General features: G+C 63.2%; 48 protein-coding genes, 1 tRNA gene and 1 pseudogene (1 of these 50 running past the window's edge). 24 read left to right on the forward strand and 26 right to left on the reverse strand.

From position 1 onward, the window contains the following. The 7 genes in view from aspA to KBX18_RS04220 are tightly spaced (at most 35 nt apart) and all read right to left on the reverse strand, a layout consistent with a single transcriptional unit that may run on beyond the window. Nucleotides 1-883: the 5' portion of an aspartate ammonia-lyase gene (gene aspA / locus KBX18_RS04190; protein WP_255994925.1), read on the reverse strand. Its footprint begins 536 nt before the window's first position; 883 of the gene's 1419 nt are visible here — the first part of the coding sequence; the start codon lies at nucleotides 881-883; its stop codon lies off the left edge, out of view. Between the two features lie 21 nt (nucleotides 884-904). Next, nucleotides 905-1756 carry an ATP phosphoribosyltransferase gene (gene hisG, locus KBX18_RS04195; protein ID WP_005290136.1) on the reverse strand — a complete coding sequence of 284 codons (852 nt, stop codon included), beginning with the start codon at nucleotides 1754-1756 and terminating at the stop codon, nucleotides 905-907. Nucleotides 1757-1775: 19 nt separating this feature from the next. Further along, nucleotides 1776-2039 carry a phosphoribosyl-ATP diphosphatase gene (locus tag KBX18_RS04200; RefSeq protein ID WP_255994926.1) on the reverse strand — a complete coding sequence of 88 codons (264 nt, stop codon included), beginning with the start codon at nucleotides 2037-2039 and terminating at the stop codon, nucleotides 1776-1778. A 5-nt stretch (nucleotides 2040-2044) separates the two neighbouring features. Further along, entirely contained in the window at nucleotides 2045-2737 is a 693-nt protein-coding gene (locus tag KBX18_RS04205) for an HAD family phosphatase (RefSeq protein WP_255994927.1), read from the reverse strand. After that, nucleotides 2730-3110, reverse strand: coding sequence for a hypothetical protein (locus KBX18_RS04210; protein ID WP_005290130.1), 381 nt, complete (start codon nucleotides 3108-3110; stop codon nucleotides 2730-2732). The genes KBX18_RS04205 and KBX18_RS04210 overlap by 8 nt, the downstream gene beginning before the upstream one ends. Before the next feature lie 24 nt (nucleotides 3111-3134). Next, the gene (mshC, locus tag KBX18_RS04215) at nucleotides 3135-4373 is read right to left on the reverse strand and encodes a cysteine--1-D-myo-inosityl 2-amino-2-deoxy-alpha-D-glucopyranoside ligase (protein WP_255994928.1); all 1239 of its coding nucleotides are present in this window, start codon (nucleotides 4371-4373) and stop codon (nucleotides 3135-3137) included. A 35-nt stretch (nucleotides 4374-4408) separates the two neighbouring features. Next, nucleotides 4409-5236 carry an undecaprenyl-diphosphate phosphatase gene (locus tag KBX18_RS04220; RefSeq protein ID WP_255994963.1) on the reverse strand — a complete coding sequence of 276 codons (828 nt, stop codon included), beginning with the start codon at nucleotides 5234-5236 and terminating at the stop codon, nucleotides 4409-4411. A gap of 117 nt (nucleotides 5237-5353) precedes the next feature. Between KBX18_RS04220 and KBX18_RS04225 the strand changes: the two genes are divergently transcribed. Together KBX18_RS04225 and KBX18_RS04230 are read left to right on the forward strand one after the other, a co-directional pair. Beyond that, on the forward strand, nucleotides 5354-6418 hold the full coding sequence (locus KBX18_RS04225; protein ID WP_255994929.1) for a hypothetical protein: 1065 nt from the start codon (nucleotides 5354-5356) through the stop codon (nucleotides 6416-6418). A gap of 12 nt (nucleotides 6419-6430) precedes the next feature. Further along, entirely contained in the window at nucleotides 6431-7507 is a 1077-nt protein-coding gene (locus KBX18_RS04230; protein WP_255994930.1) for a quinone-dependent dihydroorotate dehydrogenase, read from the forward strand. Here the strand turns inward: KBX18_RS04230 and KBX18_RS04235 are convergent. Together KBX18_RS04235 and KBX18_RS04240 are read right to left on the reverse strand one after the other, a co-directional pair. Beyond that, on the reverse strand, nucleotides 7504-7857 hold the full coding sequence (locus tag KBX18_RS04235) for a hypothetical protein (protein ID WP_255994931.1): 354 nt from the start codon (nucleotides 7855-7857) through the stop codon (nucleotides 7504-7506). The genes KBX18_RS04230 and KBX18_RS04235 overlap by 4 nt on opposite strands. 392 nt (nucleotides 7858-8249) lie before the next feature. Beyond that, complete coding sequence (locus tag KBX18_RS04240) at nucleotides 8250-8780, reverse strand: YbhB/YbcL family Raf kinase inhibitor-like protein (RefSeq protein ID WP_255994932.1); 531 nt, start codon at nucleotides 8778-8780, stop codon at nucleotides 8250-8252. Between the two features lie 174 nt (nucleotides 8781-8954). Here KBX18_RS04240 and KBX18_RS04245 point away from each other — a divergent pair. From KBX18_RS04245 to KBX18_RS04255, 3 genes are all read left to right on the forward strand, one after another. Beyond that, nucleotides 8955-9040, forward strand: a tRNA-Leu gene (locus KBX18_RS04245). A 52-nt stretch (nucleotides 9041-9092) separates the two neighbouring features. Beyond that, entirely contained in the window at nucleotides 9093-9746 is a 654-nt protein-coding gene (locus KBX18_RS04250; protein ID WP_255994933.1) for a TVP38/TMEM64 family protein, read from the forward strand. Between the two features lie 23 nt (nucleotides 9747-9769). Further along, on the forward strand, nucleotides 9770-10333 hold the full coding sequence (locus tag KBX18_RS04255; RefSeq protein WP_255994934.1) for a MarR family transcriptional regulator: 564 nt from the start codon (nucleotides 9770-9772) through the stop codon (nucleotides 10331-10333). 10 nt (nucleotides 10334-10343) lie between these two features. On the opposite strand, the gene KBX18_RS04260 is transcribed toward KBX18_RS04255, so the two are convergent. Genes KBX18_RS04260 through KBX18_RS04270 form a run of 3 tightly spaced genes read right to left on the reverse strand, consistent with a single transcriptional unit; the run spans nucleotide 10344 to nucleotide 12932 of the window. After that, nucleotides 10344-11645: an SPFH domain-containing protein gene (locus tag KBX18_RS04260; protein ID WP_255994935.1), complete on the reverse strand. Its 1302-nt coding sequence runs from the start codon at nucleotides 11643-11645 to the stop codon at nucleotides 10344-10346. Nucleotides 11646-11647: 2 nt separating this feature from the next. Then, complete coding sequence (locus KBX18_RS04265; RefSeq protein ID WP_255994936.1) at nucleotides 11648-12073, reverse strand: NfeD family protein; 426 nt, start codon at nucleotides 12071-12073, stop codon at nucleotides 11648-11650. Nucleotides 12074-12083: 10 nt separating this feature from the next. Next, on the reverse strand, nucleotides 12084-12932 hold the full coding sequence (locus KBX18_RS04270) for a DUF3097 domain-containing protein (RefSeq protein WP_255994937.1): 849 nt from the start codon (nucleotides 12930-12932) through the stop codon (nucleotides 12084-12086). Between the two features lie 63 nt (nucleotides 12933-12995). Here KBX18_RS04270 and KBX18_RS04275 point away from each other — a divergent pair, with 63 nt between their 5' ends. Further along, complete coding sequence (locus tag KBX18_RS04275) at nucleotides 12996-13745, forward strand: hypothetical protein (RefSeq protein ID WP_255994938.1); 750 nt, start codon at nucleotides 12996-12998, stop codon at nucleotides 13743-13745. A 7-nt stretch (nucleotides 13746-13752) separates the two neighbouring features. Here KBX18_RS04275 and KBX18_RS04280 read toward each other — a convergent pair whose 3' ends face one another. The 3 genes from KBX18_RS04280 to KBX18_RS04290 form a co-directional block, all read right to left on the reverse strand. Continuing rightward, nucleotides 13753-14802, reverse strand: coding sequence for a ferrochelatase (locus KBX18_RS04280; protein WP_255994939.1), 1050 nt, complete (start codon nucleotides 14800-14802; stop codon nucleotides 13753-13755). Between the two features lie 36 nt (nucleotides 14803-14838). Then, nucleotides 14839-16584, reverse strand: coding sequence for a DIP1281 family NlpC/P60 protein (locus KBX18_RS11850; RefSeq protein ID WP_255994940.1), 1746 nt, complete (start codon nucleotides 16582-16584; stop codon nucleotides 14839-14841). Between the two features lie 567 nt (nucleotides 16585-17151). After that, complete coding sequence (locus tag KBX18_RS04290) at nucleotides 17152-17643, reverse strand: DUF6676 family protein (RefSeq protein WP_255994941.1); 492 nt, start codon at nucleotides 17641-17643, stop codon at nucleotides 17152-17154. A 206-nt stretch (nucleotides 17644-17849) separates the two neighbouring features. On the opposite strand from KBX18_RS04290, the gene acnA reads away from it, so the two are divergent. Together acnA and KBX18_RS04300 are read left to right on the forward strand one after the other, a co-directional pair. After that, nucleotides 17850-20630 (forward strand): aconitate hydratase AcnA, encoded by a 2781-nt coding sequence (gene acnA, locus KBX18_RS04295; RefSeq protein ID WP_255994942.1) that lies wholly within the window; start codon nucleotides 17850-17852, stop codon nucleotides 20628-20630. Nucleotides 20631-20753: 123 nt separating this feature from the next. Next, nucleotides 20754-21491, forward strand: a complete 738-nt coding sequence (locus KBX18_RS04300) for a glutamine amidotransferase (protein ID WP_005290101.1) — start codon at nucleotides 20754-20756, stop codon at nucleotides 21489-21491. A gap of 5 nt (nucleotides 21492-21496) precedes the next feature. Here the strand turns inward: KBX18_RS04300 and KBX18_RS04305 are convergent, their stop codons facing one another. Then, the gene (locus KBX18_RS04305; RefSeq protein ID WP_255994943.1) at nucleotides 21497-22174 is read right to left on the reverse strand and encodes an SDR family oxidoreductase; all 678 of its coding nucleotides are present in this window, start codon (nucleotides 22172-22174) and stop codon (nucleotides 21497-21499) included. Nucleotides 22175-22239: 65 nt separating this feature from the next. Here KBX18_RS04305 and KBX18_RS04310 point away from each other — a divergent pair, with 65 nt between their 5' ends. The 4 genes from KBX18_RS04310 to KBX18_RS04325 are packed head-to-tail and all read left to right on the forward strand — an operon-like array spanning nucleotide 22240 to nucleotide 25157. Beyond that, nucleotides 22240-22509 carry an ACT domain-containing protein gene (locus tag KBX18_RS04310; protein ID WP_040423699.1) on the forward strand — a complete coding sequence of 90 codons (270 nt, stop codon included), beginning with the start codon at nucleotides 22240-22242 and terminating at the stop codon, nucleotides 22507-22509. Between the two features lie 6 nt (nucleotides 22510-22515). Continuing rightward, a complete protein-coding gene (locus tag KBX18_RS04315; RefSeq protein WP_255994944.1) occupies nucleotides 22516-23886 on the forward strand; it encodes a PFL family protein in 1371 nt (456 codons plus the stop codon). A gap of 40 nt (nucleotides 23887-23926) precedes the next feature. Further along, on the forward strand, nucleotides 23927-24580 hold the full coding sequence (locus KBX18_RS04320) for a MerR family transcriptional regulator (RefSeq protein ID WP_255994945.1): 654 nt from the start codon (nucleotides 23927-23929) through the stop codon (nucleotides 24578-24580). Then, nucleotides 24564-25157, forward strand: coding sequence for a hypothetical protein (locus tag KBX18_RS04325; RefSeq protein ID WP_255994946.1), 594 nt, complete (start codon nucleotides 24564-24566; stop codon nucleotides 25155-25157). The genes KBX18_RS04320 and KBX18_RS04325 overlap by 17 nt, the downstream gene beginning before the upstream one ends. Here the strand turns inward: KBX18_RS04325 and KBX18_RS04330 are convergent. After that, entirely contained in the window at nucleotides 25154-25387 is a 234-nt protein-coding gene (locus tag KBX18_RS04330) for a PLDc N-terminal domain-containing protein (protein ID WP_255994947.1), read from the reverse strand. The genes KBX18_RS04325 and KBX18_RS04330 overlap by 4 nt on opposite strands. Nucleotides 25388-25452: 65 nt before the next feature. Between KBX18_RS04330 and KBX18_RS04335 the strand changes: the two genes are divergently transcribed. After that, nucleotides 25453-26196: a glutamine amidotransferase gene (locus tag KBX18_RS04335; protein ID WP_255994964.1), complete on the forward strand. Its 744-nt coding sequence runs from the start codon at nucleotides 25453-25455 to the stop codon at nucleotides 26194-26196. A 3-nt stretch (nucleotides 26197-26199) separates the two neighbouring features. On the opposite strand, the gene KBX18_RS04340 is transcribed toward KBX18_RS04335, so the two are convergent. The 8 genes from KBX18_RS04340 to KBX18_RS04375 all read right to left on the reverse strand — a co-directional run bounded on the left by KBX18_RS04340 (nucleotide 26200) and on the right by KBX18_RS04375 (nucleotide 34195). Then, nucleotides 26200-27828, reverse strand: coding sequence for an ABC-F family ATP-binding cassette domain-containing protein (locus KBX18_RS04340; RefSeq protein ID WP_255994948.1), 1629 nt, complete (start codon nucleotides 27826-27828; stop codon nucleotides 26200-26202). 32 nt (nucleotides 27829-27860) lie between these two features. Continuing rightward, on the reverse strand, nucleotides 27861-28289 hold the full coding sequence (locus KBX18_RS04345; protein WP_040424440.1) for a metal-sulfur cluster assembly factor: 429 nt from the start codon (nucleotides 28287-28289) through the stop codon (nucleotides 27861-27863). Nucleotides 28290-28360: 71 nt separating this feature from the next. After that, nucleotides 28361-28810 carry a Fe-S cluster assembly sulfur transfer protein SufU gene (sufU, locus tag KBX18_RS04350; RefSeq protein WP_005290083.1) on the reverse strand — a complete coding sequence of 150 codons (450 nt, stop codon included), beginning with the start codon at nucleotides 28808-28810 and terminating at the stop codon, nucleotides 28361-28363. 22 nt (nucleotides 28811-28832) lie between these two features. After that, nucleotides 28833-30089 (reverse strand): cysteine desulfurase, encoded by a 1257-nt coding sequence (locus KBX18_RS04355; protein WP_005290081.1) that lies wholly within the window; start codon nucleotides 30087-30089, stop codon nucleotides 28833-28835. Then, on the reverse strand, nucleotides 30090-30845 hold the full coding sequence (gene sufC, locus KBX18_RS04360) for a Fe-S cluster assembly ATPase SufC (protein ID WP_005290079.1): 756 nt from the start codon (nucleotides 30843-30845) through the stop codon (nucleotides 30090-30092). A gap of 31 nt (nucleotides 30846-30876) precedes the next feature. Next, on the reverse strand, nucleotides 30877-32058 hold the full coding sequence (gene sufD, locus KBX18_RS04365; RefSeq protein ID WP_005290078.1) for a Fe-S cluster assembly protein SufD: 1182 nt from the start codon (nucleotides 32056-32058) through the stop codon (nucleotides 30877-30879). Beyond that, the gene (gene sufB / locus KBX18_RS04370) at nucleotides 32059-33504 is read right to left on the reverse strand and encodes a Fe-S cluster assembly protein SufB (RefSeq protein WP_040423696.1); all 1446 of its coding nucleotides are present in this window, start codon (nucleotides 33502-33504) and stop codon (nucleotides 32059-32061) included. Beyond that, nucleotides 33497-34195 (reverse strand): metalloregulator ArsR/SmtB family transcription factor, encoded by a 699-nt coding sequence (locus KBX18_RS04375; RefSeq protein ID WP_255994949.1) that lies wholly within the window; start codon nucleotides 34193-34195, stop codon nucleotides 33497-33499. Before KBX18_RS04375 ends, sufB begins: the two co-directional genes overlap by 8 nt. Before the next feature lie 114 nt (nucleotides 34196-34309). On the opposite strand from KBX18_RS04375, the gene mptB reads away from it, so the two are divergent. The 5 genes from mptB to KBX18_RS04400 all read left to right on the forward strand — a co-directional run bounded on the left by mptB (nucleotide 34310) and on the right by KBX18_RS04400 (nucleotide 39798). Then, nucleotides 34310-35968 (forward strand): polyprenol phosphomannose-dependent alpha 1,6 mannosyltransferase MptB, encoded by a 1659-nt coding sequence (mptB, locus tag KBX18_RS04380; protein ID WP_255994950.1) that lies wholly within the window; start codon nucleotides 34310-34312, stop codon nucleotides 35966-35968. Between the two features lie 5 nt (nucleotides 35969-35973). Continuing rightward, nucleotides 35974-36882 (forward strand): ABC transporter ATP-binding protein, encoded by a 909-nt coding sequence (locus KBX18_RS04385; protein ID WP_255994951.1) that lies wholly within the window; start codon nucleotides 35974-35976, stop codon nucleotides 36880-36882. Nucleotides 36883-36886: 4 nt separating this feature from the next. Beyond that, a complete protein-coding gene (locus KBX18_RS04390) occupies nucleotides 36887-37657 on the forward strand; it encodes an ABC transporter permease (RefSeq protein ID WP_005290067.1) in 771 nt (256 codons plus the stop codon). 82 nt (nucleotides 37658-37739) lie between these two features. Next, nucleotides 37740-38783 carry a heme A synthase gene (locus tag KBX18_RS04395; protein ID WP_255994952.1) on the forward strand — a complete coding sequence of 348 codons (1044 nt, stop codon included), beginning with the start codon at nucleotides 37740-37742 and terminating at the stop codon, nucleotides 38781-38783. A gap of 49 nt (nucleotides 38784-38832) precedes the next feature. Beyond that, nucleotides 38833-39798 carry a quinone oxidoreductase gene (locus tag KBX18_RS04400; protein ID WP_255994953.1) on the forward strand — a complete coding sequence of 322 codons (966 nt, stop codon included), beginning with the start codon at nucleotides 38833-38835 and terminating at the stop codon, nucleotides 39796-39798. Between the two features lie 6 nt (nucleotides 39799-39804). On the opposite strand, the gene KBX18_RS04405 is transcribed toward KBX18_RS04400, so the two are convergent. Further along, a complete protein-coding gene (locus KBX18_RS04405; RefSeq protein WP_255994965.1) occupies nucleotides 39805-40755 on the reverse strand; it encodes a heme o synthase in 951 nt (316 codons plus the stop codon). A gap of 217 nt (nucleotides 40756-40972) precedes the next feature. Between KBX18_RS04405 and KBX18_RS04410 the strand changes: the two are divergent. The 6 genes and pseudogenes from KBX18_RS04410 (at nucleotide 40973) to pgl (ending at nucleotide 48917) form a co-directional block, all read left to right on the forward strand. Continuing rightward, nucleotides 40973-42088 (forward strand): annotated as a pseudogene (locus KBX18_RS04410) (CapA family protein). Nucleotides 42089-42239: 151 nt separating this feature from the next. Beyond that, nucleotides 42240-44381 carry a transketolase gene (gene tkt, locus KBX18_RS04415; RefSeq protein WP_255994966.1) on the forward strand — a complete coding sequence of 714 codons (2142 nt, stop codon included), beginning with the start codon at nucleotides 42240-42242 and terminating at the stop codon, nucleotides 44379-44381. 25 nt (nucleotides 44382-44406) lie between these two features. After that, nucleotides 44407-45507, forward strand: coding sequence for a transaldolase (gene tal / locus KBX18_RS04420; protein ID WP_255994954.1), 1101 nt, complete (start codon nucleotides 44407-44409; stop codon nucleotides 45505-45507). Nucleotides 45508-45642: 135 nt separating this feature from the next. Further along, nucleotides 45643-47181 carry a glucose-6-phosphate dehydrogenase gene (gene zwf / locus KBX18_RS04425; RefSeq protein ID WP_255994955.1) on the forward strand — a complete coding sequence of 513 codons (1539 nt, stop codon included), beginning with the start codon at nucleotides 45643-45645 and terminating at the stop codon, nucleotides 47179-47181. Nucleotides 47182-47207: 26 nt separating this feature from the next. Next, on the forward strand, nucleotides 47208-48143 hold the full coding sequence (locus KBX18_RS04430; RefSeq protein WP_255994956.1) for a glucose-6-phosphate dehydrogenase assembly protein OpcA: 936 nt from the start codon (nucleotides 47208-47210) through the stop codon (nucleotides 48141-48143). A 45-nt stretch (nucleotides 48144-48188) separates the two neighbouring features. Further along, nucleotides 48189-48917 carry a 6-phosphogluconolactonase gene (gene pgl / locus KBX18_RS04435; RefSeq protein WP_255994957.1) on the forward strand — a complete coding sequence of 243 codons (729 nt, stop codon included), beginning with the start codon at nucleotides 48189-48191 and terminating at the stop codon, nucleotides 48915-48917. Nucleotides 48918-49036: the final 119 nt, after the last annotated feature.

Raw genomic sequence — 49036 nt, forward strand, 5'->3', positions numbered from 1 at the left:
CGTTACAGATCTTCGACAGCTTCATGGCTGCGCGCTTCAGGGCGGAGTGAGCCATGACGTAACCGCCGGTGTCACTCGTTGCCTCGATGAGGTCCGGGGAGGTGGAGATCGGCAGACCAGTGACCTCGCGCAGAGCGGCGGTGACTTGGTCACGGTAGCCGCCCGGAGTGTTCACGCCGGTGCCGATTGCGGTGGCGCCCAGGTTGATCTCCAAAAGCGAGTCCGCTGCCTGGCGCAGTCGGTCCTGCTCCTCCGCGAGGTTGGCACCGAAGGCAGTGAACTCTTGCCCCAGAGTCATGGGGACAGCGTCCTGCAGCTGGGTGCGGCCCATCTTGAGGATGTCGTGGAACTCATCGCCCTTGGAACGGAACGCCTTCTGCAGTTCATCCAGTTCCTCGATGAGGCCCTGGAATGACTGGTGCAGGCCCAGGCGGAAACCAGTCGGGTACGCGTCGTTCGTGGACTGCGACATGTTGACATCGTCGTTCGGGTTGATGACGTCGTAGGAACCCTTCGGGTGACCCAGGAGCTCGAGCGCAAGGTTGGCCACGACCTCGTTGGTGTTCATGTTCACCGAGGTGCCCGCGCCGCCCTGGTAGGCGTCGATGGGGAACTGGTCCATGCACCGGCCGTCGTGAAGAATCTGGTCGCATGCGGCGATGATCGCGTCAGCCTTGTCCTTCGGCAGGGTGTGCAGACGGCGGTTGGCCATCGCGGCGGCCTTCTTCACCATGACCATGCCGCGGACAAAATCCGGGTAGTCCTGGATCTTGGCGGACGAGATCTGGAAGTTGTCGATCGCGCGGATCGTGTGCACGCCGTAGTACTTGTCGTCGGGAACGTCGACGGTACCGAGCAAATCTTCTTCTGTTCTGTAGCCCATACGTGCCCAGTGTAGCCAGATTTAGATTCGCGCGATCTTGAGCTCCGAGGCGAGGATAGCTTCAGCACCAGCTGCGGCGAGACGGTCCATGAGTAGGTTCGCTTCCTTGCGCGGAACCATCGCGCGCACGGCGACCCAGTTCTCACGCTGCAGCGGGGAGACCGTCGGCCCGGTCAGCCCCGGGGTGATGTCCACCGCGGACTGAAGATTGTCGCGCGAGACGTTGTAGTCGAGCATGACGAAGTTGTGCGCCGTGAGAATACCGCGGATGCGCGAGAGCACGATCTCATCTTCTACGGTCAGCTCACGCCCGGTGCGCTTGACCACGATTGCCTCGCTTGCCACAATCGGCTCCCCGAACGGGGCAAGCCCCTGTTGGTGCAGCGTGGCACCGGTGGAGACCACGTCGGCAATAGCATCAGCCACACCGAGCTTGATGGCGATCTCTACTGCACCGTCGAGGCGGATCACTTCAGCGTTAATGCCACGGTCGGCGAGGTAGTCGGCCGCCAAGTGCGGGTAGGAGGTCGCCAGGCGCTTGCCCTCAAGGTCTGCAATGGTCATGCTCTCGGCCACATCGGCGGGCGCAGCGAAGCGGAAGGTGGAGCCACCGAAACCGAGGTCGAGGATTTCCTCGACGTCCGCACGCGAATCGAGCATCAGGTCGCGGCCGGTGATGCCCAGATCAAGGTGGCCGCCGGCGACATAGATGGCAATGTCTTTCGGGCGCAGGAAGAAGAACTCGACTCCGTTGGCTTCATCGACGATGTTGAGAGCCTTTGTGTATCCGCGGCCCTTGTAGCCAGCTTCTTTGAGGATGCCGGTCGCAGCCTCAGACAGGGAGCCCTTGTTGGGCACGGCGATCTTGATCATGGGGGTGTCAGGGCTCCTATTAGAGGTATTTGTAGATGTCATCCGGGGTCAGGCCGCGGTGAACCATCATCACCTGCGTCCAGTAGATCAGCTGGCTCATCTCCTCGGCGAGTTCCTCGTCGGACTGGTACTCGGAGGCGGTCCACACCTCACCGGCTTCTTCGAGGATCTTCTTGCCGATGAAATGCGCACCCTTGTCCAGAGCCTCCACCGTGCCCGAACCGGCCGGACGCTCGGCTGCTTTGGCGGTCAGTTCCGCGAAAAGATCCTCGAAGTTTTTCACGCGAGTTACTTTATCCGATCCCGGGCAGCGCTGAACCATGCGGACACATCGTGTGCATCGGCACCGACGAACTCGGCTGGGTCAAACCGCACCACACCTTCCGGGACGTCTTCGGCAAGCCCAAACACAACGCACCCAGCCGTGGCGGCTGCGGACATACCGGCCCAAGAATCCTCGAAAACGAGGCAATCGACGGGATCCTCCCCCACGATCTCGGCAGCACGCAGGTACATGTCCGGCGCCGGTTTCGGCTGGGCCACCTCATCACCGGTGACAGAGTCGACGAAGAACTCACGGCCGACGATGTCAATGCAGTAGTCCGCCAGTTTGCGTTCCGTGTTCGTGGTCACGAGCATCCGCATCCCCGCGCCCTTGAGAGAGGCGAGAAAGTCGCGCACGCCGGGATTCGGCTCCACATCGCCGGCGAGCAATTCGCCCATCCGCTGGTACATCCAGGACCGGTAACGGTCATAATCACCGTCGACAAGCTCGACTCCCGCCCACTCCGCGCACACGCGCAACGTGTTCGCAAAGGCACCGCCGACTGTCTCTTCGCGCTTTTCTGCGCTTAACCTGCGGCCAAGCAGCTCTGAGAGCTCGTAGGTGGCAATGCCCCACAGCGGCTCAGTGTCAACCATCGTGCCGTCCATGTCCCAGAACACGGCCTTCGGCGACGTGCTTGGTGTGCGGCTAGTCAAGCTCGGGAAGGGAGTTGAGTGCTTCGTCGTCCGCGCCGGTGGCCGCAGCCGCGCGGTACGCAAGGTCCTGCAGGTCCGACTTCTCCTCCGGCTCCAGGACAGCTTCAGCGTGCTTGGCGTTGAACTCGTCGAGCTTGGCAAAGAACGGTTCCACGACCGAGTTCAGCTTCTCCCCGTCCGGGTCGTCGCCGATGATCTCCAGGGCGTCGAGGTACTTCTCGATGAGCTCTTTCAGGTCCGGCAGGACTGCCGGGTCAAACGGCTCCTCCCACAGTTCCTTATCGCTGTCCTGCAGGTACGAACCGGTTGCAAACGTGGTCAGGTCGTCGATGAACTCGTCGACGTCGCTCTGGAACTGATCGCGGATTGTCATACCCGCTATTGTGGCGCAGTTTCGCTACACCCGCACGCCAAGCAAGCCGTCGAGTGCAGCTGCAACGATCCCGTTGTGGTCACCGTGTGCTGCGTCCACAATGCGCAGCGCCTCTGTAGTGTTCAGGTCGTCCGCGAGAGCAGCACGCAGCTTATCGACGGTACCTACCGCCTCGTCTTCGCTGACCTCATTCGTGAGAGCTTCGCGCCAATTGGCCAAACGCTGCTCCGCCTGGTCCAAGACGGCGTAGGAGAAGTCGCGGTCGTCACGGTAGTGGCCGCCGAACACCGCGACACGGATCGCGGACGGGTCGTGCCCTTCTTCGCGCAGCTTGTGCACGAAGACGAGGTTGCCCAGCGACTTAGACATCTTCACCCCGTCGAGCGCGATCATGCCGGCGTGGACGTAGTGGCCGGCCATGCGCGGGACCGCGTACGCGGCCTCAGCGTGGGCGGCCGAGAACTCGTGGTGCGGAAAAGCTAAGTCAGAGCCGCCGCCTTGAATGGCGAACTGTGTTCCCAAACGATTCGTCGCAATAGCGGAGCACTCGATGTGCCATCCTGGCCGGCCTGCACCGAAGCGGGCCTCCCACGCCGGTTCGCCCTCACGGTGGCCGCGCCACAGCAGCGCGTCGAGCGGGTCGCGCTTGCCTGTACGCTCCGGGTCGCCGCCGCGCTCGGCGAAGTACTCCTCCATCGTGGCGCGGTCGAGGTTGGACTCGTAGCCGAACTGCTCGGTTGCTGTGATGGGCGCGTAGATGTCGGTGACGGGGTGGTCACCGGAGTCGTCGACAAGCTCATACGCACTGCCGTTGTCCAGCAGCGTCTGCACCATTGCGATGACCTCATCGACGGATTCCATCGCGCCGATGTAGTCGCGCGGGGGGATGACGGACAGGATCTCCATGTCGGTGCGGAACAGGTCGGTCTGGCTCTGACCAAGTTCGCGCCAGTCCACCCCGTCGCGCTCGGCGCGCTCGAACAGCGGGTCGTCGACGTCGGTGATGTTCTGGACGTAATGGACACTGTGGCCGTTGGCGTTCAGCTGGCGGTGGACCAGATCAAACGTGAGGTACGTCGCTGCGTGGCCCAGGTGCGTGGAGTCATACGGAGTGATGCCGCAGACGTACATCCCAATCTCACCACTGCTGGTCGTATCCGTGGTGTCAACCTCCTTGATCCGCTGGTCAGCGGTGTCGAAGAGGGTCAATGGGACAGGAGTTCCGGCGACGGCGGGGACGGAGGGCGCGGGCCAAGAGTGCATGGGGTCAGCCTACAAGACAGCCGTGGCTACGAGCGCTACACCGGCTGCATGACGCCGGTGGCCAGCAGGATCATCACGATCACGCCGAGCGGGATGCGATACGCCGCGAACCACGCGAACGAGTGGTGCGAGACAAACCGCAGCAGCCACGCAATCGAGATGTAGCCGAGCACAAAGCCGATACCCGCACCGACGAAAAGCTGAATACCGGAGGCGGCTTGACCGGCCTGGGGGTCGAAGGCGTCGGGAAGCGAAAACAGCCCCGAGGCCAGCACTGCCGGAATCGCAAGCAGGAAGCTGAAGCGTGTGGCCACCTCGCGGTCGAGGTTGAGGAACAGACCACCGGAAATCGTGCCGCCGGAGCGCGACACGCCCGGGATGAGCGCGAGGCACTGCCACAGGCCCATGATGATGGCGTCTTTCATGGTCAGCTCGTCGAAGCCGCGCGTCTTGCGGCCCTTGCGCTCGGCGAGAATGAACACGAAGGAAAAGACGATCAGTACCGTCGCGGTGATCCACAGGTTACGGAAGTTCTCACGGATCAGGTCTTTGAGCAGCACGCCTGCTAGCCCAACGGGAATAGTGCCGGCAATGACCATCCAACCCATCCGGTAGTCGAAACCGCGCTTGCTCTTGTCGACGAGCCCAGCGAACCAGGCCGTCAGAATCCGCCAAATGTCCTTCGCGAAGAACACGAGAACGGCCAGCTCTGTGCCCAGCTGGATGACGGCGGTGAAGCTGGCGCCAGCGTCTTGGCCCCAGAACAGTTCGGAGACAATCCTCAGGTGCCCAGAGGAGGACACGGGCAAGAACTCGGTCAACCCCTGGACGATCGACAGAACGATGACCTGAATCCACGACATGTTTTCGGCTGCTTCAATCACGGAGCACAACGATATACCCTCCGCGGCTGAATACCGGCAATCATGGCGCACGGCCAGCAGATTGGTGGCGGTTGGCCAGTTGCTAGGCTGACAACCGTGAAAAAGCGTGTGTTCTTGCCTGTTGTTGTCTCTGCCAGCCTGGTTTTGACCGGCTGCACCCAAGGTATGATCGAGCAGGGCGAGGAGCAGATGGACACCATGGGCAACGCCGAGCCCGTGGCCTCACCAGAGGCTACTGACCCGGCGGGTGAGGTCATCGACTTCGACCCGATCCAAGACATCGATCTCGTGCCGGCAACGCGCACCGATACCGAGATCAAAGACGGCGGCCTTGGTGTGCGGGCTGGCGACAAACTGCTCGTCGGCGACATCGACATGCTCACCTCCGGCAATGCGCGGGAAACCGCAATCGATCCCGACGCCGCGGACATCTCGGCGAACGCTGGCAAGTTCGCGGTTGCGCGCGCGGACCACAACGAGGTCGAACTGGTCGACCCTTCTGCCCCGAGTAACCCGAACACAATCGTTCCCGTTGGCGACGACGTGACTGTTGCTGCTCCCCTCTTCGGCGGCGGCATCATCGCTGGTTCCGACACGGAAGAACGCGTCTGGATCTACGCCGAGGACGGCACCGAGCTAGATACCTTCAAAGTGGCCCGTCCGTCCGACTACCTCCTTGCGCAGGAGCAGACGGACGACGCTGACCGAGTCGTGCGCATCAACCGCTTTGACACCACCATCCAAGACCTTCACGTCGAAGGGCACCAGGGCGGCACACTGCGTGTTGGATTGGGCGTGGGCAAAGTCGCCTTCGGCGAAAACGGCATGGTGCTGGCTGCCGATGCCACCGGCAACCGCATGCTGGTCTACACCACGGATGAAGTCGTCCGACTACACCAAATGGTGCCTACCGACGGCGGCCCCTGGGATGTCGCGTGGGACTCGAAGCGCCGTCTTGCCTGGGTGAGCTCCACCGAGACCAACACGGTCACCGCCTACGACCTTTCCCAGGGTGTACCCCTGGAAAAGGGGAAGCTGAACACTGTTGCTGATGCTCAAAGCCTCATAGCACTGGAAGACGGCTCACTCGTGCTCGGCTCCGCCTCAGGCGACGGGCTGCAAGTCATCGATCCGGCTACTGTCGATAGTGCCACCAACTAAAAGGAGACCGCTGTGAGTGCCTACGACCGTCTTCTCAAGGTCATGTTCCTACTCCCCCCGGAGCGTATCCACGGCATCATCAGTGGCTCGCTCACGCTGTTGAATGCGGTCACCCCAGCCAACCGCGGCATGGAAAAACTCGTCCGCGTTCATGATCCCGTGCTCAAGCAGACGCTTTTCGACGTCTCCTTCCCCGCCCCACTCGGCCTCGCCGCGGGCTTTGATAAGAACGCCACGGCCATCGACTCGTGGGGGGCAATCGGCTTTGGATACGCCGAGCTGGGCACCGTTACCCCGCGCCCGCAGCCAGGCAACCCGGCCCCGCGCCTGTTCCGTTTGCCCGCCGACAAAGCGATTTTGAACCGCATGGGCTTCAATAATGAGGGCGCGCTCGATGTGGCCCGCAGGTTGGAGCGCAAGCACTCCAACGACGTTGTTGGAATCAATATCGGCAAAAACAAGACCTCCACGGATGCTGTCGCCGACTACCGCACTGGTGCCTCCCTGCTCGGTCCACTTGCTGACTACCTAGTAGTCAACGTCTCCTCCCCCAACACACCCGGCCTGCGTGACCTGCAGGCCATTGAGGAACTGCGCCCCATTCTCGCCGCAGTGCAGGAATCGACCGACACCCCGGTCCTGGTGAAGATCGCCCCGGATCTTTCCGACCAGGATGTCGATGCCGTCGCCGACCTCGCCCATGATCTGGGTCTGGCAGGCATTGTGGCCACCAACACCACGATCAGCCGCGAGGGGTTGAAAACCGACGCGGACGAGGTCGCTGCGATGGGGGCTGGCGGGGTTTCTGGTGCGCCCGTCGCAAAGCGCTCGCTCGAAGTGCTCAAGCGGCTGCACGCGCGTGTCGGCGGGAAGCTCGTGCTCGTGAGCGCGGGCGGCATCTCTACCCCTGAACAGGCGTGGGAGCGCATCGCGGCTGGTGCTCACCTGCTGCAGGGCTACACCCCGTTCATCTATGGCGGGCTGGGATGGATCCGCGACATTCACAAAGGACTTGCCGCGCAGGTGAGAGCGCACGGGCTAAGCAACATCAGCGAAGCCGTCGGCAGCGGTCTCGAGTGGAAGGCCTAAGCGGCGGCTGAACGGCGCAGAATGAGCGCGCAGATGATAGCCATGCCGGCCCACAGGAGAAGCCAGTAGGTCTCGGTGGTGAAAACGGTGGTCGTCTTCGGCGTGACCACCGACGCAAGGATGAGCACTGAAGTCAGAGCCAGTGCGATGACGCGTGTGAGGGAGCCCCGTTCTTCGCGTGTGAATGCGCCGAAACTGCCGAAGAGCAAAGCGGCAACACACAGCATTAAGTCAGACGGAGTGAACGTGAAAACGCTGTCTCCGGAGATGAACGCCATAATGGCGAGGATGATCAGGACAACGGCCAGAGCCATGAAGGCACCGCCGACACGGAGCTGAACGGGGACCATGCCGGCGACCTTACCTCACGGGGGTATGCTGCCCAGCCGCGTGCGGTGTGTTGGCTAGATCTTGAACGAGTATGGGTTCACGCCCTCTGGAAGCGTTGCACAGGGACTCCACAGTGTAATTGTGAGCATCGGCAAATCGTCCGGGCGGTCAAGAGACGAAATGATGGCCGCTCCGGCGCCCAGTGTTCTTGCGGAATAAGCGCTTGCAACTCACGCTGGATGGCCACCGACTTCTCCTTGGCCTCCTGAATAGTCGGAGTTTCAGGCGGCGCAAGAGCCGTAGACGACTCAGAAGGCGCAGACAGAGATGGCACCAGCACCTCCCTCATGCTGCACCCGGCAAGAAGCGCCGGAAGCAGGCACAGCACTGGAAGAACCTTCGCGCGCAATGCTTAGTTCTCGTACCAGCCCCACACGATGGCGCGGCCAAGTGCATGGAAGTTCAGGTTGAAGCCGAGTTGCGTTGGGTTGGCGATCTCGTCGACAGGCAGCTCAGTGTCCACGGCGTGGACAGCGTAGAGGTAGCGGTGCGGGCCGTGCCCTTCCGGCGGGTTGGCACCGTAGTAGCCCTTGATGCCGGACGAGCCGGTCAGGGTCGTCGCACCGACACCGAGGTCCTCCTTGGAGCCAACGCCCGACGGCAGTTCTGCGACGTCAGCCGGGATGTTGAATGCCGACCAGTGCCAGAAGCCCGATGCGGTCGGGGCATCCGGGTCAAAGCAGGTCACCGCGAACGTCTTCGTGCCTTCCGGGAAACCGGACCACGCCAGCTGCGGGCTGGTCGCGTCATCGCCAGCCAGCTTGTCGTCCAGGCGCTCACCATCGACGATGTCGGTCGACGTGAGCTCGAAGGCCGGCACGTCAGCCAGCGGTGCGTACGGATCGGGGCCGGGGAAACGGTCTTGGTCATAAGAAGCAGTCATAGCTCCTTTGTACCGGTAACTTCCTATCCTGCACACGATCTCGTCCGCGGCTAGCTCGGCACCGCTCTATGCAAACGTGCATCTACCATGCGATTTGCTCCCCGTGCGACGCACGCCTTATAGTCTTACGAGTGCCCGGCCACCCGGTTATCCTGGTGGCCGATAACACCCAAAGCCCGGGTGGCGGAATGGCAGACGCGCTAGCTTGAGGTGCTAGTGTCCTATTAACGGACGTGGGGGTTCAAGTCCCCCCTCGGGCACCCTTGACCGGCTCCCCCGAGGAGCCGGTTTTCACGTTTCAGGAGGCTTTACATGCGCGACCCTCGCCGCATCGCAGCTCTCCTCGTGGCGGCTATTGCCTTCGTTACGCTGTGGATGCTTCTTGACGTCCCGGACCTGGCCACTCTTCGCGCCTGGGCCGATCAAACCGGCCCCTGGTTCCCCGTCGTTTTCTGGCTTTTGTACATCCTGATCACGCAATTTCCAATCCCCCGCACCGTGATGACGATTTCAGCTGGCATCCTCTTCGGAACCGTGCAGGGCATCCTTCTCGCGCTCACAGCGACCACAGTGGCCGGCACGATCTCGCTGCTCATTGTGCGCTTTCTGCTCCGCGACTGGATTGAAGCCCGGCTGACGCACCCGTCGGTTCTGGCCATCAATCAACGGTTAGAGGAACGAGGATGGCTAGCTATCCTCAGCCTCCGGATGATCGCAGGAATCCCGTTCTCCATCCTCAACTACACCGCCGCACTCACCCGTGTGCGCGTGGTTCCGTTCACAGTGGCCACGCTCATCGGCTCCGCACCGGGCACGATCCTGGTCACCATCTTCGGTGACACACTTACCGGTGAGGCGAACCCTGTTTTCATCGCGATCATGGCGGTGCTTGCGGTTGCCGGCCTCGCCGGTCTGCTTATCGACGCCCGACTCCCCACCCGTCAATCCCCTACCCTAGACCACTAGCTTTAGCGGGTAGAATAGACCGCATGATTGCTGTCCACGCCCGCTACCGCGGCCGCGACACCCGCCGCGCCCAATTGGTCAAGCGCTCCGCCGAGGCACTGTCCACCCTCGATGGTGTCGGCAGCTTCGATGTCGTCGGTGTGGAGGACATCCGCGCACACGTGGATGGCGCCGAAGCCGCTTGCATGCTGATTATGGCACTTCTATCCGACGGCGACTGGGCGATCGGACTGGGGATCACCGCGGAATCATCCGCAGTAAGCCCCGCTGTCTATGCCGCAACGGACGCGGTGGGCAACCGTCCGGGAACTGTCAGCGTAGTAGTGGAAGCCGGATCCGCCGACGCAACCGGTGCTGACGACATCGCAGCCGCTTTTGCGCTCTTGAGCCACGTCCTTGCGAAGCGCACCCTTGAGGGCCGCGAAGCAACCTCCCTAGTGCGCTCAGGACTGAATCAGAACGAGGCAGCCGAGGAGCTCGGCATCTCTAAACAGGCGATGAGCCAGCGGCTCCAGGCCGCCGGCTGGCAGGCCGAGCAGGCTGGGTGGCAGCTCGCCGTGAACCTGATCAGCCGCGCTGCCAGCTAGTTGCAGCTAACTATTGGTGGCCCGGAAAACCGGGTTGACCGGGCTGACCGGTCAGCGGCTGCTCGTAGGCTACCTGCGGGAACTCTTGCTGTTGGGGCTCCCCTGGCATCGCCACCGGGCGGGAAGCACCGTCACCAGACGGGCCAGCCGGGTCGTCGTTACGCTTCACTCGCGAGCTGATCGCCGGCTTTTCGCGCTCTTCCTGCTCGTCGAGCGGAGAGTCCACCGGCTTATTGGCCACAGCGCGGGCTTCTGCCACGGCACGGGCGATCTCCGGGTCCTGGGCGGTCTCGAACCATTGGTCGGTGTCTTCGCGGCCGGCGAGGTCCTTGGTCTCTTCGTCGACAAGCGCCGCCTCGTAGCGGAAGACCCCGTCGTCGTCCTTCTTCGCATAGGCCTTCGCAAACTGCTCCAGCGCGTCGCCGAACTGCGACGGAATCATCCACATCGACGAGCCCTTGCCCTCGGCAATCTGCGGCAGCTTGTCCAGGTACTGGAACGCGAGCAGCTCGGGAGTAACGCCAGAGGTCTTGATCGCGGCGTTGACCTTCTGAATTGCGCGGGCCTCACCCTGCGCATTGAGGTACTTCGCGGCGCGCTCACCCTCAGCACGCAGGATGGTGGCCTGGCGCTCGGCCTCGGCTGCGAGAATCGCGGCGTGCTTCTCACCCTCCGCGGCGAGGATGCGTGCCTGCTTCTCACCTTCTGCAGTCTTAATGTCGGACTCGCGGCGACCCTCGGAGGTGAGGATCATCGCGCGCTTTTCACGGTCCGCCTTCATCTGCATCTCCATGGACTGCTGGATGGACGGCGGCGGATCAATCGCCTTGAGCTCCACTCGGCTAATGCGCAGGCCCCACTTCGCAGTCGCTGCGTCGAGCTCACCACGCAGGCGGCGGTTAATCGTCTCGCGCGAGGTCAGGGTCTCTTCCAGCGTCATACCGCCGACAACGTCGCGCAGGGTTGCGGTGGAAATCTGCTCCACACCGACGATGTAGTTGTCCACGCCGTAGATCGCGCGGGCGGGGTCGTTGATCTGGAACGTCACTACCGTGTCAATCGCCACGGTCAGGTTGTCCTGGGTGATCACGGCCTGCGGAGGGAAGGACACAACGCGCTCACGCGTATCGACGCGCTCACGCACCCGGTCCACAAACGGGACCAAGAGCGTGATTCCGCCCGACACGGTGCGGGTGTAGGTTCCCAACCTTTCGATGACGGCAGCTTCGCCCTGCGGGATCAACGCGATAGAGCGGAAGATGACGAAGATGATGAAAAGGAAAAGGACGATGAGAAAGATCGTCAACGGCATGGCTATTCCTTCCAGACGACGGCCGTTGGCCCGTCGATATCAGCAACAATGACGTGTTCACCCGCCGCGATGACATGGGCGGGGTCAATGGCCCGGGCAGACCAGATGGAACCGTCGAGACGCACTTGGCCGCTCGACGGAGTGATGTCTTCCAGCACGTGCGCTCTCGATCCAACGAGCGCTTTCGGGGATGTGTCGAGCGCGCGCGGCTTCGAATACCGACGGTGCAGCCAGGGCTTGAGGAACAGAATCAACGCGGCCGACGACAGCCCGAAGATGACAATCTCAGCCCACACCGGCAATCCAAACAGCGACGCCCCCGCGGTAACCGCGGCACCTCCGGCGAGCATGAGGAAAGTGAACTCACCGGCCGCAAGTTCAAGACCGGCGAGAACAAGTGTGCCGATAAGCCAAATAACTGTTCCCACGCTCAAAAGACTACAGGTCTTCTTTGCTCAGCTCCGGGTTAGTTACAAAGTCGACGAGTCTCTCCACCGCACCGATCAAGGTGTGGTCAATGTCGCGGAAGGTCTCCACCGCGTTGTACACGCGATTCCACCCTTCGCGCGGGTCGGACCATCCCAACCGCCGGCAAATGCCGGTCTTCCAGTCTTCGCTTTTAGGCACGTCCGGCCATGCGCGCATGCCGAGCTTCTCCGGTTTCACCGCAGCCCAGATATCCACGTAGGGATGACCGGTGACCAGCACGTGCGGCCCGACATTCGCGACGAGCCGGGACTCCTTCGACCCCTCGATGAGGTGATCCGCCAACACACCGATGCGCCGGCCGGGGCCGGGCTGGAATTCCTCGAGCCGCTGCGGGAGATTATCCAGTCCCTCCAGGAACTCGACCACGACACCTTCAACCCGCAGGTCGTGCCCCCACACCTTTTCCACAATCGCGGCATCGTGCACGCCCTCGACCCAAATGCGCGACGGCATAGCCACCTTCGCTTGCACGTTGTCCACGCGGCGCGAGCCAGAATTCGACTTGCGCGGCTCCTGCTTGACGACGGGCCTGCCCAACGTCACCCTCTCCCCCTCCACCAGAAACGCTCCGGGCAGCATTTTGAACAACCGCTGGGTGCCCCGGCGGTCTTCGAGGCGGACGAAATCCCCGTCGTAGGTCCGCTCGAGTCCAACGACGGCCCCGACGAACTCGTCCGGGTCGCCGAAGACCTCCGCGATAACGTCCGGAGTTGCCTCCACGGTGCGGAACGTCCGCGGTTTTTTACGGTCGTGGCCAGCGAAAATATCGCCGCCATAAGGATCATGGGATGGGCTCATAGTGGCCAAGAGTGTAGCCGATCCATTCTGTCTGATCGGGGCCCCACGCTATACTTCTCCGGCGTGAATGCCCGCACTGAAGTCTATTCTCCACTCCAGAACGCAGCTGTCTGGTTGGCTGCGTGGCTCTATGGGCACGAGTCCACTGACGCGCTCGTGTCGGCGCTGACGGACCTCGGTGGGGACCACCACTATGCCGGCCAACCGCTGGCCCACCTGTTGCGGGAGATCCGTTCCGAAGCCGACCTGGATACAGAAGGGCCAGCAGTCCGCCTCATCCTATCCGGACCTGGCCAACCGCCGGAGTTGCCCGCCGGTTCGCCAGCGGCAGCGGCCCTTGGTGAAGCCGGTGCGGTGGTCATCCGCGGCCACGCAGGGGCGAACCACATCCTGATTCCCGAATATGGCGATAACGGCACGCAGTGGCGCTGGTTCGAGGAGCACGAGCGCCTGCCTGAACCGGCCTGGCTCTCCCCCGGCGAGGCGGATGCGCTTCTCTCCCGCGCCACGAACGAAGCTGCGGTCCTCATCGAGGCGGCCGGGGGTATCCGGTCAGATCTGCCCAACCCGCGTTTGACGGTGGGGACACTGGCAGACTTCTACGACACCCCGGGGTTGCCCATGCGAACCCCGCCGCGTGCGGCCAAACTGTTCGCCCGGGCGGATGCGGTTGCGGCGGTGGTGGAGACGGTCGTCGATACGCTAGGCGACCATTCATTTGACCCGCACCTGTTCGCCCTGTGGCGCCACATCCGCACGGCGCGCATGGCCGGTGTCGCCGACGCTGTGCTCGACTACCAGCGCGGCGACTAAAGCAGGCTTAGCTCTGCGGCTGGGGACGCTGCGGGGTGCAGCAGCCTTCCTTACACGGCGCGCCATTGAGCGTGCAGCCCTGAACCGTGATCGTGGACAGCGTCTTCGGTTCGGTCCCGGCGGCGGTGTTTTCCACGAGATCGAGGACGAGGTTGGCGAATTCCGGCTCGAGTCCGACCGTCGGCGTACGAGTCAAGGTGATGCCGCGCTCATCGCAAGCTTCTTTGAGCTCAGTGTCGAGATCCCAGATGACCTCCATGTGGTCGGTGATGAAGCCCACCGGCACGCAAATGATGTGCTTGATCGAGCTGTCTTCATCATGCAGCTCTTCGGTGCGGTCGACCACGTCCGGCTCCAGCCACGGCGTAGCCGGGTTACCGGAGCGGGACTGCCACACGACCTCGTAAGACGGCAGGCCGGCAGCCTCAGCGATCAGCCGGGACGCCTCCTCGACCTGGCGCGAGTACAGGTTGACGTCGGTCGGGCCACCGGAAGCGTCATCAGCCGCGTTGGGAACAGAGTGCGCAGTGAACAGCACGCGCGTGGTGGCCTGGTCTGCGGCCTCCCACGCCTGGCGGACATGGTCGGCCATGAGCGAGACGAAGGTCGGGTGACCGTAGAACTGCCACAACTTCGTGAACTCGATGTCGCCGTGGGACTCGCGCAGCTTCACGATGTCTTCGTCATACTGGCGGCACGCCGAGTACCCACCCCAGGCCGAGGTGGCGAAGACAGCGACATTACGGTGGCCGTCCGCCTTGATCTCATCGGCCGCTTCCAATGCGAACGGGCGCCAGTTGCGGTTGCCGAAGTAGACAGGAAGGGTTTCGCCTCGCCGCTCAATCTCCGCCTCAATATTGGAGATGATCGTGCGGTTCTGCTCGTTGATCGGGCTCACACCACCGAAGTTGAAGTAGTGCTCACCGACCTCAGCGAGGCGCTCGCGGGGAATGCCGCGGCCTTTGGTGACATTCTCGAGAAAAGGAATAACCTCGTCCTCCCCTTCGGGGCCACCGAAGGAAAGGACGAGGAGGGCATCAAAATCACTCAGGGACATAGAGCCCAGTCTAGATCACGTGGGGGTGGGCACGGGCTAGATCAGACGGACCGCGTAAGGAGCCATACCGCTGTGGCGAACCGGGGACTTCTGCACGTTCGAGCCGTTCTGCGGTGCCTCGAGCATCATGCCGTCACCGAGGTAGATGGCCACGTGCTGGTTGCCGCCGTCGCCCCAGAACAGCAGGTCACCGCGCTCAGCTTCGGCGGCAGGGATCTTCTCGCCGCGCTGGTACTGGTAGCCGGTGTAGTGCGGCAGATCGACCCCAGCACCCGAGTAGGCGTAGAGCACCAGACCGGAGCAGTCATAACCCGCCTGCCCCGTGTGCGCGCTCACACCGTCGGGGATACCGGTGGTCGGGCCGTTGGCGTCGCCGCCGCCCCACACATACGGAGTGCCAATCTGCGATTCACCGCGCGCAATCACAGCCTCGATCTGGTCCTCACGGGCCGTCGCAGCCGCCGGCTGCTCTGCGCCACGGATCTCCTCAGTCGCCTGCGCAGCGTCCATGACCTCAGGCAGCACCTCGGCGACCGAGGTTCCGTTCTCTTCATCTGCTGCAGCGACAGCGTTGTCCGCCTCTTCGCTTGACGACGTCGACGCGATCTCGCGGTCACCCTCCGAGTAAGGATCGTCGAACACACCGTGGTCAGGCTGTGCTTCCCCAACAGCCTGAGCGAAAGCGTCGACAGCCGCTGCTACCGAATCCGGGTTGGACAAGTCACCCAGGACCGGGCGACTCGGGCCGGCAGGCGCTTCCTCCACAGTCACGGAAGCCTCAGCAGGCACTTCAATTTCAGCAGTCTCGGATACGTTAGCGTCACTCTCCCCAGTTTCGGAGCTCTCCTCCACCGGGGTTTCCTCCACCGGGGTTTCCGCAGCAGCCGGCTCCGGCGTTTCTGTATTCTCCGCATCCGGGGTCACTGAAGTTTCGCCGTCAGCGGTCTCGGACGCATCTGCCGACTCGAGAGTCTCCGCGGCTTGTTCCGTTTCCTCAACGGGTGTAGCAGAGCCGGACGGAATTTCACTCTCGTTCGCTCCCTGAGGGGCCGCGGTCTCAGACGCAGCTTCCGGACGCAGCTCGCCCAACGCTTCCCGCGCAGTCGAGAGATTCTCGTGCGCGTCATCGCGAAGCCCAAGCTGCTCGTTCAGAGAAGACAGCGAGTTCTGCAAAGTTTGTCGAGCCTCGGACTCCGCAGTGGTTGCTGCGCGCTCACGCTCTTCGGCAAGCTTGCTGGCTTGACGCAGCGTCGATTCCTCGTTCGCCGCTTGGGTACGCATCCGCTGCAGCTCCTCGAGCGTCGCTCGCTTGCCCTCAGATTCCTTCCGCAGATACGTCTGACGGTCAAGGGAGTCCTTACGTGCATCACCGTTGGCCTGAACACGTGCGCCGCCGCCATTACTAGACCGGTAGGCGGAACGGGAGATTTCGTCCAGCTCCGACTGTGCGCGCTCAACATCGACCTGGGTCTCGTTGAGACGGTCGCGTGCCGCAGAAGCACCGCGGCGGGCCTGCTCAGCAAGCGATTGAGCATCGTGGAGATCAACCAGCGCTTGGTTGACTGACTCAGCGAGACCGCCGATCTCCAGATTGAGTCGATCGATCTCGGCCTCGCCTTGAGAGATCTCAGAGATAATCGAGGGCACGGGCGTGTCCTGAGCGACAGCGGTCGTCGACGAGCTGGCGATGGACAGGGTAACTGCGCATGCTGCGGCCGGGACGACGCTCCGGAAACGGAAACGAGTCCACGACGCCTGCGCGGAACGAACGGTGAATCCCACGGAGGTATTCCTCTCACCGCACAACCCACCGTGCAGCGGGCGGTCGCGCCGAACTTAGTCGGATAGCCACGCGCGGCACACTGGGCCAGACAGTCAAGTCTGACGTGCGGACGATTGAATGGTCACGGATGCGAACCCGCGGGAATGAACGCGGCCCATCGGCGCTGCATGGCGTAACAAGAGAGAGCTCACGGGAGCGCCGGGACTTCTTCCTGGCGCTTCCGTCAACTCCAATCCTTGGCGTGCTTCCCCACATGCCCGAATCGAGTTTCCGTTTCCGGATCTGTTACGTATGCGTTTGATGTAACTGCGATCAGCCCACGAGCTGACATGGAAACCATAAGTCACTTAATTAGTCTGTTGCACAACCTTTACCAATTTTCACACTGGTCAAGGCGAATCTCATGACTGTTACTTCTGCACACCCTGCGGTTTTAGCCGCGGAAACTATTTATGTGACGTCGGTCACGTTCGCGCCACAACCGTTAACACACGCCTCAAAAGAAAGAATTAGACACGCCGGGACGCTTTGCTAGACAAGCCAGATAACTTGACTAACGGTGCCCACTATCGTCGCTGTCGCACCACCGAGAAGAACGTCATGAGCACAACTACCGCCACGATGGCCGCCAGAACGAGAAAGACAACAACCCACGGAGGCGCGAACCCGTCGGCTTCAGCGGCGAATGCCTCCAGACCAACGGCGTAGTCGGGCTCGCCCACCATGGCCAATTGCCCGCTTTCAATCTCGGCGCGTGAAAGAGAATTACTCACTGCAGCCGCCGAATTGGGCGTGCGCACCACGACCGTGTCCAATCCAGTGACATTCTGGAGATCCTGCGCGATGTCCCGCAGGTCCCCCGGTCGCTCTGGTGTCGTCTCCAGCACCACGACGCCGATGTCGCCCACATCCGCCGCACCCGCCGCATCGATATTGCCCATTGCTCGGGTGAGATCCGCGGCCAGGGACTCGTTCACCGGATTGTCCGTGCCGAAAGCGACCCGTCCGTCACGCAGTTGGGCGGACAGCGCATCGAGGTCAGCTTCGGGGTGCGGCATGGTTGTCAAGGGTAGCGGTGGGAAACGTCGATAAGCGTGACGACGCGCAAATACCCAAACGGGGTAACTAAAAGGCTTACAGAACTTTCAAGTGTGCCTAGAATTACCCCTTATATCTGGTGTGTGCCTTACCATTGTCGGGTAGGGACCCGAATGGGTCACAACACCCAGAATTTCACAGTTCGACAACGAGAAACGGAGCTCACGTGTCTGAAAGCAAGAACTCTTTCAACGCCAAGAAGACTCTCGAGGTAGGCGGCAAGTCCTATGACTACTACGCCCTCGACGCAGTCGAAGGCATGGAGAAACTCCCCTACTCCCTGAAGGTGCTGGGTGAGAACCTGCTGCGCACCGAAGACGGCAAGAACGTCACCGAGGAGCACATCAACGCCATCGCCAACTGGGACCCGTCGGCAGAGCCGTCCATCGAGATCCAGTTCACCCCGGCCCGCGTCCTCATGCAGGACTTCACCGGTGTCCCTTGTGTCGTCGACCTCGCCACCATGCGTGAGGCCGTTTCTTCTCTCGGCGGCAACCCGGACCAGGTCAACCCGCTCAACCCGGCGGAAATGGTCATCGACCACTCCGTGATCATCGAGGCCTTCGGTTCCGAGAACGCCATCGACAAGAACGTCGAGATCGAGTACGAGCGCAACGAAGAGCGCTACCAGTTCCTGCGCTGGGGTGCAGAGAACTTCTCCAACTTCCGCGTCGTTCCCCCGGGGACCGGTATTGTCCACCAGGTCAACATCGAGTACCTCTCCCGCGTCGTCTTCGACAACGACGGCGTTGCCTACCCGGACACCTGCATCGGTACCGACTCCCACACCACCATGGAAAACGGACTGGGCATCCTCGGCTGGGGCGTTGGCGGCATCGAGGCTGAGGCAGCCATGCTGGGCCAGCCGGTGTCCATGCTCATCCCGCGCGTTGTCGGCTTCAAGCTCACCGGTGAGATCCCGGTTGGCGTGACCGCAACCGATGTCGTTCTGACCGTTACCGAGATGCTCCGCGAGCACGGCGTGGTCCAGAAGTTCGTTGAGTTCTACGGCAACGGTGTCAAGGAGATCCCGCTGGCTAACCGCGCGACCATCGGTAACATGTCGCCGGAGTTCGGCTCCACCTGTGCGATCTTCCCGATCGACGAGGAGACCATCAACTACCTCGAGCTCACCGGCCGCGACAAGGAGACCATCGACCGCGTCGAGGCGTACGCCAAGGCACAGGGCATGTGGCTCGAGCAGGACGCTCCGGAAGCAGAGTACTCCGAGTACCTCGAGCTGGACCTGTCCACCGTCAAGCCGTCCATCGCTGGCCCGAAGCGCCCGCAGGACCGCATCCTCCTGGAAGAGTCCAAGACCACCTTCCGCACCCAGCTGCCGGACTACAACACGGCAGGCGAGGGCCAGGCAGAGCCGGTGCGTGCAGAGAAGGTCGACACTGTCGAGTACAACCAGTCCTGGCCGGCCAACGGCGAGTCCGCCGCTGAGGGTGCAGAGGGCCGCGCTTCCAAGCCGGTCATCGTCGAGTCCCCGCAGGGCGGCGAGTACACCCTCGACCACGGCATGGTCGCTATTGCTGCGATCACCTCCTGCACCAACACCTCCAACCCGTCCGTCATGGTCGGTGCTGCCATGCTCGCCCGCAAGGCCGCCGAGAAGGGCCTGAAGGCTAAGCCGTGGGTCAAGACCATCATGGCTCCGGGCTCCCAGGTGGTCAACGGCTACTACGAGCGCGCCGACCTGTGGAAGGACCTCGAGGCTGTCGGCTTCTACCTCTCCGGCTTCGGCTGCGCTTCCTGCATCGGTAACTCCGGCCCGCTGCCGAACGAGATCTCCGAGGCCATCAACGAGTACGACCTGACCGCCACTGCCGTGCTGTCCGGTAACCGTAACTTCGAAGGCCGCATCTCCCCGGACGTGAAGATGAACTACCTCGCGTCCCCTCTGCTCGTCATCGCCTACGCGATCGCCGGCACCATGGACTTCGACTTCGAGTCCCAGCCGCTCGGCCAGGACGCTGACGGCAACGACATCTTCCTCAAGGACGTCTGGCCGTCCCCGGAGGAGATCGAGGGCGTCATCGCCGAGACCATCTCCCGCGAAATGTACGAGGCTGACTACGCCGACGTCTTCAAGGGCGACGAGCAGTGGCAGAACCTCGACGTTCCGGAGGGCAAGACCTTCGCTTGGGACGAGGACTCCACCTACATCCGCAAGGCACCGTACTTCGACGGCATGCCGGAGGAGCCCAACGATGTTGGCGACATCACCGGCGCACGAGTCCTGGCCAAGCTGGGCGACTCCGTGACCACCGACCACATCTCCCCCGCCTCGTCGATCAAGCCGGGCACCCCGGCTGCGAACTACCTGGACGACAACGGTGTGGAGCGCCACGACTACAACTCCTTCGGTTCCCGCCGTGGTAACCACGAGGTCATGGTTCGCGGCACCTTCGCCAACATCCGCCTGCGCAACCAGCTCGTTGAGGACGCCGGCGGCTACACCCTGGACTTCACCCAGGAAGGCAACCCGCAGGCGTTCATCTACGACGCTGCTCAGAACTACGCCGAGCAGGACATCCCGCTGGTTGTTCTGGCCGGTAAGGAGTACGGCACCGGTTCCTCCCGTGACTGGGCTGCCAAGGGCACCAACCTGCTGGGCGTGAAGGCTGTCATCACCGAGTCCTTCGAGCGCATCCACCGCTCCAACCTGATCGGTATGGGCGTGCTGCCGCTTCAGTTCCCGGAGGGCGAGTCCCACGAGTCCCTCGGCCTGGACGGCACGGAGACCTTCGACATCACCGGTATCACCGCCTTCAACGAGGGCGACACCATCCCGGAGACTGTCCACGTCACCGCCACCAAGGACGGCGGCGAGACCGTCGAGTTCGACGCGAAGGTCCGCGTTGACACCCCGGGTGAGGCTGAGTACTACCGCCACGGCGGCATTCTGCAGTACGTGCTGCGCCAGATGGTCAAGAGCTAACCGTCTGTAGCTGATTGGGGCCGGGGTTTCCCCGGCCCCTTTCGCATTTCTGCTTATCGGCGCCTTGGGATTCCTTCCCCCGGATGTGCGAGCCTTCACGCATGCGGTTTAGACTTACCCGCTATGCTTCTCTTCCTTTCCCTGCGCAACGGCCCTGTCGGCCCGGCGGTGTCCCACGCGGAATACCACGACACGCTCCGTGCCACTGGACTCACCACCGACGACGTAGAGCTGCGTACAATTAGCGACGAGCACGCCGAGCTAGGCAGCTTGAACGGCATTCAGGGGATTTTTGTGGGTGGCAGTTCGCTCAACATCACGAACGGCACCTACGACGCCTGGCAGCAACACGTGCACACCCTGCTCGGAGAGGTCGTCGAAGGCGACATCCCTGTCTTCTTCGTCTGCTACGGCCTGAGCTGGCTCACCCACCACCTCGGCGGGAACGTGACCCACTCGCACCCAGAGGCCTCGGGCCCGACGATCGTGAACCTGCTTTCCTCCGCCGACGAGGACCCTCTGCTGCGCGACCTACCGAAGTTGTTCACTGCTCTGACTGGTCACACCGAGAACGCCGAGCCGCACAGCACGCACCCAGAACTCACTCTGCTTGCCGACGGCCCCTCGTGCCCCGTTCAAATCGTCCGCTACCGCGACCGCGTATGGGCCACCCAGTTCCACGCTGAAATGGACGCTGCGGCGATGAAGACCCGCATGGACTTCTACTACGACTACGGCTACTTCCCGCAAGAGGCCTACGACGACATCATCGCGGGACTACCCAGCGTGGATACGGAAACGGCGAACGAGATCGTGAAGCGCTTCGCGCAGTTCTGCCTCGCCGGGCAGGCAGCGAGTTAGACGGATTAGACGGAACTGACCGGCTCGGTGCCGTCTTCGAATTCGAAGGGGTTCGGCGACATCTCACCACGGTCGACGGCCTCCACGATGACCTGGGCGACGAGCTCACGCGACGTCTTGGAATCCGCGTTGCGCGCATCGGTCAACACCGTCACGCCCTTCGACGGCTCATCCGTGAGAAGAGTCGGCCCCAGGATCGTGTACGTGAGATCGGACGCGAGCAGTCGCTGATCCACGGCCTTCTTCGATTCCACGTACGCGTACCACGAGCCGCCGTCGTCCTCAGTGGTGGCCTCGGCGGCACCGGCGTAGGACACCATGATGAAGTGCGGTGTGTATTCGCCCAGTTCCTCCAGGGCGTCAATTGCTTTCATCGCTGCATCGCGGTCCACCGCGTACGTGCGCTCAGCGCTACCGCCGCCGGCACCCGCGGACCACACAACGGTGTCGAATGGAGTGATCAGGCGCGCCCATCCTTCCTCATCCAGCGTGGTGAGGTCTTGAATGATGACGGTGGCGCCAGCGTCGATAAGCGACGGTGCGTGCTCTGGATTGCGCACGAGTGCTGCGACCTTGTGCCCCGACTCGGTCAGCAGCGGAACGGTGTGCTTGGACACGTTGCCGCCCGCGCCGAGAACGAGGACGAACTTGCTTGCTTTGTCTGCGCTTTCTTCAGTGCTCATGCACCCCACCGTAACCGTGAATGCTGGCTCCTGCCGATTTACCCGCGAGTCGTAGGATGGGGCGCATGTACGCAATCATCACCACCACTGGACCAGACCGCGTCGGCATCATTGCCGGCGTTGCGCAGGTAGCCGCGGAGCACGACCTCAACATCGTCGACGTCTCCCAGACCATCATGGACGACTTTTTCACTATGATCATGCGCGCGGAACTACCCGGCGAGGGGTTCGACCTCGCCGGACTCCAAGACACGATGGGTGAACTGGGCAAGAGTCTCGGCGTGGACATCCGCGTCCAGTCCGAGGCACTGTTCACCGTCATGAACGAGGTCTAAGCGGGCATGGCAAACCAGCTCAATTTCAAAGCCTCGAGCATCGTCGACGTGATCTCGATGATCGAGGACTACCGCCTCGACATCCGCACCGTGACCATGGGCATCTCGCTCATCGGCTGCACGCGCGGCACGATGGAAGCCACTGCAGACGCAGTCTATGACCGCGTCACTCAACGCGCCTCCCGTCTCGTCGAGGTCTGCGAGGGCATCGAACGCGAGTTGGGCATCCCGATCGTGAACAAGCGCGTGTCCGTCTCCCCTATTGCGCTCGTTGCCGCGGGTGTCGACGGCAACCCCGCTGACATCGCCCGCGCTCTCGACCGCGCCGCGAACGAACTCGGGGTGAACTTCATCGGCGGCTACTCCGCTCTCGTGGAGAAAGGTGCGACCGAGGCCGACGAGCGCCTCATCCGCTCTATCCCGGAGGCATTGTCGGAGACCAGCTTCGTGTGCGGATCTGTCAACGTCGCCTCCTCGCGCGCCGGCATCAACATGGATGCCGTGAAGACCATGGGTGAGGTGGTCAAAGACGCTGCCGCCCGTACTGCGGAGGAATCCTCCATCGCGTGCGCGAAGCTCGTCGTCTTTGCTAACGCCGTCGGTGACAACCCGTTTATGGCCGGTGCCTTCCACGGCATCGAGGAGCCGGACACAGTCGTCTCCGTCGGCGTGTCTGGCCCGGGTGTGGTCGACTACGCCATTACCCCGCTCGCGGGTGCAAGCCTGAACGAGGTCGCCGAAGAGATCAAGAAGGCAGCCTTCAAGATCACCCGCGCGGGCCAGCTCGTGGGCTCGCTCGCCGCAGAACGGCTCGGGGTGCCGTTCGGCATCGTCGACCTGTCGCTCGCCCCCACCGCGGAGGTCGGCGATTCCGTCGCGCACATCCTCGAGCACATGGGGTTGTCCCAAGTGGGCACGCACGGCACGACCGCCGCTCTGGCGCTGCTCAACGATGCGGTGAAGAAGGGCGGCATGATGGCGTGCTCGCGCGTCGGTGGGCTTTCCGGTTCCTTCATCCCCGTTTCCGAAGATCAAGGGATGATCGACGCTGTGCGCGCGGGTTCGATCACGATGGACAAGCTGGAGGCGATGACGTCGATCTGCTCGGTCGGTTTCGACATGGTCGCGATTCCGGGCGACACCTCAGCCGCCAGCATTGCCGGCATGATCGCCGACGAAGCGGCCATTGGCGTGATGAACCACAAGACGACCGCAGCACGCCTCATCCCCGTCCCCGGCACTCAGCCTGGCGACGAGGTCAACTTCGGCGGGCTGTTGGGCTACGCTCCAGTCATCCCCGTCAACCAGGTCAGTTGCGCGCCGTTTGTGGAACGGGGCGGTTTCATTCCCGCACCGGTCCACGGTTTCCGAAACTAACGCTTGACCCTCACGCGGCGTCATAGTTCAGACTGGTGCCATGAGGATCTCTGATGTCGCCCGCGCCGCCGGCTGCTCTGTGCGGGCGGTGCGCCACCTGCACGAAACTGGAGCGGTGCCCGAGCCACCGCGCACCGCAGGCAACTACCGCGACTACTCACTGCGCGATCTCGCGGCGGTCATCCGCGCCCGCGCGCTTATCGACGCTGGCGTCCCTACCTCCCACATCAACCACCCCGACGCCGTCGACCGGTCAATTGAGCTCATCGACGCACGTATAGAACGGCTGACCCTGCAGCGCCAGCGCCTAGCCGCGCTGCAGGAGGCCCCGCTCGGGCTGCCGGCTGACCTGCGGCGCGGGATCATTACTTTGTTGGGCGACACCGATTACGCGCGCGGAGAGATCGAGACTTTCGACCTCATGGCGATGACAGGTGTGGCGACCCCTGACACGTGGAAGCAGCTACGCGCGAATCTCGCCGACGACCAGTGCAGAAGCGCGACGCTGAAGTTTGCGGCGGCGTGGGGCGACGGCGACGTCGATAAGCTCAAAGCTCTTCTCCCGCGCACCGTCATGCGCGGGATCGCCGAAACCCTCATCCCCGGGGACCTGCCTATCGATCTGGGCGACACCGGCCTCGACGCACGGCAACGCGCTACCTTGAAGGAGCTGGCCGATGACTACGGCGCATAAGCTCCGGACACTCGCCGCAAAGCACCCCGCGGTGCGGGCGGGCCGCTACGAGCTAGGGCTTTACCGCGACCTCATCCGGTGGGCGCGCGGCCGCACGGACGTGCCCGAGGGAGCGAAGCCCCTGCCGCATCCGCCCGGCCGGCTGCAGATGCTGAGTTTCCTCACTGCCGTACTACTTATCGAGCTCGTTGCCGTGCACCTACTTCTTCCCAGCGGCACTGTGCAGCTTATAGCTTTGCTGCTGTCGTTGTGGGGCATTGTGTTCGTGTGGGGTCTCGTCGCAAGCGAACGCGTGCGCCCCTCTTACATCGACGACCAACAGCTTGTTCTGCGCAGAGGGCGGAAGGTGTTCGCTACGGTCCCCCTAGCGCTTGTAAGCAAGTGGAACGCGAGCCGAAGCTACGAAACAGACGTCACCGCCCACGATGGGCAGCTCACCATCGGCGGGTCAGCCGGCACGGACACCCAGATCATTCTGCTTGAAACGGTGCCCGCCGCCGAAGACACGTACCCATGGCAGAAAAAACGGACGCAGCCAGTGCGCCGCGTCCGTTTCTATGCAGGTGGTGTGCTCTAGTACTTCTTGCCCACGATGAAGTAGCTCAGCCAACCAATGGTGTTGACAGCGCCGATAACGGACGTCCACAGCCACTTCGGGCCGCGGAGCTTCTTCGAGTCAGCGCGGGCGAGGTCCCACAGAGCGATGCCCTTCGCGGCGGTGTCGATCGCGCCGATCACGCCGGCGGCTGTCTTCTCCTCTTTGCTGAGGGCGTTCCATGCTTCACGGATAGATTGAATCGGGTTCATGACAACGAGTTTATACGCATGGGGCAATTCTCTGCCTCGGCGGCGCGCAGACTAGATTGACACTGGTGAGCACGCACCTGCCTTTCCTCCTGCTGAGCACCCGCCCTGAAGACGAAGCCGCTGCCGAAGAGCGCGACAGCTTCGCTACTGCCATGCAGGTGGACGCTGACGCGATCGAACAGCGCCGATTGGAACAGGAGGAGCTCGGCGCGGTGCATCTGGAGGACTATTCAGCCGTGCTGCTCGGCGGCAGCCCGTTCAACAATCTGGAGTTGATGAAGTCGCCGCTGCAGCTGCGGGTGGAGCGGGAGATCGGCACGCTCATCGCTGAATGCATCGACCGGGACTTCCCTGTCATGGGCGCCTGCTACGGCATCGGCGCGATCGGCACGGCCATCGGGGCGACGTTGAGTGACACCTACGCCGAGGAGGCAGGTCTGGTTCAGATCGAGGTGACTGACGCCGGCGAAACAGATCCGGTCCTGGCGGGGCTCCCCCGCAGCTTCGACACGATCGTTGGCCACAAAGAGGCGATCCATACGCTTCCCGACGATCCCCGCGTCACCGTCCTCGCCACCGGCGCCGCCTGCCCGACTCAAATGTTCCGGGTCGGGGCCAACGTCTACGCCACGCAATTCCACCCCGAGCTGCGCGCGGAAGCCCTCGAGTCGCGTCTCCGTCTGTACGCCCACCTGGGTTACACCGCTGCAGACACGTTCGAGAGCCAGATCGCCGACGCGTACACCGGAGACTACGACGCGAACAACCGTGTGCTGGAAAACTTCGCCGACCGGTTCAAGCGGTCATAAGAGCTATGCCAGTTCGACGATCTCCATGTACTCGTCGCTCCACAAGTCCTCGTCACCTTCGGGCATGATGATGACACGCTCTGGTTCGAGGGCTTTAACGGCACCGGGGTCGTGTGTGACCAGAACGACGGCGCCGGTGTAGGTCTTCAAGGCGTCGAGAACCTGTTCGCGGGATTGGGGGTCGAGGTTGTTGGTGGGTTCGTCGAGAAGCAATACGTTGGCACGGGAGGAGACGAGCGTGGCGAGCGACAGGCGCGTCTTCTCGCCGCCAGAGAGCGTGCCGGCCGGCTGGTCGAGCTTGTCGCCGGAGAACATGAACGCACCGAGGAGGCCGCGCAGATCCTGCTGGCCGGCGTCGGGGCAGGCCGTGATGGTGTTTTCCCAGACGGACTTGTCGCCGTCGATCGTGTCGTGCTCCTGAGCGAAGTAACCGATCTTCAGGCCGTTGCCTGTCACAAGGCCGCCCTCGCCGTCGGTGCGCTCCACACCGGCGAGCAGTTTGAGCAGCGTCGTCTTGCCGGCACCGTTGGTGCCCAGCACGACCACGCGCGACCCCTTGTCAATGGCCAGGTCCACGCCCGCGAAGACCTCGAGCGAGCCGTACATCTTCGTCAGGCCTTTACCGAACAGCGGTGTCTTTCCGCAGGGTGCGGGCTCGGGGAAGCTGATGGAGGCGACCTTGTCGGCGACTCGGACGTCGTCAAGCTCATTCATCATGCGGTCGGCGCGGGCGAGCATCTGCTTCGCAGCCGCGGCTTTCGTCGCCTTCGCACCCAGCTTGGCGGCTTGCTTCTGCAGAGCAGATGCCTTCTTCTCCGCGTTGGCACGTTCGCGGCGGCGGCGTGCTTCGTCCTCGGCCCGGGCATCCTTGTACTTGGAGAAGCCCATGTTGTACACGTCGGCCTCACCGCGGACAGCGTCGAGGAACCACACCTTGTTGCACACTTGGTCGAGCAGCTCGACGTCGTGGGAGATCATGATCAACCCGCCCTCGTGCTTGGACAGGAAGTCGCGCAGCCAGGTGATGGAGTCGGCGTCGAGGTGGTTGGTCGGCTCGTCGAGAAGCAACGTCGTCGTGGACTTGCCTGCGCCGTCATTGGCGGCAAAGAGGATTTGTGCGAGCTCGACGCGGCGGCGCTGACCGCCCGAAAGGGTTTTCAGTGGCTGGTCGAGAATGCGCGACGGCAGGCCGAGGTTGTCGCAGATTTGCGCCGCCTCCGCGTCGGCTTCGTATCCGCCGAGGGCCTGGTAGCGCTCCTCAAGGCGTGAATATTTTGAAATCGCGGCATCGCGCTTGTCGCCGTCTTCGACCTCCATGATTTCCTGCTGGCAGTCCATGGAGGCGCGGATCCGGTCGAGCCCGCGGGCCGAGAGCACGCGATCACGCGCAGTCTGTTCAATGTTGCCCTCGCGGGAGTCCTGCGGGAGGTACCCGATCTCCCCGGAGCGCGTCACCGTGCCGCCGTAGGGCTCGGTCTCCCCCGACAGGATGCGCATCGTCGTGGTTTTACCCGCGCCGTTGCGCCCGACCAAGCCGATCCGGTCGCCGGCTTGCACACGCAGGTGCTGGCCAGGGGCGTTCAGCAGGGTACGCGCGCCGACGCGGACTTCAAGGTCGTTGGTGACAATCACAAGGGGTCACTCTACCCCCGCGGTCAAATCACCTAGACGGCGAACCCGAGGGCGCGCAGCTGCTCGCGGCCGTCCTCGGTGATCATGTGCGGACCCCACGGCGGCATCCATACCCAGTGCAGAGCGATGGCATCGACGGTGCCGGAGCCGACAGCGGCAGCTTCGACTTGCTCTTCGATAACGTCGGTCAGCGGGCACGCCGGCGAGGTCAGCGTCATGCTGATCACAGCTGTCTTCTTTCCGCCCTCTTCCTCGATCCACAGGTCGTAGACGAGACCCAAGTCGACGACGTTGATGCCCAGCTCGGGGTCAATCACGTCGTGCATGTACTCAGCGACGTCAGCGGCAATCTGAATCTGCTCTTCGGTCTGCTCGGGTCGCTCACCGGGCCCGTCGAAGCTGGAGGATCCGTCCTTCTCCTGATCCTCCTGGGCCTCTTGCGCCGCCTGAGCGGTCTCCATGTCGGTCGGGGCGAGCTCGCCGTTCTCGTCGACAGCGTTGTTGAGCGTGTTGTCGGTGGGGTTGGTCATGTCTACTCCTTTTCGTTCAGCGCATCGCTCGTGGCGGCCTGGAACGCCTTCCAGCCGAGCAGGGCGCACTTCACGCGTGCGGGGAACTTTGCTACACCGGCAAAGGCAATGCCATCGCCGATCATTCCTGGGTCGCCTTCTTCCTCGCCCTTGGAGGTGATCATCAGCTCGAAGGCGTCGAGCTTCTTCATCGCCTCCGCGACAGGCAGGCCGATGACCTCCTCCGTGAGCACGCTTGTCGACGCCTGCGAGATCGAGCACCCGACCGCGTCATAGGAGATGTCCTCAACGGTGTTCCCGTCTTCGGACAGCTGCACGCGCAGGGTCAGCTCATCGCCGCAGGAAGGGTTGACGTGGTGCACCTCAGCGTCGAACGGGTCGCGCAAGCCGGCGTTCTGCGGGTTCTTGTAGTGGTCGAGGATGACCTCTTGATACATCGCTTCTAAGTTCATAGTGCTCCCTAGAACGCCGTGGCTAGCCGAAGAATTCCTTGGCGTGACCGATGGCGCTGACAAGCGCGTCGATCTCGTCGGTGGTGTTGTACAGGTAGAAGCTCGCGCGTGCCGTGGACTGGGCGTTCAGGCCGCGGTGAGCGGGCCACGCACAGTGGTGCCCCACACGGATGCACACGCCACGGGAATCAAGTACTTGGCCCATGTCGTGCGGGTGAATCCCGTCAACAGTGAAGGACACCGCTCCCCCGCGCATCTCCGGCGTCGCCGGGCCGGCGAGACGCAGCCCGTCGATCTCCTGCATGCGCTCGAGTGCGTAGGCGGTGAGCATGTGCTCGTGAGCCTGGATGTTCTCCATGCCGACTTCGTTCAGAAAATCGACAGCTGCGCCAAGCCCAACAACCTGACTGGTCATCTGCGTGCCAGCCTCGAAGCGCTGCGGAGCAGGCGCAAAGGTCGATCCCTCCATGCGCACGACCTCGATCATCGAGCCACCGGTGAGGAACGGCGGAAGCTGATTCAGCAGCTCCCCCTTGCCGTAGACGACGCCGACGCCGGACGGGCCGCACATCTTGTGGCCGGAAAAGGCCGCGAAGTCGACATCGAGGGCGTGGAAATCCACCGGCTGGTGCGGCACGGACTGGCACGCGTCGAGCACGGTGAGCGCTCCCACGTCCTTTGAGCGGCGCACAATTTCGGCGACATCCGGAATTGCGCCTGTCACGTTGGACTGGTGGGTGAACGCCACAACCTTGACGGTCTCGTCGAGCTCGAGAGAATCGAGGTCGATGCGGCCGTCGTCGGTCAGCGTGTACCACTTCAACGTCGCACCAGTGCGGCGCGCAAGCTCCTGCCACGGCACCAGATTGGCGTGGTGCTCCAGCTCCGTGATGACGATCGTGTCGTCGGAGGTGATTTGAAGGTCACCGGCTCGATCGTCGCCAAGCGTGAAGGCGACAAGGTTGAGCGCTTCCGTCGCGTTCTTCGTGAACGCGATCTCGTGGCCTTCCGCACCAACGAACGCGGCGATCTTCTCGCGCGCGGACTCGTAAGCGTCGGTGGCCTCCTCTGCGAGCTGGTAGGCACCGCGGTGCACCGGGGCGAAGGTGTTCAGCACGAACTCTTCCTCTGCGCGCCAGACGCGCTCAGGCCGCTGGGAGGTCGCACCGGAGTCCAAATAGACCACCGGCACGTCGTCGCGGACCGTGCGGTGCAGAATCGGAAACTCGGCGCGCACCGCACCCACGTCGAGCGTGCCGTCGGGGTTAAGAAACGTCATTTAGACGAACGCCTCGTATCCCTCGGACTCGAGCTTCTCAGCCAGCTCAAAGCCGCCGGAGTGCTTGATCACGCCGTCCGCGAAGATGTGGACGTGGTCCGGGCGCACGTAGTTGAGGATGCGCTGGTAGTGGGTGATCATCAGGATGCCGCCGTCGGTCTCCTGCTGGTAGCGGTTGATGCCCTCAGAGACAATGCGCAGGGCGTCGACGTCGAGGCCGGAGTCGGTCTCGTCCATCACAGCGAACTTCGGCTTCATCAGGGCGAGCTGCATGACCTCGTGGCGCTTCTTCTCACCACCGGAGAAGCCTTCGTTCACAGCACGCTCGGAAAACGACGGGTCGATCTTCAGGTCGTCGCGGGCCTGGTTGAGCTCCTGAACCCACTCGCGCAGCTTCGGTGCCTCGCCGCGCACGGCGGTGACGGCGGAGCGCATGAAGTTCGAGGAGGACACGCCCGGGACCTCGACCGGGTACTGCATGGCCAGGAAGAGGCCGGCGCGTGCGCGCTCGTCGACTTCCATGTCGAGGATGTTCTCGCCATCGAGAAGCACCTCACCGTCAGTCACCTCGTAGGACGGGTGGCCGGACAGGGTGTAGGCCAGAGTGGACTTGCCGGAGCCGTTCGGGCCCATGATGGCGTGGGTCTCACCGGAGTTGATGGTCAGGTTGACGCCCTTGAGGATCGGGGTCGGCTCCTGCCCCTCCTCGAGCGGGAGGACCGAAGCGTGAAGGTTCTTGATTTCAAGCGTGGACATAGTGCTCTTTCTAGATTGGAAGGGTCAGGGTTTACAGTTCGACGTTCTCGAGCTCGCCGGAGACGCGGTTAATCAACTCTTCGCGCACATTCTCAACCGGGATGCGGTTGAGAACCTCGTTGAAGAAGCCGCGGACAATGAGGCGGCGTGCCTCGCCGTCGGGGATACCGCGGGACTTGAGGTAGAACAACTGCTCCTCGTCGAATCGGCCAACGGTGGCGGCGTGGCCTGCGCCCGGGATGTCACCGGTCTCGATCTCGAGGTTCGGGATCGCGTCAGCGCGTGCGCCGTCAGTCAAAACGATGTTGCGGTTGGCCTCGTAGGTCTCCGTGCCGGAAGCGTTGGAGCGGATGAGCACGTCGCCGACCCAGCAGGTGCGGGCGTCAGGGAGCTTGGAGTCCTTGCCGCCCTGCAGTGCACCCTTGTACAGCACGTTGGAGCGGCAGTACGGGTGATTGTGGTCCACCAGCAGGCGGTTTTCAATGTACTGCCCGTCGTCGGCGTAGTAGACACCGGTCAGCTCGACGTCACCGCCGGAGCCTGCGTACTTCACGCGCGGGGTGTTGCGGACCAGCTCACCGCCGAAAGTGGCCACGGTGTGGCGCAGCACGGCGTCGCGGCCGCAGACGATGCTCTGCGCACCAACGTGAACGGCGTCGTTATTCCACTGCTCGTCGACCACGACGTTGACCTGCGCGTTGTCACCGATGACGAAGTTGACGTTGTCGGCGTGGGTGCCGGAGCCTTCGTACTGCACCAGGATGGTAGCGGTCGCGCTCTGGCCCACCTCGATGTGGAGGCCGGAGAAGGTGGTCACGTCCAGACCTGCACCGGTGGTGGTGATGACCACTGGCTCGGTCAGCTCGGCATTCGCCGGGACGGAAACAATCGTCGCGTGCGGCATGGAGGTCCATGCCTGAGCAGCGATGCGGTCGACCGGGGCGGACGTGGTCTTGAGTCGCTCGTCGTCAGGCGACACCTGCTCGACAGTGACCTCGGCCGGGCCGGACACGTTGACCTGCGCCTCACCCTGGTCCGGGAAGGTGCCGTTGTGCAGCCCACGCAGGCGGCGCAGGGACACGAAACGCCAGATTTCGTCGCGGCCCTGCGGCACCTCAAAGTCGTTGACGTCGTAGGAGGCGAACAGGTCACCCTTGTTGTCGTGGAACGTGGCGTTGCCGACGCGTTCCTTCTTGGTAACGGTCTCGGTCAATTAACCCACCGATCCTTCCATCTGCAGTTCAATGAGGCGGTTGAGCTCGAGCGCGTACTCCATCGGGAGTTCCTTGGCAATCGGCTCGATGAAGCCGCGGACGATCATCGCCATCGCGTCTTCCTCGGAGATGCCGCGCGACATCAGGTAGAACAGCTGCTCTTCGCTGACCTTGGACACCTTGGCCTCGTGGCCCAGGGTGACGTGGTCGTTGCGGATGTCGTTGTACGGGTAGGTGTCGGTGCGCGAGATGTTGTCCACCAGCAGTGCGTCGCACTCGATGTTGGAGGTGGAGTTCTTCGCGTTGGCGTTGATCTGGACCAGGCCGCGGTAGGCTGCGCGGCCGCCGTTGCGGGAGACGGACTTGGACACGATGTTGGAGGACGTATTCGGCGCCATGTGGACGACCTTGGCACCGGTGTCCTGGGTCTGGCCTTCGCCACAGAACTGCGCGGAGAGGACTTCGCCGCGGGCGTTCGGGCCGGTCATCCAAACAGCCGGGTACTTCATGTTCACCTTGGAGCCGATGTTTCCGTCGACCCACTCCATCGTGGCGCCTTCTTCGGCGCGGGCACGCTGGGTGACCAGGTTGTAGACGTTGGTGGACCAGTTCTGGATCGTGGTGTAGCGGCAGCGCGCATTCTTCTTCACGATGATCTCCACCACGGCCGCGTGCAGCGAGTCGGACTGGTAGATCGGAGCGGTGCAGCCCTCCACGTAGTGGACGTACGCGTCCTCGTCGACGACGATGAGCGTGCGCTCAAACTGGCCCATGTTCTCGGTGTTGATGCGGAAGTATGCCTGCAGCGGGATCTCCACGTGCACACCCTTCGGCACGTAGATGAAGGAACCGCCGGACCACACAGCAGCGTTCAGCGCGGAGAACTTGTTGTCGCCAGCCGGGACGACGGAGCCAAAGTACTCCTTGAACAGCTCCGGGTATTCGCGCAGACCGGTGTCGGTGTCAACGAAGATGACGCCCTGCTCCTCCAAGTCCTCGCGGATCTTGTGGTAGACGACCTCGGACTCGTACTGCGCAGCGACACCTGCGACGAGGCGCTGCTTCTCAGCCTCCGGGATGCCCAGCTTGTCGTAGGTGTTCTTGATGTCCTCCGGCAGGTCCTCCCAGCTGGTGGCCTGCTTCTCGGTGGAGCGGACGAAGTACTTGATCTGGTCGAAATCAATGCCGGACAGATCCGGGCCCCACGTCGGCAGCGGCTTCTTGTTGTAGATGTCCAGTGCCTTCAAGCGCTGCTCGAGCATCCACTCCGGCTCATTCTTGGCTGCGGAGATGTCGCGCACGACCTGCTCGTCGAGGCCGCGGCGGGCAGCCGCACCAGCCTCGTCAGAGTCGTGCCACCCGTAGTTGTACGGGCCCATCGACTCAATAATCTCATCGTCATTCATCGGCTTTTCCAGGCCGGGTGCGGGAGTCGTACTAGTCATCGTCTCCGCTCCTTTCCTTGTGGGTTCCTCCAGCTTGGGCATTGCTTGCAGTGCCGTCAGCGCGGCTGATGTGGGCTGTGCAGACACCGTCCCCGTTAGCGATGAGCGCCAGCGGGGACACAGCGGCTCCAACGAGCTCCGCGATCAGCTCGTGCTCGGCTTCACATATCTCCGGGTATTCGGCGGCGACCGCATGAATGGGACAGTGACGCTGGCACAGTTGCAGAGACGAGCCTACGTTGTCCGCGTTCGCGGCGTAGCCATGGGCTGCGAAAGCGGCTGCAACATCACGCGTTCGCTTATCGACGTCCCCTTCACCAGCGACATCACCCAGCACCTTCTCCGCGCGTTTCCGGGCGAGATTCTTCACCGCGTCACGCCCGCCGAGGGCTTCCACTTCAGCGAACGCCGCCAGTGCGAGCTCATCGTAACCGTGTCCGTTGCGTTCACGACCGTCCCGGGTGAGCTGGTAATACTTCGCCGGACGGCCGCGGGTGGCAGGGCCAGTTGTGTCAGCCTCGGCGAGTTCCGCCAGACCTTCTGCAAGCAGTTTGTCTAGGTGCCTGCGCACGCCGGCGGGCGTGATGCCCACCTTCTCAGCCAGTTCGGCGACGGTCACAGGCCGCGACGTGAGCATCGCGGACATGATCAGGCGGCGCGTCTCGCCGTCAGTGGAACGGGTGACTGCCATTGCCGTCTCCTTTCCGTGAACTCACAACACCTTTAGACATCACTAGTGTGCCTTAAATCGATCACGCTCGGCAACGGGGGTCGGGTGTCGGAGCCGTTTTGTACACTGACCGGTGTGAAAATCCGTCCCGCTCCTGCCAAGCAACCGCTTGCCCGTTTCACGGGCGAGCTACCCCGCTTGGGCCGGCCGGGTTCGCGCTCTGCCGAACTACACGCGGCCGAACTACACGCGGGAATGATCGAAGGCACTCCCTCCGTCCAGCCTAGCGTGTGGGAGCGTAACCGCTTCGAAGTCCTGCGCGTGCTCGGCGTCATCGGCACTTTACTCATGGGCCTCGGAGGCTTAGGCGGCGGAGCGCTACCCGTGGTCAACAACGCCTACGGTTCTTTCCCTTTCGGCGCGTTGATGGGGCGGATGATGGTGGCATCATCAAGCATTGTGCTGCTGGGCGTCGCCCTCGTTGTTCTGGCGTGGTTGCTCATGGGCACCTTCGTCGGCGCTGCCGGCGGACCGTCGCGTGTCGGGGTGCCGGTGCTGCTGCGCACATTCGCGGTCTGGGTGGCGCCCCTGGTGTTCACCGCTCCCCTGTTCACGCAGGACATCTATTCCTATCTCGCGCAGGGGTCGATCGTCGCACAGGGCATGGACCCCTATTCCGCAGGGCCTGTGGAGCTGCTCGGGCGAGAGAACCCGCTGGCGCGTTCCGTGCCGTTCATTTGGGCCGAATCGCCCAGCCCCTACGGACCGGTGGCGCTGGGGATCTCGGCGGGAATCTCCATCCTCACGGGCGACTCGGTGTTCTGGGGTGTCGTGTGTCACCGGCTGGTGTCACTAGCGGGTGTTGCGGCCGCAGCGTGGGGCGTCGTGGCGCTTGCTCGCCGCTGCAACGTTTCCGGTGCGGTGGCGGTGTGGATGGGCGTGCTCAACCCTTTGGTGATTCTCCACTTGGTCGGCGGGATCCATAATGAGGCCGTGATGATGGGCATCCTGCTCATCGGTCTGGAACTAGGTCTGCGCGGCATTGACGCGCTCAATGCTGGCCTGGTGAAACGTCGGGGCGTCGTGTTGCTGGTCGTTTCGGGTGCGTTGATCACGTGCGCCGGCATGGTGAAAGTGCCCGGCTTCCTCGCGCTCGGCTTCGTCGGCATGTCGCTCGCGCGCCGGTGGGGTGGCTGGACCGGCATCGCCAAAGCCGCTGCAGTGCAGACGCTCATCATGGTGACCACGATCGCCGCTGTCACCGTGGCCACTCGCATCGGGCTGGGTTGGGTGACGGGCCAGGGCGGTGCCGCGTCAATACGCAGCTGGCTCTCACTGACCACCGACATCGGCGTGATCTCCGCATTCTTCGCCCAGCTACTGGGCTTGGGCGACCATTCTGAAGCGACACTCGCCATTGCTCGCACCGTGGGGTTGGTGGTCGCAGTCGCGTTCTGCGTGCGCATGCTGTGGGCGACGTTCAAGGGCACGATTCACCCCGTTGGGGGGTTAGGCGTGGCCACGCTCGTCCTCGTGCTTCTTTTCCCTGTTGTTCATCCCTGGTACCCGCTGTGGGGCATCATGCCGCTTGCCGCCTGGGCCAACCGCAGGTTCTTCCGGGTGGCTGTAGCTGGGTATTCGGCGGTTTTCAGTTTCCTCGTACTGCCGCGGGGGCTCGCCCTCCCAGCGGGGACCGTAGTGACTATCTACTCATTGCTCATCGTTTCGGCGCTGATTCTCGCGCTGATGGCGTGTGGGTGGTTAAAGGCCCGGGGCAGCAAAGTCTTACACTGACGGCAATGAGTACAGATGAGGTTGCCCTGCGTGTGAGCAACGTGGTGAAGACTTTCGGCAGCACCACTGCTGTCAATGGAATGTCCTTTGCTGCTCGCCGCGGCGAAGTGCTCGCCTTGCTCGGCCCGAACGGCGCTGGCAAGACCACCACGATTGAGATGTGTGAAGGATTCACCACCCCTACTTCCGGCTCGATCGACGTATTGGGGATGGACCCGCAAACAGAGCCAGAAAAGGTGCGCGAGCGCATCGGCATCATGCTCCAAGGCGGCGGTTCCTACTCCGGCATTCGCGTCAAGGAGATGCTCAATCTCACCGCCTCCTACAACGCAGATCCACTCGATCCCGAATGGCTCATGGACGTCCTCGGCCTGCGGTCAGTGGCATCGACGACGTACCGGCGGCTCTCGGGCGGCCAGCAGCAACGCCTATCGCTTGCGCTGGCGCTCATCGGGCGCCCTGAGCTCGTTTTTCTCGACGAGCCGACCGCCGGCATGGATGCCCAGTCACGGCGCACCGTGTGGCAGCTCATCAGCGCTTTGCGCCGCGACGGCGTGACCATCATCCTCACCACACACCTCATGGACGAGGCAGAAGAGTTGGCCGACAACGTGGTGATCGTCGACCAAGGCGCGGTCATCGCAGAAGGCAGCCCTACCGAACTCATTGCCGAAGGCGCTTCTGAAACGCTCGAAGTGCGCACTGTTGGCAGCCTCGACGTGGCTGCTCTCCCCGACCTGCAAGAGGTGGAGCCAGGGTTGTACCAGCTCATTGCCGCACCCACGCCAAAGATCATCGCCGCCGTAGCGAGTGAAGCCGCACGGCAGGGAGTACTGATCAGCTCCATGGGCACACGCCGCCGCAGTTTGGAGGACGTCTTCCTGGATCTCACGGGAAGAGAGTTGAGGGCCTGACACCATGACCACTACCGATTTCCCACCCGGCACCTTCACCCCGGCTCCGCAGCGGGCGAGCGCCGCGGCGATGGCGGCAGCGCAAGGCCGCATCGAGTCGAAGCTCATGCTCCGCCACGGAGAGCAACTGCTGCTCAACCTCATCGTGCCGGCAGCCATCCTCATCGGTGCCGTGTTCGTGCCCGTCTTAGGCGACAATGTCACCCTCAATGAACTCGTCCCCATGGTCTTCTCCATCGCCGCGGCCGGCGCCGGGTTCACCGGACAAGCCATCGCGTTGGCGTTTGACCGCCGCTACGGGGCACTCAAACGAACGGGCGCCTCAGGCGTGCCAGCGTGGACAATCATCGCTGGGAAGGTCATCGGCGTGCTGTCTACCGTGGTAGTGCAGATTCTCGTGCTCGGCGCAATCGCGCTGTTCTTAGGATGGCGGGTTTCCGTTGGCGGCGCGTTGCTGGGGTTGCTTACTCTGCTCATCGGTGTCACTGCGTTCACGGCGTTGGGGTTACTGTTGGGGGGCACGCAGTCATCGGAAAGCGTGCTTGCCAGCGCGAACCTGATCTGGTTGCTACTGCTCGCCGTGCTGGGGTGGGTCGTCTACGCCGGGCTCCTCGGCTCGCCTGGGGTGTGGGACGTGGTGCCCACCGTGGCGCTCGCGAGCGCGATGACCGGCGCGTTGAACGGCACTATCTACCTCACCGCGTGGATGTCGCTGTCTGCTTGGACAATTTTGGCGGTTTTGGGAACTATCCGGTGGTTCCGTTTCGACGGATAAAGAGCGGGCCAGATTAGACATTGGTGCCGCGAAAAGTAGATGATCAAAGCAGCACTGGTACCGCAAAGGAGAAGGGCGCGACGTGAGCACGACAACCCAGGACGACAATCGGGCATTCCGTGAGAAGATCCGCGACGTGCCGTCGGTCAGGACTCAGCGCATCTTCGCGCTCATCATGCTCATCGCGCAGGGCGGGATCACCTTCACTGGATCACTCGTGCGCGTCACCGGTTCTGGGTTGGGCTGCAACACGTGGCCGCTGTGCCACGAGGGCTCGTTGTTCCCGGTGCCGGGTGCGGCGCCGTGGGTGCAGCAGGTCATCGAGTTCGGCAACCGCACCCTGACATTCGTAGTGGTCGCAACGACGATCCTGGTGTTCTGGGCTGTCATGAAGGCTGGTCGACGCAACTCGATCATCGTGCTGTCCGTGCTCTCCGGTCTTGGAGTCGTCTTGCAGGCCGTGATCGGCGGCATCTCGGTGTTGCTTGACCTGCGGTGGTGGTCTGTAGCCATTCACTTCCTGCCGTCGATGCTGCTCGTCTGGATCGCTGCTGTTCTCTACATGCGCATTAAAGAGCCTGACGATGTCGCACCCACCGAGCGCTTCTCCCCCGCTACCCGTTCTTTGGTCGTCGTCGCTGCGGTCGCGCTGTGCCTCGTTTTGGTGACCGGCACGATGGTCACCGGTTCCGGCCCGCACTCCGGCGATTCCGGTGTGGGAATGGAAGGTCGCCTGGCTATCGACACGCAGCTACTCGCGTACGTGCACGCGGCGTGCATGTACATCTACTTTGTGTTCACCCTCATCGCTGTCTACATGCTGCGCCGCCAGAACGCCCCGAAGGACGCGTTCAACACCGCGTTGGTGCTCGTGGCCATGATCGTCGTGCAGTGGGCCATCGGTGTGGGCCAGTTCTACCTGGGTGTGCCGCGCTGGACGGTGCCCATGCACATCATCATGTCCTCTGTGGTGGTGGCCTACAGCGCGTTCCTGTACAGCCACGGCAGCCGCCGGCTTCCCCTCCTTGAGCCGCACCAGCACAATACGCTCGCGATCCGGGACGCCCGCGGCCCCAGCGGCAACCCCAGCGACCCCAGCGACCCAAGCACCGCTGCCGCCGTCTAAAACGGGGTGAACCGGCCCCGCAGCGCCGGGCGGCACGTAGCCTGGAGCCATGAAGGCTATCCAGATCACCCAGCACGGCGGCCCCGACGTCCTCACGGTCGTCGAGACAGCGGACCCCACACCACAGGACCATCAGGTTCTCGTGGAGGTGCTCTACGCGGGTGTCAACTACATTGACACCTATTTCCGCGAGGGCATCTACCACAGCGAGCTGCCCTTCATTCCGGGCAAGGAAGGCTGCGGCCGCGTCATCCACGACCCGCGCGGTGAGATCGCCGACGGCACTGTTGTCGCCTGGGACTCCGCGGAAGGGTCCTACGCGGAAAAGGTCTGCGTGGACCGCGCCCGCCTCGTCGCCGTACCGGACTCGATTTCACCCGAGGTTGCCGCTTCGATGCTGCTGCAGGGCATGACCGCCCACTACCTGCTCTACGGGGTGCGCGACACCCAGCAGGGCGATTCTATGCTGGTGACGGCTGGCGCGGGTGGGGTGGGGTTGCTGTTGACCCAGCTCGCTAACGCCCAAGGCGCGACGGTCTACTCCGTGGTGTCCACTGATGAGAAAGAAGAACTCGCCTACGCCGCTGGTGCCACCGAGGTGTTCCGTTACAGCGAGGGCTTGGCGGAAACCGTGCGGCGGCGAAACGCTGGCCGTGGGGTCGACGTGGTGTATGACGGCGTGGGCAAAGACACCTTCCAGGAATCGCTCGAGGCGGTCCGCCCACGCGGCTTGGTCTGCCTTTTCGGCGCCGCGTCAGGCCCGGTGGAGCCGTTTGACCCGCAGCTATTGAACAAGCACGGCTCGATCTTCCTCACCCGTCCGTCGCTTGGCGCGTACACCGCGACCGACGACGAGTTCCGGATGCGCGCGCAAGCCGTCGTGCGCGCGGTTGAGGAGGGAGCGCTCAACATCCGCGTCCACGAGCCCTACGCGCTTGACGACGCTTCCCGCGCCCACCACGACCTTCAATCCCGCAGCACGACCGGCTCCGTCGTGTTGAAAGTGGCCGATTAGCGGCGCTTAGGCGGGGAAGAGTTCCGCGATCGTCGGTAAACCGAGGATGGCGTCGACGGACAGTCCGAGGAAGAGCACTGCCAAGTAGTTGTTCGACAAAATGAACAGCTTGAGCGGCTTGACGTCTTCGCCACGGTTGATGGCGTTGTGCAGGCGCGTGGCCATGAGCAGGAAGGCCGCCCCGGACAGTGCAGCGACTGCGAGGTAAATCCAGGATGTCGCCGGGACGAGTGCCAGCGAGATGAGCACGGTCAGCCACGAGTAGATGAGGATCTGTTTCGTGGTTTCTTCCGGGCTGGCGACGACAGGTAGCATCGGTACGTTCGCACGGGCGTAGTCGTCCTTGTACTTCATGGCCAGGGCCCACGTGTGCGGCGGTGTCCAGAAGAAGATGATGAGAAACAGCACGACCGCCTGCCACCATCGGTCCGGGCTACCGTCGGAAACATTACTGCGGATGACAGCCCAGCCGACCATGACCGGCATGCAGCCGGCCGCGCCGCCCCAGATGACGTTCTGCCAGGTCTTGCGCTTGAGCCACTTGGTGTAGACGAAGATGTAGAACCAGTTGGTCAGGATGATGAAGAACGCGGCCAACCAGGACTTGCACACCAGCCCCAGCCACAGAACCGACAGGATCAGCAGCGCCCATGCGAAAACTCGGGCGCGTTCCTTCGTCACCGTGTGGCGGACCAGCGGGCGGGCACGGGTGCGCCCCATCTTCTGGTCAATGTCGTAGTCGGCGACCATGTTGAACGTGTTTGCCGCACCGGCCCCCATCCAGCCACCGAAGAGGGTGGCCAGGATGAGCAGAACGTGGACTTCACCACGGTCCGCCTGCAGCATTGCCGGGATGGCGGCGACCAGCAAGAGCTCAATGACCCTCGGCTTCGTCAACGCGAAATACGCCTTGATGGTCTCCAACAAATACTCCTCAACAACACACGTTTCACACAGCGGGGATTCGCTCTGGGATGGTTCCTCCCGGGGCCGAACCAGTAGAGAACTAGTCGGCAATGTCAGCGCAGAAGTTCCCGGGATCCCCGCAAACACCCGGATATCGTACCGCTGGAAAGCATGCGGGCGGAAATCACATACTGATAAATTGAAATGCATGTCCCGCCGCGTCACATTCACCGTGGTTTCCGCTATCACCATGGTTTCCGCCGCAACAATGAGCTCCTGCAGCCTCGTTGATCAAGCCGTGCAGTCCTCCCCTTCTATACCGGCAGACTCTGGTGAGGACACCGCTGCGGCGCTTCCAGAGCAAGACGACATCGAGGCGTCGATCACGATCCGCTCCATTGGCGACATCCTCCCCCATGAAGAGGTTTACGCCGACGCGGCGAACCGTGCGGGCGGGACCGGCTACAACTTTGCGCCAATGCTCGACCCCGTGCGCCCGTACCTGCAAAACGCCGACATCACCACGGCGAACATGGAGGTCCCCGTCGCCGGAGAAGAACTCTTGCTTTCCGGGTACCCAGCCTTCAACTCACCCCCGGAAGTCGTCGACGCACTCTCAGGGGCAGGCGTGGACATAGTCAACAACGCTTCGAACCACTCGCTGGATCGTGGGTTGGAGGGGCTGCAAACGTCGACAAGCAATCTCCGTGAACGCTGAATGCTGTATGTGGGCAGTTACAGCTCACCTGAGGACCGTGCCACGCCGCGCGTGATCGACCGCAACGGTTTGAAGGTGGGGTTCTTGTCCTACACCTACGGTACAAACGGCATCCCGGTGCCGGAAGGGGCTGAGTGGTCGGTCAATCTCATTGGCCCCGAACTCATGCGTGCGGACATTGCTGCGTTGCGGCCAGACGTCGACGTGCTCATCGTGATCATGCACGCCGGCGAGGGATACGAGTCCTTCCCCGTGCAGTACCAAATCGACACCGCCGACACCGCGCGCCATGCTGGAGCGGATTTTGTGCTCGGCGGGCACCCGCATGTGATTGAACCGTTCCAGCGCTACCCCGACAACGAGCCGGGCCTAGGTGTCTGGTGGGGTCACGGAAACATCCTGCACGGACAATTCGCGGAGGAGACGAAGTATGGCGGCATCGGTGAATACACCATCACCCGCCGCAAAGATGGCACCTTGACGCTGGATTCAATCCGGTTCATGCCGACATACAACATGGGTATGCCGCACACGCCTGAGTTCAAAGTGATTCCGCTTGCCGACGCTGACTCGCTGCCCCACGTCGACCCCGCCGCCTCCAAAGCCGTGATCGAGCGGATGATGAACCACTACACCGACGTCGAGGTGGTCGGCTACTTGGACTAACCGCGCGCGAACCCCGGTCCCACCTGCGACCGGCGCAATGATTGCCACTAGTGTGGTGTGGAGTAATCACCCCGAACCCCCGGTAAGCGAGGACATAGTGACTTCCGAGAACTCTGACAACGCCGCACACCTGCCCGAGGAGCTGCAGGCCATGACTGTGGCCCGCTACCCGGAGGACTGGACCGACACCGACACCCGCGCCGTGGACACGGTGCGCGTGCTGGCCGCAGACGCAGTGGAGAACTGCGGCTCCGGCCACCCGGGAACGGCCATGTCGCTGGCGCCGTTGGCATACACTCTCTACCAGCGCGTCATGGTGCACGACCCAGCTGACCCGCACTGGGTCGGCCGCGACCGCTTCGTGCTGTCCAACGGTCACTCTTCCCTGACCCAGTACATCCAGCTGTACCTGGGCGGCTTCGGCCTTGAGATCGAGGACTTGGTTTCCCTGCGTACTTGGGGTTCCAAGACCCCGGGCCACCCCGAGTACAACCACACCGCCGGTGTGGAGATCACCACCGGCCCGCTGGGCCAGGGTTTGGCCTCCGCAGTGGGTATGGCGATGGCCTCGCGCCGCGAGCGCGGTCTCTTCGACCCGTCCGCCGCGCCGGGCGAGTCCCCCTTTGACCACTTCATCTACGTCATCGCCGGCGACGGTGACCTGCAGGAGGGCGTGACCTCTGAGGCTTCCTCTCTGGCGGGCACGCAAAAGCTGGGTAACCTCATTGCCTTCTGGGACGACAACCGCATCTCCATCGAGGACGACACCCAGATCGCCTTCACTGAGGATGTCATGGCCCGCTACGAGGCTTACGGCTGGCAGACCCTGACCGTTGAGTCCGGCGAGGACGTCGCTGCCATCTTGTCCGCCGTCGAGGAGGCGAAGGCCGACACCTCTCGCCCGACGATGATCCGCGTCAAGACGGTCATTGGCTACCCCGCCCCGACCATGATGAACACTGGTGCCGCGCACGGTGCCGCCCTCGGTGCTGAGGAAGTCGCGGCCACCAAGAAGGTGCTCGGCTTCGACCCGGAGGTCATGTTCGGCGTCGAGGAGAAGGTGATCAACCACACCCGCGGCCTGGCCCAGCGCGGTGCACAGGCGCACGCGCAGTGGCAAAAGCGTTTCGACGAATGGGCCTCCGCCAACCCTGACAACAAGGCCCTCTACGACCGCGTGACCGAACGCCGCCTGCCTGAGGGCTGGGCCGACGACATGCCTACCTGGGAACCCGACGCGAAGGGCCTGGCTACCCGCAAGGCATCCGAGGCCTCCATCCAGGCTGTCGCCGCGACGCTTCCGGAACTGTGGGGCGGCTCGGCCGACCTGGCTGGCTCCAACAACACCCTGATCAAGGGAGAGCCGTCCTTCGGCCCGGAATCCATCTCCACCGACATGTTCACCGCGCAGCCCTACGGCCGTAACCTGCACTTCGGTATCCGTGAGCACGCCATGGGCGCGATCATGAACGGTATTGCCCTGCACGGTGGCACCCGCGTCTACGGCGGCACCTTCCTGATCTTCTCCGAGTACCTCTACCCCTCCATCCGCGTCGCGGCTCTGTCAGGCATCGACGGCTACTACGTGTTCACCCACGACTCCATCGGCCTTGGCGAGGACGGACCGACCCACCAGCCGGTGGAAACACTGACCGCCCTGCGCGCCATCCCGGACCTGGCAGTCATCCGCCCGGCCGACGCGAACGAGACGTCCGCTGCGTGGAAGGCCGCCATCGAGGCTGACGAGCAGCCGAAGGCATTCGCCCTGTCCCGTCAGAACCTCCCCGTTCTAGAGGGCACCAAGGAGAAGGCTTTCGAGGGCGTGGCCCGCGGCGCTTATGTGCTCGTTGAAGGCTCCAGGGAGACCCCGGACGTCCTGCTCATCGCGACCGGTTCCGAGGTGCAGCTCGCTGTTCAAGCTGCTAGCCAGCTGGAACACGACGGTGTCGCCGCCCGTGTCGTGTCCATGCCGTCGATGGAGTGGTTCCTGCAGCAGGATCGCGAGTACATCGACTCCGTGATCCCGCCGCAGGTGCGCGCCCGCGTCTCCGTCGAAGCTGGTGTGTCCATGCCATGGTTCCGCTTCACCGGTGACCACGGACGCAACGTCTCGCTCGAGCACTTCGGCGCGTCCGCCCCCGGTGACGAGCTGTTCAAGCGCTTCGGCATCACCGCTGACGCCGTCATTGAAGCAGCGCGCGAATCCATTGCATCCGCCAGCGCCGAATCCGCAGGCCCCGCAGACTCCGCCGCTGACCCGCAGCGCACCCGCGTCCGCGGCGACAACATCTAAGCCACCACCACTAAGGAGAACAACCATGACCGCAATCGACCGCCTCTTCGAGCTGGGCACCTCCACGTGGTTGGACGACCTCTCCCGCGACCGCATCACCTCCGGCAACCTGGAGCAGATCAAGGCTGAGAAGTCCATCGTCGGCGTGACCACCAACCCTGCGATCTTTGCCAACGCGATGTCCAAGGGCAACGCTTACGACGAGCACATCCAGCAGCTCAGGGAGGGCAAAGCCGGCGTAGATGAGGCCGTCTACGCCATGTCCATCAAGGATGTGCAGGACGCCTGCGACCTCTTCCTTGACATCTACGAGTCCACCGGCGGGCGTGACGGCCGCGTGTCCATCGAGGTGGACCCGCGCCACGCCGACGATGAGGCGCGAACTGTCTCCCATGCTGCCGAGCTGTGGGAGATGGTGGGCCGCCCGAACGTGATGATCAAGATTCCCGCAACGGACGCATCCCTGCCGGCCATCACCGCTTCCCTGGCGGCGGGCATCTCCGTCAACGTCACGCTCATCTTCTCTGTCGAGCGCTACAAGCAGGTCATCGACGCCTACAAGGAGGGCATCAAGCAGGCTGCGGCGAACGGCCACGACGTGTCCACGATCCACTCCGTAGCGTCCTTCTTCGTCTCCCGCATGGACACCGAGGTGGACAACCGCCTCGACGCCATCAGCGACGAGCACGCCGACGCAGCGCAGGAGCTCAAGGGCAAAGCCGGCATCGCTAACGCTCGCTTGGCCTACCAGCTATTCCTCGACTCCTTCGATGACGCCGCCATGGCTGAATTGCCGGACGGTGCGAACAAGCAGCGCCCGCTGTGGGCGTCGACAGGCGTGAAGAATCCTGCCTACCCGGCAGACATGTACGTCACGCAGCTTGCCGGCCCCGACACCGTCAACACCATGCCAGAGCCGACGATTGACGCTGCGATTGAGGGCGACAACGTCTCCGGCGACACGCTTAACGGGACAGTTGGGGACGCGCAGAAGGTCTTCGACCAGCTCGAAACCGTCGGTATCGACATCGCCGATGTGGTCCGCGTGCTGGAGAAGGAAGGCGTGGACAAGTTCGTCGATGCATGGCAGGAACTCCTCGACTCCATGCTCGAGAATCTAAAATAACCGAAACCTTCATCCGGCCCTGGCGATTAAGGTTTAATGAATGAAAGTCGCCCGGGCCGGCACCACGGCTCAACGGTTGCTCCCCTTCTACTGGGGAGCAACCTTTCCGCTTATCTCACGAAAGGTCCGCCAGCCATGACGGAACCGGCACCCGAATGGTCCAATCCTCTTCGTAACCGCGCCGACCGGCGCCTGCCCCGCATCGCGGGACCGTCCGGCATGGTCATCTTCGGCGTGACCGGCGACCTAGCTAAGCGCAAACTTCTGCCCGCCATCTACGACCTGGCCTACCGCGGTCTTCTGCCCGCCGGCTTCACTCTCGTCGGTTTCGGCCGCAGGCCGTGGTCGAAGGAAGAGTTCGAGTCCTACGTGCGCGAGCAGGTCGAAGAAGGAGCCCGCACCGATTTCGACGAGCACGTCTGGGACCGGCTCGCTGAGGGCATGCACTTTGTCCAGGGTGCGTTCGATGACGATCAGGCCTTCGACAACATGGCCGAGCTCCTCAAAGAGATGGACACCACGCGTGGCACCGCCGGCAACTGGGCGTTCTACCTCTCTGTGCCGCCCGAGTACTTCGCCAACGTGGTCAACCAGCTCGACCGCACCGGCATGGCCCACGGAACGGACGAGCAGTGGCGCCGCGTCATCATTGAGAAACCGTTCGGCCATAACCTGGAATCGGCCAAGGAGCTCAACGAGACGATCAACTCTGTCTTCCCGGAACGCGCGGTGTTCCGCATCGATCACTACCTGGGCAAGGAAACCGTTCAGAACATCCTCGCCTTCCGCTTCGCCAACCAGCTGTTCGAGCCGATCTGGTCCTCGCGCTACGTCGACCACGTGCAGATCACCATGGCCGAGGACATCGGTTTGGGCGGCCGTGCCGGCTACTACGACGGCATTGGCGCTGCCCGCGACGTGATCCAGAATCACCTGCTGCAGCTTTTGGCGCTTGTGGCTATGGACGAGCCGGTCAGTTTCTCGCCGCGCCAGCTGCGCTACGAGAAGCTGAAGATCCTGCGCGCCACCAAGCCCATTGGCCCGTTTGAAGAGACGACGGCCCGCGGCCAGTACACCGCTGGCTGGCAGGGCTCGGAGCAGGTCGTCGGCTTGCGCGAGGAAGAGGGCTTCGACCCGGAATCCACCACCGAGACATATGCTGCCTGCACCCTGGGCATCAACTCGCGACGCTGGGCGGGCGTACCGTTCTACCTCCGGACAGGCAAGCGCTTGGGCCGGCGCGTCACGGAGATCGCCCTCGTGTTCAAGAAAGCCCCGCACCAGCCGTTCGATCCTGGCTTGACCAGCCAGCTTGGCGCAAACACCCTGGTCATCCGTGTCCAACCGGACGAGGGCATTCTGCTGCGCTTCGGCTCCAAAGTGCCCGGCTCCACGATGGAGGTCCGCGACGTCAACATGGACTTCTCCTACGCCGAAGCGTTCACCGAGGAGTCGCCGGAAGCCTACGAGCGCCTCATTCTCGACGCGCTTCTCGACGAAACCGGCCTCTTCCCCACCTCCGCCGAGGTCGAGCGCTCCTGGGAGATCCTCGACCCGATCCTGGACTACTGGGCTGAAAACGGCCGCCCGGACGAGTACCCCGCCGGCACGTGGGGTCCGTCATCCGCCGATGAGATGATGCACGCTACCGGCCGCACCTGGCGCCGCCCCTAGCAGGAAAGAACCAGAGAAGGAACACCATGTACGTCACCCTCTCCGATACGTCCACCCGGGACATCGCCAAGCTTCTCCTGGACACGCAAGAGAACCACTCGTTGGCTACTGGCCGCGTGCTCACCCTCATCGTCGTTGCCGACATCAACGATGATGTCGAGTCCATCCTCGACCAGGTGCGCGTGGCTTCCCATGAGCACCCCTCGCGTGTGCTCATGCTCATCACCGGCAATGTTGACGGCCCATCCTCGCTCGATGCGCAGGCCATCCTGGCTGCGGACGCCGGGGCCTCCGAGATCGTCGTGATGGACCTGCACGGCGAGCTCGCGCGGAACCTCGATTCCGTCGTCACGCCTTTGCTCTTACCGGACACCCCGATTGTCGCGTGGTGGCCGTCGACGGCGCCGGCGCGCCCGAGTGAGCACCCGCTCGGCCGCATCGCGCACCGCCGCATTACCAACGTCCGCGAAAACGTTAGCGGCAACGCCCTGCTGCGTCTGAAGAACGGCTACGCGCCCGGGGACTCGGACATGCTGTGGTCGCGCATCACCCACTGGCGCGGCGTGGTGGCCTCCGCGTTCGACGCGTACCCGCGTGACCCGGTCACCTCCGTCGACATTGACGGCCCGGACGACAACCCGAGTGTCGATATCGCCGCCGGCTGGCTCTCCGCCTCTCTCGGCGTTGAGGTGCGGCGTATCGCGAGCGAGCAGTCGGCTTCAGAGCCGTCACGCTTGTTCCCTATCCGCCGTCTGACCCTGCACCGTGACTCCGGGCCTGTGAAGGTCGAAATCAAGGACGACAAGACGCTGAGCGTGAAGATCCCGGGCGTTGCAGAAGCCTTCGTGGCCATGAGCGTGCGCAGCGACGCCGACTGTCTCGCGGAGGAGCTGCGCCACCTTGACCCCGACTGGGCGTACTCTCAAGCACTCAAGTCTCTGCCCAACGTTAAAGTTGTCTAGAGTCGAAGACGAGCTGTTTTTCAAGGCTTTCAAGGAGCGATCACAATGACTACCGTCAGGAACGTCCCCAATCTCGATGTGCTTATCGACGAAGCATCCACCCAGTTCGTCGAGACCATCGAAACCATCGTGTCTACCCCCACCGGTGGGGTGCACGGGGACGGGATCGCGCGCGTAGTGTTCACCGGCGGTGGCGCCGGCATCAAGCTCTTATCCCGACTCGTCCGCGCGAAGATCGATTGGACCCGCGTCCACGTGTTCTTCGGCGATGAGCGCAACGTGCCCGTCTACGACCCGGACTCTAACGAGGGCCAGGCGCGTTACGCGCTGCTCAACCACGTCAATATTCCGGAGGCGCACATTCACGGGTACCGCCCGGGCAGCGGGCAGCTCGATGAAGCGGCCTGGAACTACGAGGATGCCATCCGCAGGCACGCCCCCGACGGCTTCGACCTGCACCTGATGGGCATGGGACCCGACGGACACGTCAACTCGCTGTTCCCCAACTCGGAGCAGCTCGATGAGACCGAAAAGCTCGTCGTCGCCGTCACCGATTCGCCGAAGCCGCCGGCCGAGCGCCTGACCCTCACTTACCCGGGCATTTCACGCGCCGAGGAGGTCTGGCTCCTCGTTTCTGGCTCCGAGAAAGCCGAGGCCACCGCTGCCCTGCTGAAGGACTCCCCGACTCCGCAGTGGCCCGTCAGCCGCGTCCCGGAGCTGGCCAAGACCACCCTCTTCGTCACCGACGACGCCTACGGCGAATCCACGAACTAGGCGCAGACAGCAGAAAAGGCCGGGATCATTCCCGGCCTTTGTGGGTTAAGTAGCAGAATGTGTGTCTGATTTTCAGTGTATCTGCTGATCAGGCTGTGTAAATCGGGCTTGAATAAGGT

It is taken from the genome of Corynebacterium sp. CCUG 69979, from assembly GCF_024454095.1.
Classification (GTDB): Bacteria; Actinomycetota; Actinomycetes; order Mycobacteriales; family Mycobacteriaceae; genus Corynebacterium; species Corynebacterium genitalium.

Bases quoted from the DNA above. Each gene is read 5' to 3' on its own strand.
- hisG (WP_005290136.1), bottom strand. From the start codon at position 1,756: ATGATCAAGATCGCCGTGCCCAACAAGGGCTCCCTGTCTGAGGCTGCG.
- KBX18_RS04210 (WP_005290130.1), bottom strand. From the start codon at position 3,110: ATGACAATCCGCGATCAGTTCCAGAGCGACGTCGACGAGTTCATCGAC.
- mshC (WP_255994928.1), bottom strand. From the start codon at position 4,373: ATGCACTCTTGGCCCGCGCCCTCCGTCCCCGCCGTCGCCGGAACTCCT.
- KBX18_RS04220 (WP_255994963.1), bottom strand. From the start codon at position 5,236: ATGTCGTGGATTCAGGTCATCGTTCTGTCGATCGTCCAGGGGTTGACC.
- KBX18_RS04235 (WP_255994931.1), bottom strand. From the start codon at position 7,857: ATGGTCCCCGTTCAGCTCCGTGTCGGCGGTGCCTTCATGGCTCTGGCC.
- KBX18_RS04240 (WP_255994932.1), bottom strand. From the start codon at position 8,780: ATGACTGCTTCTTATGACCAAGACCGTTTCCCCGGCCCCGATCCGTAC.
- KBX18_RS04250 (WP_255994933.1), top strand. From the start codon at position 9,093: ATGCGCGACCCTCGCCGCATCGCAGCTCTCCTCGTGGCGGCTATTGCC.
- KBX18_RS04255 (WP_255994934.1), top strand. From the start codon at position 9,770: ATGATTGCTGTCCACGCCCGCTACCGCGGCCGCGACACCCGCCGCGCC.
- KBX18_RS04260 (WP_255994935.1), bottom strand. From the start codon at position 11,645: ATGCCGTTGACGATCTTTCTCATCGTCCTTTTCCTTTTCATCATCTTC.
- KBX18_RS04270 (WP_255994937.1), bottom strand. From the start codon at position 12,932: ATGAGCCCATCCCATGATCCTTATGGCGGCGATATTTTCGCTGGCCAC.
- KBX18_RS04280 (WP_255994939.1), bottom strand. From the start codon at position 14,802: ATGTCCCTGAGTGATTTTGATGCCCTCCTCGTCCTTTCCTTCGGTGGC.
- KBX18_RS04290 (WP_255994941.1), bottom strand. From the start codon at position 17,643: ATGCCGCACCCCGAAGCTGACCTCGATGCGCTGTCCGCCCAACTGCGT.
- KBX18_RS04300 (WP_005290101.1), top strand. From the start codon at position 20,754: ATGCTTCTCTTCCTTTCCCTGCGCAACGGCCCTGTCGGCCCGGCGGTG.
- KBX18_RS04305 (WP_255994943.1), bottom strand. From the start codon at position 22,174: ATGAGCACTGAAGAAAGCGCAGACAAAGCAAGCAAGTTCGTCCTCGTT.
- KBX18_RS04310 (WP_040423699.1), top strand. From the start codon at position 22,240: ATGTACGCAATCATCACCACCACTGGACCAGACCGCGTCGGCATCATT.
- KBX18_RS04315 (WP_255994944.1), top strand. From the start codon at position 22,516: ATGGCAAACCAGCTCAATTTCAAAGCCTCGAGCATCGTCGACGTGATC.
- KBX18_RS04320 (WP_255994945.1), top strand. From the start codon at position 23,927: ATGAGGATCTCTGATGTCGCCCGCGCCGCCGGCTGCTCTGTGCGGGCG.
- KBX18_RS04325 (WP_255994946.1), top strand. From the start codon at position 24,564: ATGACTACGGCGCATAAGCTCCGGACACTCGCCGCAAAGCACCCCGCG.
- KBX18_RS04330 (WP_255994947.1), bottom strand. From the start codon at position 25,387: ATGAACCCGATTCAATCTATCCGTGAAGCATGGAACGCCCTCAGCAAA.
- KBX18_RS04345 (WP_040424440.1), bottom strand. From the start codon at position 28,289: ATGGAGACCGCTCAGGCGGCGCAAGAGGCCCAGGAGGATCAGGAGAAG.
- sufU (WP_005290083.1), bottom strand. From the start codon at position 28,810: ATGAACTTAGAAGCGATGTATCAAGAGGTCATCCTCGACCACTACAAG.
- KBX18_RS04355 (WP_005290081.1), bottom strand. From the start codon at position 30,089: ATGACGTTTCTTAACCCCGACGGCACGCTCGACGTGGGTGCGGTGCGC.
- sufC (WP_005290079.1), bottom strand. From the start codon at position 30,845: ATGTCCACGCTTGAAATCAAGAACCTTCACGCTTCGGTCCTCCCGCTC.
- sufB (WP_040423696.1), bottom strand. From the start codon at position 33,504: ATGACTAGTACGACTCCCGCACCCGGCCTGGAAAAGCCGATGAATGAC.
- KBX18_RS04375 (WP_255994949.1), bottom strand. From the start codon at position 34,195: ATGGCAGTCACCCGTTCCACTGACGGCGAGACGCGCCGCCTGATCATG.
- KBX18_RS04385 (WP_255994951.1), top strand. From the start codon at position 35,974: ATGAGTACAGATGAGGTTGCCCTGCGTGTGAGCAACGTGGTGAAGACT.
- KBX18_RS04390 (WP_005290067.1), top strand. From the start codon at position 36,887: ATGACCACTACCGATTTCCCACCCGGCACCTTCACCCCGGCTCCGCAG.
- KBX18_RS04400 (WP_255994953.1), top strand. From the start codon at position 38,833: ATGAAGGCTATCCAGATCACCCAGCACGGCGGCCCCGACGTCCTCACG.
- tkt (WP_255994966.1), top strand. From the start codon at position 42,240: ATGACTGTGGCCCGCTACCCGGAGGACTGGACCGACACCGACACCCGC.
- tal (WP_255994954.1), top strand. From the start codon at position 44,407: ATGACCGCAATCGACCGCCTCTTCGAGCTGGGCACCTCCACGTGGTTG.
- zwf (WP_255994955.1), top strand. From the start codon at position 45,643: ATGACGGAACCGGCACCCGAATGGTCCAATCCTCTTCGTAACCGCGCC.
- KBX18_RS04430 (WP_255994956.1), top strand. From the start codon at position 47,208: ATGTACGTCACCCTCTCCGATACGTCCACCCGGGACATCGCCAAGCTT.
- pgl (WP_255994957.1), top strand. From the start codon at position 48,189: ATGACTACCGTCAGGAACGTCCCCAATCTCGATGTGCTTATCGACGAA.